Origin of the sequence: Streptomyces sp. NPDC001530, from assembly GCF_042894545.1 — a bacterium.
Taxonomy (GTDB): domain Bacteria; phylum Actinomycetota; class Actinomycetes; order Streptomycetales; family Streptomycetaceae; genus Streptomyces.
The window spans coordinates 57,672-100,638 of the sequence record NZ_JBIAVS010000031.1 but is presented as its reverse complement, the minus strand read 5'-3'; the positions used below and the strand labels follow the sequence as shown (position 1 = coordinate 100,638).

At 69.1% G+C, this 42,967-nt stretch carries 36 protein-coding genes (1 of these 36 running past the window's edge); 17 read left to right on the top strand and 19 right to left on the bottom strand.

Annotated elements, in window-relative coordinates; translation table 11 throughout:
* Positions 1-130: 130 nt before the first annotated feature.
* From ACFY0T_RS43780 to ACFY0T_RS43740, 9 genes are all read left to right on the top strand, one after another.
* Complete coding sequence (locus ACFY0T_RS43780; RefSeq protein WP_388884122.1) at positions 131-775, top strand: HAD family hydrolase; 645 nt, start codon at positions 131-133, stop codon at positions 773-775.
* A gap of 134 nt (positions 776-909) precedes the next feature.
* Positions 910-1,629 (top strand): VC0807 family protein, encoded by a 720-nt coding sequence (locus ACFY0T_RS43775; protein WP_388884121.1) that lies wholly within the window; start codon positions 910-912, stop codon positions 1,627-1,629.
* Positions 1,630-1,712: 83 nt separating this feature from the next.
* Positions 1,713-2,921: an MFS transporter gene (locus ACFY0T_RS43770; RefSeq protein ID WP_388884120.1), complete on the top strand. Its 1,209-nt coding sequence runs from the start codon at positions 1,713-1,715 to the stop codon at positions 2,919-2,921.
* Entirely contained in the window at positions 2,872-4,044 is a 1,173-nt protein-coding gene (locus tag ACFY0T_RS43765) for an acetoin utilization protein AcuC (RefSeq protein ID WP_388884119.1), read from the top strand. The genes ACFY0T_RS43770 and ACFY0T_RS43765 overlap by 50 nt, the downstream gene beginning before the upstream one ends.
* 186 nt (positions 4,045-4,230) lie before the next feature.
* The gene (locus ACFY0T_RS43760) at positions 4,231-5,046 is read left to right on the top strand and encodes a phosphatase (protein WP_388884118.1); all 816 of its coding nucleotides are present in this window, start codon (positions 4,231-4,233) and stop codon (positions 5,044-5,046) included.
* Between the two features lie 129 nt (positions 5,047-5,175).
* Positions 5,176-5,388: a helix-turn-helix domain-containing protein gene (locus ACFY0T_RS43755; protein WP_004984898.1), complete on the top strand. Its 213-nt coding sequence runs from the start codon at positions 5,176-5,178 to the stop codon at positions 5,386-5,388.
* 141 nt (positions 5,389-5,529) lie between these two features.
* A complete protein-coding gene (locus ACFY0T_RS43750) occupies positions 5,530-5,628 on the top strand; it encodes a 30S ribosomal protein bS22 (protein WP_003948845.1) in 99 nt (32 codons plus the stop codon).
* 329 nt (positions 5,629-5,957) lie between these two features.
* The gene (locus ACFY0T_RS43745; protein ID WP_388884117.1) at positions 5,958-7,019 is read left to right on the top strand and encodes an NAD-dependent epimerase/dehydratase family protein; all 1,062 of its coding nucleotides are present in this window, start codon (positions 5,958-5,960) and stop codon (positions 7,017-7,019) included.
* A 14-nt stretch (positions 7,020-7,033) separates the two neighbouring features.
* The gene (locus tag ACFY0T_RS43740; RefSeq protein WP_388884116.1) at positions 7,034-8,089 is read left to right on the top strand and encodes a lysophospholipid acyltransferase family protein; all 1,056 of its coding nucleotides are present in this window, start codon (positions 7,034-7,036) and stop codon (positions 8,087-8,089) included.
* A 112-nt stretch (positions 8,090-8,201) separates the two neighbouring features.
* Here the strand turns inward: ACFY0T_RS43740 and ACFY0T_RS43735 are convergent, their stop codons facing one another.
* The 3 genes from ACFY0T_RS43735 to ACFY0T_RS43725 all read right to left on the bottom strand — a co-directional run bounded on the left by ACFY0T_RS43735 (position 8,202) and on the right by ACFY0T_RS43725 (position 12,186).
* Positions 8,202-9,428, bottom strand: a complete 1,227-nt coding sequence (locus ACFY0T_RS43735) for a DUF5667 domain-containing protein (RefSeq protein ID WP_388884115.1) — start codon at positions 9,426-9,428, stop codon at positions 8,202-8,204.
* A 277-nt stretch (positions 9,429-9,705) separates the two neighbouring features.
* Positions 9,706-10,476, bottom strand: a complete 771-nt coding sequence (locus tag ACFY0T_RS43730; RefSeq protein WP_388884114.1) for an ECF subfamily RNA polymerase sigma factor, BldN family — start codon at positions 10,474-10,476, stop codon at positions 9,706-9,708.
* A 759-nt stretch (positions 10,477-11,235) separates the two neighbouring features.
* Complete coding sequence (locus ACFY0T_RS43725; RefSeq protein ID WP_388884113.1) at positions 11,236-12,186, bottom strand: HAD family hydrolase; 951 nt, start codon at positions 12,184-12,186, stop codon at positions 11,236-11,238.
* Positions 12,187-12,360: 174 nt separating this feature from the next.
* Here ACFY0T_RS43725 and ACFY0T_RS43720 point away from each other — a divergent pair, with 174 nt between their 5' ends.
* From ACFY0T_RS43720 to ACFY0T_RS43700, 5 genes are all read left to right on the top strand, one after another.
* On the top strand, positions 12,361-12,678 hold the full coding sequence (locus ACFY0T_RS43720) for a glutaredoxin family protein (RefSeq protein WP_388884112.1): 318 nt from the start codon (positions 12,361-12,363) through the stop codon (positions 12,676-12,678).
* Positions 12,679-13,067: 389 nt separating this feature from the next.
* A complete protein-coding gene (locus ACFY0T_RS43715) occupies positions 13,068-13,826 on the top strand; it encodes a redox-sensing transcriptional repressor Rex (RefSeq protein ID WP_388884111.1) in 759 nt (252 codons plus the stop codon).
* Positions 13,823-15,535, top strand: coding sequence for a glutamyl-tRNA reductase (locus ACFY0T_RS43710; protein ID WP_388884110.1), 1,713 nt, complete (start codon positions 13,823-13,825; stop codon positions 15,533-15,535). Before ACFY0T_RS43715 ends, ACFY0T_RS43710 begins: the two co-directional genes overlap by 4 nt.
* A complete protein-coding gene (hemC, locus tag ACFY0T_RS43705) occupies positions 15,532-16,491 on the top strand; it encodes a hydroxymethylbilane synthase (RefSeq protein ID WP_388884109.1) in 960 nt (319 codons plus the stop codon). The genes ACFY0T_RS43710 and hemC overlap by 4 nt, the downstream gene beginning before the upstream one ends.
* Positions 16,488-18,191 carry a uroporphyrinogen-III synthase gene (locus tag ACFY0T_RS43700; protein ID WP_388884108.1) on the top strand — a complete coding sequence of 568 codons (1,704 nt, stop codon included), beginning with the start codon at positions 16,488-16,490 and terminating at the stop codon, positions 18,189-18,191. Before hemC ends, ACFY0T_RS43700 begins: the two co-directional genes overlap by 4 nt.
* A 149-nt stretch (positions 18,192-18,340) precedes the next feature.
* On the opposite strand, the gene ACFY0T_RS43695 is transcribed toward ACFY0T_RS43700, so the two are convergent.
* The 6 genes from ACFY0T_RS43695 to ACFY0T_RS43670 form a co-directional block, all read right to left on the bottom strand.
* Positions 18,341-19,357 carry a hypothetical protein gene (locus ACFY0T_RS43695; protein ID WP_388884107.1) on the bottom strand — a complete coding sequence of 339 codons (1,017 nt, stop codon included), beginning with the start codon at positions 19,355-19,357 and terminating at the stop codon, positions 18,341-18,343.
* An 89-nt stretch (positions 19,358-19,446) separates the two neighbouring features.
* Positions 19,447-20,502 (bottom strand): NlpC/P60 family protein, encoded by a 1,056-nt coding sequence (locus ACFY0T_RS43690; RefSeq protein ID WP_388884106.1) that lies wholly within the window; start codon positions 20,500-20,502, stop codon positions 19,447-19,449.
* A gap of 37 nt (positions 20,503-20,539) precedes the next feature.
* Positions 20,540-21,022: a poly-gamma-glutamate biosynthesis protein PgsC/CapC gene (locus ACFY0T_RS43685; RefSeq protein WP_388884105.1), complete on the bottom strand. Its 483-nt coding sequence runs from the start codon at positions 21,020-21,022 to the stop codon at positions 20,540-20,542.
* Positions 21,019-22,638, bottom strand: a complete 1,620-nt coding sequence (gene pgsB, locus ACFY0T_RS43680; RefSeq protein WP_388884104.1) for a poly-gamma-glutamate synthase PgsB — start codon at positions 22,636-22,638, stop codon at positions 21,019-21,021. The genes ACFY0T_RS43685 and pgsB overlap by 4 nt, the downstream gene beginning before the upstream one ends.
* Before the next feature lie 6 nt (positions 22,639-22,644).
* Complete coding sequence (locus tag ACFY0T_RS43675) at positions 22,645-24,903, bottom strand: HAMP domain-containing protein (RefSeq protein WP_388884103.1); 2,259 nt, start codon at positions 24,901-24,903, stop codon at positions 22,645-22,647.
* Positions 24,904-25,184: 281 nt separating this feature from the next.
* Positions 25,185-26,402 carry a CapA family protein gene (locus ACFY0T_RS43670; RefSeq protein ID WP_388884102.1) on the bottom strand — a complete coding sequence of 406 codons (1,218 nt, stop codon included), beginning with the start codon at positions 26,400-26,402 and terminating at the stop codon, positions 25,185-25,187.
* Positions 26,403-26,503: 101 nt separating this feature from the next.
* On the opposite strand from ACFY0T_RS43670, the gene ACFY0T_RS43665 reads away from it, so the two are divergent.
* A complete protein-coding gene (locus ACFY0T_RS43665; protein ID WP_388884101.1) occupies positions 26,504-27,400 on the top strand; it encodes a hypothetical protein in 897 nt (298 codons plus the stop codon).
* Positions 27,401-27,404: 4 nt separating this feature from the next.
* Positions 27,405-27,827: an NTP pyrophosphohydrolase gene (locus tag ACFY0T_RS43660; protein WP_388884100.1), complete on the top strand. Its 423-nt coding sequence runs from the start codon at positions 27,405-27,407 to the stop codon at positions 27,825-27,827.
* Positions 27,828-27,845: 18 nt separating this feature from the next.
* Here ACFY0T_RS43660 and ACFY0T_RS43655 read toward each other — a convergent pair whose 3' ends face one another.
* The 10 genes from ACFY0T_RS43655 to ngcE all read right to left on the bottom strand — a co-directional run bounded on the left by ACFY0T_RS43655 (position 27,846) and on the right by ngcE (position 41,590).
* The gene (locus ACFY0T_RS43655) at positions 27,846-29,309 is read right to left on the bottom strand and encodes an ArnT family glycosyltransferase (RefSeq protein ID WP_388884099.1); all 1,464 of its coding nucleotides are present in this window, start codon (positions 29,307-29,309) and stop codon (positions 27,846-27,848) included.
* A gap of 82 nt (positions 29,310-29,391) precedes the next feature.
* Positions 29,392-30,915, bottom strand: coding sequence for an amino acid permease (locus ACFY0T_RS43650; RefSeq protein ID WP_388884097.1), 1,524 nt, complete (start codon positions 30,913-30,915; stop codon positions 29,392-29,394).
* 146 nt (positions 30,916-31,061) lie between these two features.
* Positions 31,062-33,029, bottom strand: a complete 1,968-nt coding sequence (gene dxs, locus ACFY0T_RS43645; protein ID WP_388884095.1) for a 1-deoxy-D-xylulose-5-phosphate synthase — start codon at positions 33,027-33,029, stop codon at positions 31,062-31,064.
* Between the two features lie 232 nt (positions 33,030-33,261).
* Positions 33,262-34,554 carry a sugar ABC transporter permease gene (locus ACFY0T_RS43640; protein ID WP_388884093.1) on the bottom strand — a complete coding sequence of 431 codons (1,293 nt, stop codon included), beginning with the start codon at positions 34,552-34,554 and terminating at the stop codon, positions 33,262-33,264.
* Positions 34,551-35,342, bottom strand: a complete 792-nt coding sequence (locus ACFY0T_RS43635; RefSeq protein WP_388884091.1) for an ATP-binding cassette domain-containing protein — start codon at positions 35,340-35,342, stop codon at positions 34,551-34,553. The genes ACFY0T_RS43640 and ACFY0T_RS43635 overlap by 4 nt, the downstream gene beginning before the upstream one ends.
* 182 nt (positions 35,343-35,524) lie before the next feature.
* Positions 35,525-36,622 carry a substrate-binding domain-containing protein gene (locus tag ACFY0T_RS43630; RefSeq protein WP_388884123.1) on the bottom strand — a complete coding sequence of 366 codons (1,098 nt, stop codon included), beginning with the start codon at positions 36,620-36,622 and terminating at the stop codon, positions 35,525-35,527.
* Positions 36,623-36,755: 133 nt separating this feature from the next.
* Positions 36,756-37,955 (bottom strand): ROK family transcriptional regulator, encoded by a 1,200-nt coding sequence (locus ACFY0T_RS43625; RefSeq protein WP_388884089.1) that lies wholly within the window; start codon positions 37,953-37,955, stop codon positions 36,756-36,758.
* Between the two features lie 242 nt (positions 37,956-38,197).
* Positions 38,198-39,136: a carbohydrate ABC transporter permease gene (locus tag ACFY0T_RS43620; protein ID WP_388884087.1), complete on the bottom strand. Its 939-nt coding sequence runs from the start codon at positions 39,134-39,136 to the stop codon at positions 38,198-38,200.
* Positions 39,137-39,153: 17 nt separating this feature from the next.
* Complete coding sequence (locus ACFY0T_RS43615; protein WP_388884085.1) at positions 39,154-40,086, bottom strand: carbohydrate ABC transporter permease; 933 nt, start codon at positions 40,084-40,086, stop codon at positions 39,154-39,156.
* 55 nt (positions 40,087-40,141) lie between these two features.
* Positions 40,142-41,590, bottom strand: coding sequence for an N-acetylglucosamine/diacetylchitobiose ABC transporter substrate-binding protein (gene ngcE / locus ACFY0T_RS43610; protein WP_388884083.1), 1,449 nt, complete (start codon positions 41,588-41,590; stop codon positions 40,142-40,144).
* A 549-nt stretch (positions 41,591-42,139) separates the two neighbouring features.
* On the opposite strand from ngcE, the gene ACFY0T_RS43605 reads away from it, so the two are divergent.
* Positions 42,140-42,967: the 5' end (the start) of a GH92 family glycosyl hydrolase gene (locus ACFY0T_RS43605; RefSeq protein WP_388884081.1), read on the top strand. It continues 2,997 nt past the right edge of the window; 828 of the gene's 3,825 nt are visible here — the first part of the coding sequence; the start codon lies at positions 42,140-42,142; its stop codon lies beyond the right edge, outside the window.

The window sequence follows — 42,967 nt, the reverse complement described above, 5'->3', positions numbered from 1 at the left end:
AAGCTAAGCCTCACAGCGCCGATGGTACTGCAGGGGGGACCCTGTGGGAGAGTAGGACGCCGCCGAACTAATTGTAGAGAAAACCCCCTTGCCATCCGGCAAGGGGGTTTTCTGCGTTTAGGGTCTGGTTATGCGCTATGACTTGGTGATCTTCGACAACGACGGCGTCCTCGTGGACAGTGAGCCGATCTCCAACACGATCCTGGCCGCCTATCTGACCGAGCTCGGGCACCCGACCTCGTACGAGGACTCCATCAGGGACTACATGGGGTCCGCCATGCATCGCATCCACGAGCTCGTGCACGAGCGCAGCGGGAAGCGGCTGCCGGGCGACTTCGATGACGTCTTCCACGGGCGCGTCTTCGCCGCCTTCGAGCGGGAGTTGGAGCCCGTTCCCGGTGCCGTGCAGGTCCTGGAGAAGCTGGCTGCGGACGGGGTGCCGTACTGCGTGGCCTCCTCCGGGAGTCATGAGCGGATTCGGGTGGGGCATCGGAAGACCGGGCTCGACCGGTGGTTCGACGAGGGGCGCGTCTTCAGTTCCCAGGACGTGGGGCGGGGCAAGCCGGCGCCGGATCTGTTTCTGCACGCGGCCGAGCGCATGGGCGTACCGCCGGAGAAGTGTGTCGTCATCGAGGACAGTCCGCTCGGGGTGCAGGCGGCGAACGCTGCCGGGATGGACGTGTACGGGTTCACGGCCATGACGCCCGCCGCCAAGCTTGTCGGGGCCAGGCAACTCTTCCCCGACATGGGCGAGTTGGCTGACCTGCTGGTATGACGAGCCCCATCGGCCGGCACTGACATTTGTCATGCCGAGCTCCGGACGATCGTTTCTGTTGGCAGGGTGGGCCGACCGCGAAGCTGAGTACATCGAAACGGGACGTACACAGTGACGACGGAGGGACCCCGATCATGAGCATCACGGCCACCGAGACCGGCATCGAAGCGGCAGCCACCCAGGTCACCGAGGTCACCCCGGCCGCTCAGGCGCATGCCGTCCGGCAGAGCTTTCTGCCGCTGATCGTGGACGTGGCGGTGCCGCTCGGGTCGTACTACCTGCTCAAGGACGGGTTCGGGATGAGCACGATGGCGGCGCTGGGGTGGAGCAGTGTGGTGCCGGCGGTGCGGACCGTGTGGGGCGCGGTGAAGGAGCGGAGGTTCAACGGGCTGGCCGCGCTGATTCTCTTCGTCAACGTCGCGGGGCTGTTGCTCAGCTTCGTGGCCGGTGACCCGCGGCTGATGCTGGCCAAGGACAGTGGGATCAGCAGTGTGGTCGGCATCGGCATCCTGGTCTCCGTGAAGCTCGGGAAGCCGATGATGACGGCGGGGCTGAAGCCGTTCATCACCAAGGGGGACGCCGTGAAGACCCTCGCCTGGGAGCGGCTGCTGAGTGGCTCCCCGCGGTTCCAGAAGGCCGAGCGGACCTTCTCCCTCGTCTGGGGCGTGGCTCTGTTCGGCGAGTGCCTGGTGCGGATCGTGGGCGCGTACACGCTGCCGATCGACACGATGGTCTGGCTCGGCACGGTCATCATGATCGCCACGATCGCCTTGGCCATGCTGATCAGCGGTGGGCTCGCCGCCGGCCCGATGGAGAAGATGCTGGAGGAGGAGCTGGCACTGCAGGCCCGGTGACGGGGCTTCATCCACGGAGCTGAGCAAAATTCATCTTCGGCTTGATCTACCCACCGGTAAGCCGGGGCCCTACGCTCGCCGCCATGACAGATGTGCTGCGGCGCGGTAGGGCCTCTCTGGCGTTCAGCTTCTTCGCTCAAGGCGCCACCTTCGCGCTGCTCGTGACGCGCATTCCGGCCATCCAGGACCGGTACGGGGTCTCCGACGCGCTGCTGCCCGCCTTCCTGGCCGCCGTGCCCATCCTCGCCGGCGTCGGGAGCGTGACGACCGAGCACTTGGTCAAGCGAATACCGCCCAGCCGACTGCTGCGCTGGTCCCAGCCCGTCGTGCTCCTCGCGCTGCTCGGGGTCGGCGCGGGCGACCAACTGGTCGAACTGGCGGTCGCCCTCGGCGCCTTCGGGCTCGCGGTCGGCGCGCTCGACGCCTCCATGAACATGCTCGGGGTGAGCCTGCAGCGGACGTACGGACGCAGCATCATGCTCGGCTTCCATGCCGCGTACAGCCTCGGCGGGATCGTGGGTGCCTCGTTCGCATGGGCGGGCGCGCACTGGCATCTGTCGTTGCTCGTGTCCTATCTGCCGTTTGTGCTCGTGCTGTTGCCGGCCGCCTTCGTGGGGAGTCGGTGGTACGTCGACGGGAGCGCCCCGGAGGGGGAGGAGGCGGCCGAGGCAGGGCCCGTGGTCTTCAAGTTGCTGCTGCCGCTCTGCCTGGTGATGACGTTCGCGTACATCGGGGACTCGACGGTCTCCAACTGGAGTGCGAAGTATCTGCAGGACGTGCTGGGCAGCTCGGAGCAGCTGGCGACCGTCCCGTACAACGTCTACATGGTGATGACCCTGGTGGGGCGGGCTGTCGGGGACTTCGGGGTGCGGCGGTTCGGGGCCGTGGCCGTGGTACGGCTGGGGGCGGTCGTCGCGGCGCTCGGTTTCGCGGTGGTGGCGGTGGCGCCGGGGGCGTGGGTGGGGATGCTCGGGTTCACGCTGCTGGGTCTGGGGCTGTGCGTGATCGTGCCGCAGACCTTCGCGGCGGCGGGGCGGCTCTTCCCGGGGGCGTCCGACACGGCGATCGCGCGGCTGAACATCTTCAACTACGTGGGCTTCTTGATCGGTTCGCCGTTGGTGGGCGCGCTGGGGGACGCCTGGAACTACCGCGGCGCCATGCTCGTACCGATGGTCCTCGTCCTGGTGACCTTGGGGTATGCCCGGTCGTTCATTCCTGAACCGGACCGATACGGTGACGGGCATGAGCGGCCGCGCACAGCTGATGTGGGACGAGGCAGTAACGGGCTATGACTTCGGTCCGGATCACCCGATGGATCCGGTCCGGCTCGCGCTGACCCGGCGACTGGTCGATGCCTTCGGGCTCGACCGGGAGGTCGATGTGGTCGCGGCGAAGCCGGCCGGGGAGTCGACGCTGCGGCTCGTGCACCGCGAGGACTATGTGGAGGCGGTCAAGGCCGCGTCCGCCGATCCGGGGTCCGCCGACCCGTCGTACGGGCTCGGGACCATGGACGACCCCGCCTTCGCCGGGATGCACGAGGTGTCGGCGCTCATCGCCGGGCAGTCCGTGGGGGCCGCGGAAGCGGTGTGGCACGGGGACGCGCTGCACGCGGTGAACTTCGCGGGCGGGCTGCACCACGCGATGCCCGGTGGCGCGTCCGGGTTCTGCATCTACAACGACGCCTCGCTGGCGATCGCGCGGCTGCTGGAGCTGGGGGCCGAGCGCGTCGCGTACGTGGATGTGGACGTGCACCACGGGGACGGGGTGCAGGCGGCCTTCTGGGGGGATCCGCGGGTTCTGACCATCTCGCTGCACGAGCATCCGCGGACGCTGTTTCCGCAGACCGGCTGGCCGGAGGAGACCGGGGCCGAGGGCGCTGAGGGGAGTGCCGTGAATGTGGCGCTGCCGGCCGGGACCGGGGACGCGGGGTGGCTGCGGGCGTTCCACTCCGTGGTGCCGGAGCTCATCGCCGACTTCCGGCCGCAGGTGCTGGTCACCCAGCATGGCGCCGACACCCACTTCGAGGACCCGCTGGCGCATCTCGCCGTCTCGCTCGATGCGCAGCGGGCCGTGCAGGTGGCGTGTCATGAGCTGGCGCACGAGTACGCCGACGGGCGCTGGATCGCGCTGGGTGGGGGCGGGTATGCCGTGGTGGACGTCGTGCCGCGGTCGTGGACGCATCTCGTCGCCATCGCGGCGGGACGGCCCGTCGATCCCGAGACGGTGATTCCTGAGAGCTGGCGGCAGGAAGTCTTCGCCCGTACACGGCAGTTGGCGCCGGCGCGGATGACCGATGGGCGGTGGCCCGTGTCCTGGAAGGACTGGGAGTCGGGGTACGACCCGGCGGACCGGCTCGACCAGGCGGTGGTCGCCACGCGGCGCGCCGTGTTTCCGTTGCGGGGGCTGCTGGCCTAGCGGGATTTTCGCCACCTTCGCCCCTACCCGTTACTTGGGGGCTCGGCCCCCTAGACCCCCCGTATCGGCCTGGCGGCCTCGTCCTCAAACGTCCGACGGGCTAAAGAGCGTCCCCATTACGCCAACTGTGGGGCATTTCCCTTGTTTTGGGCGTGCGGCGGCGGTCCATGCGTCAGCATCGCTGTCGTGTTGAGCACCGGAGCATTGCGTGCACACCTACTGGCCGCCCGGTTGGCCGGGCCTGTGGCCACCTCGCGCGAGGAGAGCCTGCGCAGCTATCGGCTCTTCGCCGCCCGCGATCCCCGCGTACTGCTCGGACTCGATCCCGAGTGGACCTGGCAGCAGCGGGACTTGATCGCCTTGATGGCCGACAAGTGTGGGGTTTCGGCCGATCCGCTGCACACATCAGGGCATGATGTGATCGATCCGGAGCGAACCCTGGCGGCTCTCGATGCCTTCGCGGAACGGATCGGCGAGGCGGCCCGGAACCGCGACCCCGTCCTCCTCGGCACCGGTCATCCGCACCGACTGATCGGTTTCTACGCCGCGCTGGCGGACGCCCTGTCGGCGGCGGGGTGTACCGTCCTCACCCCCGCGCAGGGTGGCTGTGTCGACATAACGACCCGGTTCGGTCTACGCACGTACAACCTTGACTACGTACAAGGTGTCGCGCTGGTGCGCGAACCAGGCGTGCAGGCCACCGGTCGTGCGACCGGCGCACACACCCACTCGCCCCTCCCGGTTCGGACCGCGCTGGCCGCCGCCGCGGAGTCCGGCGGGCCGCTCCCGGAGCTGGTCATCGGAGACCACGGATGGGTCTGCGGGGCAGGTCAGCTGGGGTTCGAGGCGATGGGGCTGGCCGATACGGACGATCCTGCGCTCTTCGTCGGAGAGGCAGAGGGGCGGGTGTCCGTCGTCGTTCCGCTTGATGACGCTGTGCGGTCTGATTACTACCGACCGCTTACTCGCTATGTACTCAATCGAGCGTGTCTGTCACAGTAGGCGGCCGATGGCAGCTCCTCTTCCCCACTCGCATCACCCGCCCCTACTCTGGGGAGTGAGCACGCAACGACGAAGTGTCACCGGAAGGGGAAGCCGGTGTCCGTCGAGTGCGGAAGGTTCAGGTGTGTCATGGCTGCAGCTGGCGAGAGGCCTCTGAACGAGGTTCAGTTCCTTACCGTGGCGGAAGTCGCCTCGGTGATGCGAGTGTCGAAGATGACCGTGTACCGCTTGGTGCACAGCGGTCATCTGCCGGCGATCCGGGTGGGGAGGTCCTTCCGGGTGCCGGAGCAAGCGGTTCACGAGTACCTCCGCGAGAGCTATGTGGGGGTGGAGACGGCCTGACGGTGTTCCGGGAGACGGTCCACGCTCTCCCGGAACCCCTCGATTACGACCTCGGCGCTCGGACGGGTAGGCTGGCCCCTCATAGGTCGTGTGGGCCCATGCAGCCCAGCACCGAGTTAAGAGAAGTGAGCGAGGGTAGTCGTGGGCTCTGTTATCAAGAAGCGGCGCAAGCGGATGGCGAAGAAGAAGCACCGCAAGCTGCTCAAGCGCACTCGCGTTCAGCGTCGCAACAAGAAGTAAGCGGCGCCGCAGAAGCGCGTACTGTGGCCCCCCACCAGCCGGTGGGGGGCCACAGGCATTTCCGGCCACCGTCCGATCACCGTCGGATCACCACCCAGCCGCGCGATCGCCACTCGATCGCCGTTGTGAGGCGCGCGTGAGGCGCGGTTGAACCGTGCCCACGTCTGTAGGCCGAATGGCTGGCTCTGATCGTACGTCTGTGGGTGTCGTCACTTCGTGCATCGGGCGGTCATCACAGCGCAACATCAACCCGCTAAGTTGGCGGCACACGGGGAACGCGGCAGGGTACGAGCAGAGCTACGTCCATTTCTGGAAGGAAGGCGCTGATCTTGGGGAAGGTCGTGCTCGTGACCGGAGTGGCCCGACAGCTGGGGGGCCGGTTCGTACGACGGATCCAGCGTGACCCGCAAGTGGATCGGGTGATCGCCGTGGACGCGGTCCCGCCCGAGCACCATCTGGGCGGCGCCGACTTCGTCCAGGCCGACATCCGGCAGCCCACCATCGCTCGGGTGCTCGCCGAGCACTCCGTCGACACGGTCGTCCACATGGACGTGACGGGCACGGCGCTGGGCAGCGGCAGCCGGACCACGGTCAAGGAGACCAACGTCATCGGCACCATGCAGCTGCTGGGCGCCTGCCAGAAGTCCCCGACGGTCAAGCGGCTCGTCGTGAAGTCCAGTACGAACGTGTACGGGTCGGCGCCGCGGGACCCCGCCGTCTTCACCGAGACGACGCCGCCCAAGTCGCTGCCCAGCGGCGGCTTCGCGAAGGACACGGTGGAGGTCGAGGGGTACGTACGCGGCTTCGCGCGCCGCAGGCCCGATGTCGCCGTGTGCGTGCTGCGGTTCGCGAACATCCTGGGGCCGAGCGCGGATTCGCCGCTCGCCTCGTACTTCTCGCTGCCCGTGCTGCCGACCGTGTTCGGCTACGATCCGCGGCTGCAGTTCGTGCACGAGGACGACGTCATCGAGGTGCTGCGGCTCGCCTCGCACGAGCCGGAGCGCGGGACGCTCAACAGCGGCACGTTCAACATCGCGGGCGACGGCGTCCTGTTGCTCTCGCAGTGCGCGCGGCGCCTCGGCCGGCCCACGCTGCCGCTGCTGCTGCCCGCGCTCAGCTGGGCGGGCACGGCGGTGCGTACCCTGGGCGTGACGGACTTCTCGCCCGAGCAGCTGCGGCTGCTGACGCACGGCCGGGTCGTGTCCACGAACCAGATGCGCGAGACACTGGGATACAAGCCGAAGTACACGACGGCGGAGACCTTCACGGACTTCGCCCGCAGCCGGGGGCCCGGACTCCTGCCCCCCGAGGCCCTTGCGGGGGCCGTCGACCGGATCGCCGCGCTGCCCGTCCTGGGCGGCGGCCACCCCCCGACGCAGAGCGCCAACTGAGGAGCGCATCAACGATGGCGGATGCCAAGGTCATTCCGTTCGACGACGACCGGTCGCGCGGGGGTGCTGTGCAGCGCCCGCCGAGGCGCCGGGCCGCGGGGAGCCGGCTCAAGGGCGATCCCGTGGTGGTACGTGAGGTGCAGCCTCTGCCCGGGCGGCTCTCCGCGCAGGATGATGTTCCCGTGACGCGTGAGAAACAGCCGCCCCAGAAGCCGCAGGAGGGCCCCGGCGGTGGCCTGGAGCGGCGTATCGCCGGGGGGCTGGCCTTCCTGCGCCGCCGGCTCACGGGCGACTACGAGATCGACGACTTCGGCTACGACGCCGAGCTCACCGACCAGGTCCTGATGTCCCTCATCCGGCCGCTGTACGAGAAGTACTTCCGGGTCGAGGTGAAGGGCATCGAGAACATCCCGTCCGAGGGCGGCGCGCTGATCGTCGCCAACCACTCCGGCACGCTCCCGCTGGACGGCCTGATGATGCAGGTCGCCGTCCACGACAACCATCCCGCGGGCCGCCACCTCCGCCTGCTCGCCGCAGACCTGGTCTTCATGCTGCCGGTCGTCAACGAGCTGGCGCGCAAGGCCGGTCACACCCTCGCCTGCGCGGAGGACGCCGAACGGCTCTTGGAGCGCGGCGAGCTGGTCGGTGTGATGCCCGAGGGCTTCAAGGGCATCGGCAAGCCCTTCAGTGAGCGCTACAAGCTCCAGCGCTTCGGCCGCGGCGGCTTCGTCTCCACCGCGCTGAAGCAGGGCACCCCGATCATCCCGTGCTCGATCGTGGGCGCGGAGGAGATCTACCCGATGATCGGCAACGCGAAGACCCTCGCGCGCCTGCTGGGCTTCCCGTACTTCCCGATCACCCCGACCTTCCCGTGGCTGGGTCCGCTGGGCGCCATCCCGCTCCCCACGAAGTGGACGATCCAGTTCGGCGAGCCGATCCGCACGGACGGCTATCCGCCGGAGGCGGCCGAGGACCCGATGCTGATGTTCAACCTGACGGACCAGGTCAGGGAACAGATCCAGCACACGCTGTACAAGCTGCTGGTGCAGCGCAGGTCCGTCTTCTTCTGATCATGCGCATACGTTTCTGCTGAGCGTGCCTGCACGACCCTTCTGGGCATGGCGATACGACGGTGGGGGCGCCCTTCCCGAGAAGGGCGCCCCCACCGTCGTATCGGAGTCGCTAGGTCGCGTCCTCGCTGTCGATGCCCAGGCCCGGCAGGAGACCGGGCAGTAGGGGCGGCAGCGTGACGTCCGGCTGGCTGGTCGCACTGCTCTTGCTGCTGGACGGGGAGGAGCTGGTGTCGTCCTTGGGCGGGTCCAGGAGGCCGCCCGTGTTGCCGCCGAGCAGGCCGTCGCTGGTGCTGCCCGAGCTGGAGGGCTTGGGCTTGCCGCTGCTGTGGCCTGCGGTGGAGGAGCTGCTGGTGGCGCTGGGCGCCGAACTGTCCGCACCGGACGAGCCGGTGGACTCCTCGCTCTTGCCCCGGTGGCGGCCGGTGCCCTCCTGGGAGGGCGCGGGCGGGAGCAGCGAGCGCAGCGGGCCGACCTCTTCGTCTATGGCGTCGAAGACCGACGACACCTGGTTGCTGACGTCGCCGAGCTGCACGGGCAGCCGGTCGCGCAGCGTGCCCCAGGCCTCGCGGTGCGACTGGGAGAAGGCGGACAGGGCCTGGATGGGGCCCAGCGAGCCATCCCGCTCGTACGCCTCGTGCAGCAGGCGGTGGCCTTCCGACGCGTCGTGCTGCATGCCCGACAGGGCGCGGCGGACCTCGCCCAGGGACTCGTGGTCGAGGGGCCCCGAGCGGCCGCGCTCCATCAGCCGGCGCGCCTCACTCAGGCGCGTGGACGCCTGGTCGAGGTAGAGCTCGCCCCGGTCGCTGTCGCCGTGGGCCAGGCCCAGCTTGATGTCCTCCATGCCTCGCTTGAGCCCGTAGAGCGAGTCACCGGGCAGGGCGTCGGAGCTCGCAGCGGCCACGCCGCCGAAGGCTCCCGCGGCCACACCCACGGTGAGCCCGCCCGCGGCCAGGCCCTTGGACAGCCGGGACCTCGGTCGCAACTTCCCCAGCCCGCTCGCCCGGTGCGCGCCCCTGGCCCGATGAGACCGCTGCTCGGGCACCGCAGGGTCCCGCCCCTCGCCTCCAGCGGCAGTGCCCTCCAGCAGCATGGCCTCCATCGCGGCGACGAGCTGGGCTCGCTGCACGACCTTGACCTCGGGGTCCAGCTCCGGTTTGGGCAGCTCGCCGAGACCGGTGGCAAGGGCCAACAGCAGGCCCTGCTCGGTCTGTTCCGACGCAGCCTGGGACGGTGCCGATCCATCGGGCTGCTCGGCCGCCGTGCCCTGGTCGGACTGCTCCTCCAGGGCCTGGGCGAAGGCGTTCGCCCGCCGGTGTGCCGATACGTTCGCGATCACTGGCGGCACCTCCTCTCGTCATGACGGTCGACTCCCCAGGGGGTCCTGAGGGTTGCACACCCTGACCAGATCCACACGATCGAGTGATCGGTGCTGGTCAGGGTGTGACCACAGGGAGCCTGTATCCCGCACAACGAGCGTCGCGGCACTTGGGTTACGGACGACGGATGATCGGACCGCGAAGTCAACGGACTTTTACAGAAGGTGAGTTGAGCGTCGCTGAGCGTATGGAGCCGTACCAGGGCCGGGCGCGGCGGGGACGCTCCTCAGCGGGTGCTCAGCGGGCGTCGTCCGGAAGGAGCCGGGCGAGGGTGCGCACGGCCCGGTACTGGAGGGTCTTGATGGCACCCTCGTTCTTGCCCATCACGCGGGCGGTCTCGGCGACGGAGAGCCCCTGGAGGAAGCGGAGCGTGACGCACTCCTGCTGCTGGGGGTTGAGCCGGCGTACGGCGTCGAGGAGCGCGGCGTTCGACAGGGACTCCAGGACGGAGTCCTCGGGCGAACGCTCGACCTCGTTGGCATCGAGCATCTCCCCAGTCGTCACCTCCAGCCGGAAGCGGCTGGACTTGAAATGATCCGCGACGAGATTGCGGGCGATGGTGACCAGCCAGGCACCGAAGTCGCGCCCCTGCCAGGTGAAGGTGCCGATCCGCCGCAGAGCCCGCAGAAAGGTCTCACTCGTGAGGTCCTCGGCGGTCGCCTTTCCCCCCACCCGGTAATAGATGTACCGATAGACCGTGTCGCTGTACTGGTCGTAGAGACGGCCGAAGGCGTCGGCCTCGCCCGCCTGGGCGCGCTCCACGAGGTCCATCATCCGGGCGCTGTCACTGTCTGCGGCCGGGCGGCGTGCGGTGGTGGCCGAGCTCGAGCGGCCCCGTCTGCCGACCGCCGCGTTGCCGTCGGCCAGGGCGTAGCAGGGGCCGACGGGCGCGGGGACGGCGAAGGCGGGGACGGCGTACGCGGTGGGGACGAAGCCGCGCAGACGGTCCAGGACCGTTGCGCGCAGCGTAGCCAGGCCCGAGGCGTCAACCCCGACGTGTGAGTACACGGGACTCCCAGAGGCAGAGCTTCCATCACGTGCAGTGCGGGACCGTTCACCCGTCGTAGCGACGGAGGGGTACCGGTTTGCGTCTGAGGAGAATAACGCTTCGTACAGGCAGCGCTACACCCAGTTGCTCAAATCATCGATTACGTCGCTTCTGTTACTGATCGACGCCTCTTCAAGTGCCGGTTAGTGACCGGTTGTTGATCGGATTGGTCCGCGTTCCGTTTGAGTGCGGGGCGTGTTGTGGCCGTCTGCGGTTAACGGGACTGGCGGGTGCGTTGTCCGGGTAGGACGACGGGATTGGTTCATCGCCCCCTCCGCCCCTACCCGTCCCATACCTGGGGGCTCCGCCCCCCGGACCCCCGTATCGGCCTTGACGGCCTCGTCCTCAAACGCCGGACGGGCTAAAAGATCGTCGGCCGGGGGAAGAAGGCGCAGCCAGTGGAGGAGTCGGAGGTGCGACAGACCGGCTGGTTGGTGCCACACCCGCAGCCAAATGCCGGCCCCCACGCACCCGCAGCCGCCCACGCACGGAAGGGGCCGTGACGGTACATCAAATGCCCCGTCGCCACGTAATGGCCACCAGGCCGAGCAACGACACCACGCCGACCTGCAACCGCCGACGGGGCGGATGTACCGTCACGGCCCCGCCCCACCCACCGGGCCGGGCGCGCACGAAGGCGGCGTCAGCGGCGCCGACGGGGCGGATGTACCGACACGGCCCCGACCCGCCCACCGGGCCGGAGGCGCGCAACGGTGGCGTCAGCGGCGGCGGCGGTGCAGGGCGATTGCGGCTGCTGTGCCGCCGGCTACCGCGCCGACGCCGGCTGCCGCGGGGATGCCGACCTTCGCCGCCTTCCGGGCGGTGCGGTAGTCGCGCAGGCGCCAGTCGAAGGTGCGGGCGTGCTTGCGGAGCTTGGTGTCGGGGTTGATGGCGTAGGGGTGGCCGACCAGCGAGAGCATCGGGATGTCGTTGTGCGAGTCGCTGTAGGCCGCGCAGCGGCCGAGGTCCAGCCCCTCCGCCGCGGCCAGCGCGCGAACCGCCTCCGCCTTCGCCGGCCCGTGCAGCGGTTCCCCGACCAACTTGCCCGTGTAGACGCCGTCCATCGACTCCGCGACCGTACCCAGCGCCCCGGTCAGCCCCAACCGCCGCGCGATCACCGTCGCGATCTCCACCGGCGCCGCCGTGACCAGCCACACCTTCTGCCCGGCGTCCAAGTGGGCCTGGGCCAACGCCCGCGTACCGGGCCAGATCCGCTCGGCCATGTACTCGTCGTAGATCTCCTCGCCGATCGACATCAGCTCCGAGACCCGGTGCCCCTTGACGATCGACAGAGCCGAGTCGCGGGCGTCCTGCATGTGCTCGGGATCCTCGACCCCGGCGAGCCTGAACCACGCCTGCTGCCAGGCGAATCGGGCGAGATCACGCGTCTCGAAGAACTTCCGCTTGTACAGACCCCGGCCGAAGTGGAAGAGGGCAGCACCCTGCATCACGGTGTTGTCGAGGTCGAAGAACGCGGCGGCCTTCTCGTCACCGAGCACCGGGAACTCCGGTTCCTGGGCGGCGGCGTCCGGCGCCAGTTCTTCCAGTTCTTCCAGATCCTGCAGTTCCTGCGAGGACTTGCGCGCTGCCTCCGCCGAGGCCTCGCCTGCCAACACGCTCCGCGCGGTGGCGGAGCGCCTACGGGGAGTGAGCCATCCGAGAGCGGCCATGTCGTGAGCATAGCCAGTTTGTTCGGTGGTTCCGGAGTCGAGAGGATTCGGTGCTGTGAACTCTCTGCGACCGAGCCGTTAAAGAAGCGCTCCGGGCGGGGTGTCGGGCCGGCGCCGGGGCAGGTTGTCGCGTTGCGGGACGACGGGGGTTCCAGGGGGCGCGGAGGCGCGAGAATGGCCGGTATGAGTCCCATGTTCCGGCGCGGTGGGCGTCGTACGGAGAATCCCGGGAGTTCCTCGACGAAGGGTCCCGGGGAGCGGCTGGTCACGCTGATCAGGAAGCCGGGGTGTCATCTGTGTGATGACGCACAGGTGGTGATCGAGAAGGTCTGTGGAGACCTCGGGGTCCCCTGGGAGCAGAAGGACATCACTCAGGACGAGGAACTGCACCGGGAGTACTGGGAGCAGATCCCGGTGGTGCTGGTCGACGGCGCCCAGCACACCTTCTGGCGGGTGGACGAGGAACGCCTTCGCAGGGCACTCACGAAGTGATACGCAAAGCCCTCACAAAGTGATGCGCAAAGCCCTTACGCAGTGATGCCCGAAGCCCACACCAAGTGAGGGACCCCCGTCGTGGCCTGACCGTGTCCTGACTGAGTAGTCCAAGTGGTCCGGAAAGTCGCCTAGGATCGACGGCGATTGGTCTCGGGGGCGGGATTCGTTGAGGAGAGTGTGCGGCTTTGCCCCCTTCAGGTGCGGAACGAAGCTGTCCGCGCGCCGGTTCCCTACGCGCGCGCCGGGCGTGCGTGACCCCGGTCACGTTGGCCGGGCAAATCGGACACCATCTTTGTGCACGCGTTCACAAAGACATAGCCTGCATTCGACGGGGCGGTCTAGGTACGTGTGACCGCCTGCAGCCCCGCGCTACCCGCAGGAGCACCGTGGCAACTGGCCGAACTCACCGACCGGCGACCCGCAGCCGAGGGATTCCCGAGGCCACCGTCGCCCGGCTTCCGCTGTACCTCCGAGCCCTCACCGCACTGTCGGAGCGCTCGGTACCCACGGTCTCCTCCGAGGAGCTCGCGGCCGCGGCGGGGGTCAACTCCGCGAAGCTGCGCAAGGACTTCTCCTACCTCGGCTCCTACGGGACCAGGGGTGTGGGCTACGACGTCGAGTATCTCGTCTACCAGATCTCCCGTGAGCTGGGCCTGACCCAGGACTGGCCGGTTGTGATCGTCGGTATCGGTAACCTCGGCGCGGCGCTGGCCAATTACGGAGGGTTCGCGTCCCGCGGTTTCCGGGTCGCGGCGCTGATCGACGCCGATCCCGAGATGGCCGGCAAGCAGGTCGCCGGGATCACCGTGCAGCACAGCGACGACCTGGAGAAGATCATCTCCGACAACGGCGTCTCCATCGGGGTCATCACCACCCCGCCGGGCGTCGCCCAGCAGGTCTGCGAGCGCCTGGTCGCCGCCGGTGTCACCTCCATCCTGAACTTCGCGCCGACCGTGCTGTCCGTCCCGGACGGCGTCGACGTACGCAAGGTCGACCTCTCCATCGAGCTGCAGATCCTCGCCTTCCACGAGCAGCGCAAGGCCGGCGAGGAGGCCGAGGCCCAGGCCGGCGCCGTGGTCGCGGCTCCCCGGGAGAACAACGGGAAAGGGCCTGACGGGGACGTCCCCGCCGTGATGCCGGCATGAGTCTCCTCGTCGTCGGGCTGAGCCACCGCAGCGCTCCGGTCAGCGTCCTGGAGCGGGCCGCGCTGTCCACGGACGCCCAGGTCAAGCTGCTGCAGGACACCCTCGCCGCCGAGCCGGCCACCGAGGCCGCGGTGCTCGGCACCTGCAACCGCATCGAGCTGTACGCCGACGTGGACAAGTTCCACGCGGGCGTCGCCGAGCTGTCCACGCTGCTCGCCCAGCACAGCGGGGTCGGGCTCGAAGAGCTCACTCCTTACCTCTACGTGCACTACGAGGACCGGGCCGTCCACCACCTCTTCTCGGTGGCCTGCGGGCTCGACTCGATGGTCGTGGGCGAGGGCCAGATCCTCGGCCAGATCAAGGACGGGCTCGCCACCGCGCAGGACCTGCACACCGCGGGCCGCCTGCTGAACGACCTGTTCCAGCAGTCGCTGCGGGTCGGCAAGCGCGCCCACTCCGAGACCGGCATCGACCGCGCCGGGCAGTCCTTGGTCACCTTCGGCCTGGAGCAGCTGTCCGCCGGCACCCCCGTCGACACCTGGATCAAGGGCAAGCGCGCCCTCGTCATCGGCGCCGGTTCCATGTCGTCCCTGGCCGCCGCGACGCTCGCGCGCGCCGGGGTCGCCGAGGTCGTCATCGCCAACCGCACGCTCGAGCGCGCGGAGCGCCTCGCACAGATCCTCACCGACGGCGACGACACGGACGTGCTGGCCCGCGCGGTACCGATGGACTCGCTACAGGTCGAGCTGACACGTGCCGACATCGCCGTCTCCTGCACCGGCGCCACGGGGCTCGTCCTGACGGCCGAGTCCGTCGCGGCCGCCGTCGAGGGCCGTACGGGCACGCCCGTGGCCGTACGGGAGGACATCCCGACCGGTCCGTCGGGCAGCCTCGCGCCCACCAGCCTCGGCACCGAGGACGGCTGCCCCCTCGACCTGTCCGCTGTGCAGGGCGCCACCGGCTTCTCCGTGATGGGGGAGGCCGCGGTCGCCGGCATGGACGCGGCCACGCTGGAACAGCACGCGGCCTGGGTGGACAAGGGCACCGGAACCGTCGAGCGCCGCGACAACCGTCGTACGCCCGATGTCGAGGCCGAAGCCGAGCTCATCACCGCGCTGGCCGCCGCCGTCGCCACCGTCGGGCGCGTCCCCGAGCGCCGCAAGCCCGAGCCCGTCGTCGAGGCCCCCCGGCCCGCGCCCGTGCTCGCGCTGCTCGACCTCGCGATGCCCCGCGACATCGACGCGGCCGTGCACCGGCTGCTCGGAGTGCGGCTCGTCGACATCGAATCGCTGGCCGAAGCCTCCGCGGACGCGCCGATGGCCGCCGACGTGGACCAGGTGCGCAGGATCGTCTCCGACGAGGTGGCCGCCTTCAGCGCCGCCCAGCGGGCCGCCCACATCACCCCCACCGTCGTAGCGCTGCGCACCATGGCCGCCGACCTCGTCGCGAGCGAGATCGCGCGGCTCGACGGACGACTGCCCGACCTCGACGACAAGCAGCGGGGCGAGATCACGCAGACCGTGCGGCGCGTCGTCGACAAGCTGCTGCACGCGCCGACCGTACGGGTCAAGCAGCTCGCGGCCGAGCCCGGCGGCGCCGGGTACGCGGACGCGCTGCGCACCCTGTTCGACCTGGACCCCGAGACGGTCGCCTCCGTCTCCCGGGCCGAGAACAACACCGAGAACGCCAAGAACCGAGGGCGAGCATGAGTGAGCACCCACTGAGGCTCGGGACCAGGCGAAGCAAACTCGCCATGGCCCAGTCCGGGCAGGTGGCGGATGCCGTGAGCCAGGTGACCGGACGGCCCGTCGAGCTCGTTGAGATCACGACGTACGGCGACACCTCGCGCGAGCACCTCGCGCAGATCGGCGGCACGGGCGTCTTCGTCACCGCGCTGCGCGACGCGCTGCTGCGCGGGGAGGTCGACTTCGCCGTGCACTCCCTCAAGGACCTGCCGACCGGGCAGCCCGACGACCTCGTGCTGGCCGCCGTACCGGTGCGCGAGGACCCGCGCGACGTGCTCGTCGCCCGCGACGGCCTGGCCTTCGCCGAGCTGCCCAACGGCGCACGCATCGGCACGGGTTCGCCGCGCCGCATGGCCCAGCTGAACGCGTACGCACGCAACCACGGCATGACGATCGAGACGGTCGCCATCCGTGGGAACGTCGACACCCGCATCGGATACGTACGGAACGGGGAGCTCGACGCCGTCGTGCTCGCCGCCGCCGGACTCAACCGCATCGGCCGGATCGACGAAGTCACCGACTTCCTGTCGGTCGACACCGTTTTGCCCGCCCCCGGCCAGGGGGCACTCGCGATCGAGTGTGCCGCGGACAACGCGGACCTCATCGCCGCGCTCGGAGAACTCGACGACCCGTTCACCCGGGCCGCCGTGACCGCCGAGCGATCCCTGCTAGCCGCCCTGGAGGCCGGCTGCAGCGCACCCGTGGGTGCGCTCGCCGACCTTCTGGCCGACGGGCAGATTGTCAAGGAGATGCGCCTGCGCGGCGTCGTCGGCACGACCGACGGCTCGACGCTGGTGCAGCTGTCCACCACCGGTCCCGTGCCCGAGACACATGACCAAGCAATGGCGCTCGGCCGTGAACTCGCCGCCGAGATGCTTGCCAAGGGCGCGGCCGGTCTGATGGGGGAGCGAGCACTTTGAGCCCCACCAACCTTCCCGCCGGTCCGGAACACGGGCACGTCACCTTCCTCGGTGCCGGACCCGGAGATCCAGGACTGCTGACACTGCGCGCCGTCGAGGCGCTGGCGAACGCGGACGTCCTCGTCGCCGAGCACGAGGTGCTCGACGTGGTCCGCGTACATGCCAGACAAGGCGTCGCCGTCCTGAACACGGATCCGGACACGAAATCGGACCCGTACTCGGGTACAGGCACGCCTCAGCTAACGGTTGTTGACGGCGCGTCAACAACCGTTGGTGACCCTGCGTCGAGGGACGCCGCCAATCTTGTCATGGCGGCCGCGCGGGGCGGCAAGCGGGTCGTACGTGCGGTGTCCGGGGACCCCGGACTAGATACGTACGCCGCCGAGGAAATGCTCGCCTGCGCCGCCGCGGGCGTCCCGTTCGAGGTGGTGCCCGGTATCGCGGCCGCCGTCGGTGTCCCCGCGTACGCGGGTGTGCCGCTGCGCGACGCGCAGGGCGCGGACGTACGGTTCGTCGACGCGCGGACGGCTTCGGACCGCTGCTGGACCGAGGTCGGGGCGTCGGACGGCACGGTCGTGGTGTCCGCGACGCTCGACTCCGTGGCCGCGGCCGCGGGCGAACTGGTCGCGGCCGGGCGCAAGCCCGACACCCCCATGACGGTGACCATCGCTGGCACGACCACGCGTCAGCGCACCTGGTCGGCCACCCTCGGCACCATCGCGCAGACGCTGAAGCAGGCGAAGGTGCTGCCGTCCCCGGACGGCGGGCGGTCCGTGATAGCCGTGGTCGGTGAGCGTTCCGCAGCCGCCCAGCGCGACCAGCTGTCGTGGTTCGAGTCCAAGCCGCTGTTCGGCTGGAAGGTGCTCGTGCCGCGTACGAAGGAGCAGGCGGCGTCGCTCTCCGACCAGCTGCGGTCGTACGGGGCCGTGCCGCACGAGGTGCCCACGATCGCCGTCGAACCGCCGCGCACGCCCCAGCAGATGGAGCGGGCGGTCAAGGGGCTCGTGACCGGTCGGTACGAGTGGATCGCCTTCACCTCGGTGAACGCGGTCAAGGCCGTACGGGAGAAGTTCGAGGAGTACGGGCTCGATGCGCGCGCCTTCGCGGGCATCAAGGTCGCTGCGGTGGGCGAGCAGACGGCCAAGGCGCTGGTCGCCTTCGGAGTGAAGCCGGATCTGGTGCCGTCGGGTGAGCAGTCCGCGGCTGGGCTTCTCGAGGACTGGCCGCCGTACGACCCGGTCTTCGACCCGATCGACCGGGTGTTCCTGCCGCGTGCCGACATCGCGACCGAGACTCTGGTCGCCGGGCTCATTGAGCTGGGCTGGGAGGTCGACGATGTCACGGCCTACCGGACCGTGCGGGCCTCGCCGCCGCCGGCGGACACTCGGGAGGCGATCAAGGGGGGTGGTTTCGATGCCGTGCTCTTCACGTCTTCTTCGACTGTGCGGAACCTGGTGGGTATCGCGGGGAAGCCGCACAACGTGACGGTGATCGCGTGTATCGGGCCCGCTACCGCGAAGACCGCCGAGGAGCATGGGCTGCGGGTCGATGTCATGGCTCCGGAGCCGTCTGTGCACAAGTTGGCGGAGGCGTTGGCGGACTTCGGGCTCAGGCGACGCGCTGCCGCCGTGGAGGCCGGGGACCCGGTCACCCGGCCCAGCGAGCGGCGACCTGGCTCGCGACGTCGCCGGACCACTTAGCGCCGGTGGGGGCTGGGGGTGGGTTTTTTCGCCCCCTCCGCCCCTACCCGTCCCATCCCCTTGTCGCGCAGTTCCCCGCGCCCCTGAAGGGGCGCGGGGAACTGCGCAGTCTTTAGGGGGTCTGGGGGCGCAGCCCCCAGGGACTCCCCTCACACCGGGCGCCACGCCTCCAGGGCCAGCCCCGGTTCGTCCTTCCGTCGGGTGAGGAGCAGTTCCCCGCTCCCGGGGGAAAGGCTCGCCGCGACCACCCTCCCGGCCTCGTCCTCCGCCAGTGACACCCGGGCGTCGGCGGGGAGTTGGGGGCCCGACTCGGCCCACCAGGCGCCCGCCGACTCCTGCTCGGTCGGGTACGCGGCGAAGACGACGCGGCCACTCGCCGAGCGCTGGGCGAGCAACGTGCAGTCGTAGCCGTCGAGTTCACAGCGGATGGCGGAGACGGGTCCGGGTCCGGCGCTGGCGAGCACCGGCACGGGCTTGCCGCCCGGGCGCCAGGCGCACACATCGCCCGCCTCGTCGGTGAAGAAGAGGGTGGTGGACTCCGGGGACGTGGCGAGCGCGCGGAGGGTGCCCGGGCGCACCGACGCCTCCAGGGCCTCCCCCAGAACCGGTTGCGCCCCCGGCTCCTCCTGGCGCCAGTGCAGGACCCCGCCCGGGACGGCCGCGTACAGCTCGGCTCGTCCGGACTCCCCCGTCACGGCCTCCAAGTCCTCATGGACATCACGTCCTTTGAGGTCGCGCCAAGAACCCCAGCCGCCCTTCTCCTTCTGCGCGACCATGCTCACTCCGCCGCCCTTGTTGCGTACGAAGACATGGGCGCGCCCCTCGGCGTCCACCGCGACGGCGGGCGTGCCGGTCCGGCCCCCTGTCCTGTCGGGGTGCCCGATCGGGTTCCAGTCGAGGGCGGCAAGGCGCGGCCGGAAGTGCGTGGAGTGCACGAGGCCCGACTCGTCGCGGACCGTCGGCCGCCAGGAGACGAGGTGGGCGTAGCCGTCGGGGCCCTGGCCCACGGCGAGTACGGAATGCAGGCGTTGGTCGCCGCCCACGGTGCGCGGAGGGTCCCAGGGGCCGCCGGGGCCGCGCTCAGCCCGGCAGCGGACGGCGGCCTCCGACAGCAGGTACACACTGAGCCTGCCGTCGCGGCCGCGTATCAGCCAGTCGCCGTTCACCGGTTCACTTTAATCGCGGGCCGGCCGGACACCGAGGCCCTCCCCCAAGCTCCCGGCTTCGCTCCGGCAGGAGGGCCCCCATCGCCCGCTCACAGGCGCTTGGCGCTGCGGAACAGCTCGGCGTAGAAGCCGTTGCCGTCGATACGGGAGACACCGCCCTTGTCACCGATCGTCGGGCCGTTCTGCTCCTTGCGGCTGGAGACGAAGACCTTGTGGCCCTCCGTGTCCAGCCCCAGGTAGAGGGCGACGTGGTCGATGTGGTCGGCGGTGCGGTGGTCCATCTTGAAGAACAGCAGGTCGCCCGGCTGCAGAGTGTCGATGTTCTTCGGGCGGGTGTACCAGGGGGCGGGGCCCTGGAGCTTGATGATATCGACGCCGACCTTGGAGCGGGCCATGCCGTTGGCCGAGCGGGGCAGGCCGTCGCCGAGGGTGTCGGTGGCCATCAGCGGGTAGCGGGACCGGTAGCCCCACACCATCCGCATGAAGCCGGAGCAGTCCAGCGCGCGGTAGCGCTCCTTGCGCGGGTCCATCGTGGTCCCGCTGCGGAAGGTGTACGGGATGCCCAGGTAGTCGTAGAAGTCGTTCTGCTCCAGGCGGTCCACACCGTCCGCCTTGTACGGGCCGAACACCGCGTCGCCCTCGTACGGCACGCCCGCGGAGTCCTTCTTCACCGGCGCGCCCTGCACGTACTGGAAGGCGATCGCGAAGACGTCGTCCTCCTGGCTGCCGTAGTACTGCTTGAACCAGTCCTTGAACCACTGCTGGTTCTGGGCGCCCTTGGTCCAGGGCTCCGGCATGAGACGGACCCAGTCGTCGGTGACCACCTTGGTGCTGGTGTTGGCCGGTTCGGTGAAGGTGCGGGACTGGCCCTTGAGGGTGGCGGTGCGGGCGCCGTCGGTGAAGGTGGCGATGACCGCGCCCTTGGCGTCGCGCAGCACGGAACGCGCCGGGTCGTTCAGCCGCTCCCAGGTCTGCTTGCCGGTCGCCTTGCCCGAGTTCTGCAGGGCGTTGTCAGTGACCGTCTGGGCGGCCGGGACCTTCGCCTGTTCGTCCTTGCGCAGTTCGTACGTGAAGTACGCGCTGCCCGCGAGCAGCGCGAGCACCGTCGCCGCGTGGACGACGGGGCGGCCTTTGCGCTTCGGCATGGTGAGGGCTCCTGGTATGCGTCGGGAACAGGCGGGCTCAGGCGGAGGGCATGGCGCCCAGCAGGATGCCGGCGGTCAGCACTACATAGGTGGCGAGGGTGACCGATCCGACGGACAGCAGCGTCGCGCCCTTGGGCTGGCGGACCAGTTGGTAGCCGATCAGGCCCGGGACGATGAACCCGAGCGTCTGGTTGGCGTACAGCAGCGGGAACTCCATCTGCAGCACGATGATCACGGTGGCCTGGATGAGCACGCCGCTGAGCACCACGGCCGCGAACAGCCGCTTGCCGTACAGGATCACGAAGCGCTGCATCAGCAGCGTGGCGAGGTACGTCAGGACGGTCACGCCGACCACCAGCGCGGCCCGCTGCAGGTCCTCGATGAGGGTGAGCGCGAGCCAGCCCGGCGTGATCATGCCGCCCGGCGACAGGTTGGTCGTCAGGTAGCACATCAGCGAGAACATCAACCCCAGGCCGATGCCGATCGCGGCGATCTCGGGGGTGAGGACGGAGGGGATCAACGCTGTTCTCCTGGGCTGTGCCACTGCTGGCTGTCGTCGGCGGAAGGCTGGGGAGGAATGCGGGGCTCGAACAGCCCGCGGGACGGGACCTGTCCGAGCGAGGGGCCGCTGTCCGGGTGCGCCTGCGGCGCGGCGGGGGCGGGCTGGTCACCGTGGTACTGCTGCGTCCAGACGTCGTCCGGGTACGGCTGGCCGTACCCTGCCTGGCTCACCCGCTCCCGCTCCGGGTCCGGGTAGGGGTATGCGGCGTCGCGCTGGACGGGGAGCTGCGGGACGTACGGCTGCTGCGCGTAGCGCGATTCGTACGCCTCCGAGTAACCCTGGTAGGGGTCGATGCGGGGCGCGTACAGCTGCACGGTCTCGACGTGCTCGACCACGGCGGGCGCCGCCCCGGCGCGGCCGGCCGGGGCCGCGGCCACGGGCTCGTCGGCGCTGTCGTCCGCCGGGAGTTCGGCGAGGTGCTCCAGCAGGATCTCGCCCTGGCCGTGGATGTTGCCGATCGCGACCAGCGAGGAGTCGGGGCCGAGCTGCTCCAGCAGCTTGGCCATGAACTCCTCCGGGTCGCGCTTGTCGCCGCCGAGGTCGACGGCGCGCGAGCGGAACTCGGCGGGGATGGCGTCGATGGCGGACTTGGCCGGGTGGCCGATGACGAAGACGCGCTCGGGGTCGAGGTCGGGGATGATCTCGCCCATCTGCCCGTTGCGTTCGACGCGGTCGGGGCGGCAGTTGATGACCACGTTGAGCGGGCGGTGGATGGCGCCGAGGTCGAGAAGCTGGTTGACGTTCATCAGCGTCGACTCGGGGTCGTTGGCCGCGAAGACGTTGGCGAAGCGCACCTTCTTCCCCTCGGGCGTCAGATAGCGCTCGACGGCGAGGACACCGGGGTCCGGCGGGGCCTCGTACATGCCCTGCAGGGCCGTCTCCCGGTCGACGCCGAGGAGTTCGGCGACGGCCAGCGCGATGGCCACGTTCTCCTTGAAGGTGAACCAGCTGAAGCCGCGCAGCTCCTCGTCGCTGACCGTCTCCGGGTCGGCGTAGATGAGCTGGCAGTTCCGGGCGTCGGCCTCCTCCTGGAGGATGTGGAAGCGGTCCTTCTCCGCGGTGATGCAGATGCCGTCCTCCGGCATCGAGCGGCACAGCGAGCGCGCCACGTCGTCCAGGGTGGGGCCCATCTCGGCGAGGTGGTCCTCGCGGACGTTGCACAGCACGCCGATCGTGGAGCGGATCAGCTTGGACTGGTTGATCTCCTGCAGGGCCGGCATGACGGCCATGCACTCGATGACGAGCGCGTCCGGCTGGTACGCGGCGGCGCGCCGCACGATGCCGATCTGCTCGACCACGTTGGCGATGCCGAACTTGCGGTAGACCGGCTCCTCGGTGGCGTCCGGGTGGATGAAGCGGGCCGCGGTGCCGGTGGTCTTGGCGACGGTGACCAGTCCGCCGCCGCGCAGGGCGCCCGCGCACAGCCGGGTGATGGACGACTTGCCGCGGATGCCGTTGATCAGCACCCGGCTGGGTATGTGGTCCAGGTTGGTGAAGTGCCGCCGCTGCTCCACGATGCCCGCGACGAGCAGGATCGCGCAGCACACCAGCAGCACGGTGTAGAGGAAGAGCACGGGTGATCAGTTCCTTGTGTACTGCTGCGGCGCGGACGCCTGGGGCGGGGTGCGGCGGGGCTGCTGCCGGCGCTGGTCCTGCAGCTGCTGCCGGATGAGTTCCAGGGAGCGGGTGACCGCGCCGACCTCGTCGTGGTGCTGTGGGAACAGCACGGTCTTGCGGTCGCCGCCGGCCAGCGCCTCGGCCCGGTCGGCCAGCGAGCGCAGCGGCCGGGCCACCACGATATGCAGCCAGCCCAGGCAGGCGACGGCCGCTGCGGCGCCGAGCAGTCCGGCGAGAACGGTGCGGTTCTGGGCGTCGTACTCGGGGATGGCGAGCCGGTTGGCGGGCTGCCAGCTGACCACGCTCCAGCCGAGGGACTCGGCGGGTCCGCTGCCGGCGAACGGGGCGGCGGCGGCGATCCGCACGCCGTGCTCGCGGTAGAGCACCCCGTTCGCGCGGGCCTTCTTGCCGAGCCGCTGGGCGCTGGCCGCGACCAGGTCCTTGAGGTGGTCGTCGGGCAGCCCCTGGAAGGCGAGGAAGCCGGTGTTGCCGGCGATGACCTTGCTGTGGTCGTCGACGAGGCGGACGACGCCCATACCCGGCCGGGTCAGCAGGGCGTTGAGGAACTCGACGCGGAACTCGCCGACCAGCTGCGCGCCGCCCCGGCCGGGGATGTCGGCGTTGGCGACGACGACGGGCTCCTTGCCACCGCGGCCCAGCAGCCGGATCCGGGTGTCGGAGACCCGGTGGGAGCGAATCATCTTGGGTTCCTTGCCCTTCCGGGCCAGGATCTCGCCGGAGGAGTCGACGACGTAGAGGGAGCGGTAGCGCCGGTTCTCGTCGAGGGTGCGTTCCAGCACCTTCTCCATGGCCTCGGGTTCGGTGCGGTTGCCGATGAGGGAGCCGACCGACTCCAGGTCGGCGCTGCCCTCGTTGAGCGCGCGGCGCACCCGGTCGCTGAGCGTGTCGGTGCGCTCGCGCTGGTCGCTGACGAGCTGCTGCGGTACGACGGCCGTGCTGTCGGCGCGGTTGATCAGCAGCATCAGCGGTGCCGACCAGGCCAGCAGCAGCACCGCGCAGACCGCGAGCAGGGCCCGGGTGCCGATCCGGCGCAGGCCGCGCGGGCGCGGCGTGGAGCCGGTGGCGTCGGCGCTCTCGCCGAGCAGCTGGCGGCGCAGCTGCTCCAGGGCGTGGCCGACGCGGCGCGCCTCGCCGTAGCCGGGGACGGTGACGGGCCGGGTCAGATCGCCGCGGGTGAGTCGGCGGGACTCGAGGAACAGCCGGATCAGCGGGCGCTGCACGGTGCCCAGCAGCACCGCCACGGCGATGGCCCCGACGACGAGGAGCGCGCCGCCCGCCAGCAGGCCGACCACCAGGGATTGGGTGCGGGTGGGGTCCTCGGCCACCTTGACCATGGCCACCACGGACAGGCCAAGGCCGGAGGCGGTGGTGACCTCCCCGGGCTCGGGTGCGGCCAGCGTGGCGTATCCGGCGACGGACCGGTCGCTCAGCACGTGCCCGCCGACCAGGCTGCCGCTGACGCCCTGGTAGCCGCCGGTGCCGGGCTCCTTGCTGCTGCGCGGGTCCTGCTGGGCCTTGCGGGCGGCGAGCTGGGCGAAGTCCTTCAGCTGCTTGCGGGAGAGCTTGATCTCCTTGCGGTCGGTGCTGGTGCGTACCTGCTCGGGCTCGGGAATGCCGTCGCTGCTGAGGATCGCGCCGTCGCGGTCGACCACGGCGATGGACCGGAACTGGCCGAGGCTGATGCCGGGGAACGTCAGGTTGTTGGAGGCCACGAGCAGCAGCTGCGGTTTGCCCGGCCAGGACAGCAGCGCGAAGGACAGCAGGCGCGTCTCGCCGTTCTTCAGCCGGACCATGCGCGGCGCGAGTCCGCCCTCGTCGCCGAGCGCGGAGGTGTTCACCGAGGTCAGCGGGACGGTCTCGCCGCGGGCCGCGACCAGCTTGCCGTTGCGGATCTCGACGACGGCGGTGCCCGTCCACTTCTGGTAGGTGCTGCCGAGCTTGTCGAGGACGGCGTCGCCGGAGACCGGCTGGCCGGCGCTGAACAGCGCGGCGGACCGGGTGAGGTCGGTGACGGACTCGTCGATGGAGGCACGCAGCGCGATGGCGCCGTCCTCCGCGAAGTGCTGCTGAGAGGTCTGCACCGCTTTCGGCACGCCGCCGTTGTCGACACGGCCCAGCACGAGTGCCGTGATACCGGCGAGCGACAGCAGCAGCACCGACAGGACCGCGATCGGCGGGCGGATGCCTCCGATCAGCGACATGTCGGCTCGTCGGCGGGCTCGGTGCTGCCGCGACGGGGGCGGTGACGCCAAGGGAGGGTCCTCTCAGGGTGTGCGGGTGATCGGTCCGCACGGGGAAGCCTGGACGGTTCTCGGATCTGTGTGTGCTACGGGCACAACTGTTGCTCAGGTGTACCCACAGCACTCAGATAGGTAAGAGCCCCAACAAGTTGCGCACTTACCCATGTGATCTGCGCAACATCCGCGTTTATGCAGTGAGTTCTGGGCAGACGTGCGCGTCATGCGGGCGGCGGCCGCCGCCGTCAGGGCAGCGGAGTCAGCGGCTTCAGACCGTCCTGGGCCGCGCCGCGGTTGTACAGGGTGCCCTCGGTGCGCTCGAAGGCGAGGCGCAGCCGGGCCCGCTGCCCGTCGGTGAGGTCGTGGTCGTCCCGGAGCGCGGCCGACACGTCCAGCAGGCGGTAGTCCCGGGCGTCGTCGTCGCCGTAAGTGGCCTTGCCGCCGTCCGTGGCATTCTCGGCGTCCGGCGGGATCTGCAGCAGCGTCGGCTCGAAGCGGGGCTGGACCTCCCAGTGGCCCTTGCCGTGCTCGGTGAACGTGAACCATCCGATCACGCCCTCCTCGGTCAGCCCCGTCGGCTGCTCGTGCCGGGCGATCTGGTTCCCCATGCCGTAGGCGACCCAGAGGCCGTCGACCTTCTCCATCGGCTGGACGACGTGCGCGTGGTGGCCGATGACGAGGTTGATGCCGGTGTCGCGGGCGAGCTGGCGGGCGAAGGAGAGCTGCGTGGCGGTGGCGCTCGGCTCATGCTCGTGGCCCCAGTGCAGGGAGAGGATCACCACCTCGGCGCCGGCCTTGCGAACCTGCTGCTCGGCGGCCTTGATCCTGCCGAGGCTCTGCTGGTTGGCGAGCCACGGCTTGTCCTTCGGCAGCTGGTGCGGCTCGTTGAAGCCGTACGCGAACGATATCTGCGCGACCTTCACGCCCTTGACGTTCATGATCAGCGGGGTGAGCGCCTCCTTCTGGGTGCGGAAGGAGCCCGTGTGCTTCACGCCGGCGGCGTCCAGCGCGTCCAGGGTGCGCTTCACGCCGGCGTACCCGTGGTCGAGGGTGTGGTTGGAGGCGGTGGAGCAGGTGTCGTAGCCGAGGTCCTTGATGGTCTTCGCGGTCTGCGGCGGCACCTGGAAGTCCGGGAACCCCTCGAACGGGCCCTTCGCGGTGCCCATCACCGGCTCGAAGTGGCAGATCCCCAGGTCGGCCTTGCTGATCAGCGGCTTGATCCCGGCCATCATCGGACCGAAGTCCAGCCCGGCCACGCCCTTGCCGGTGTGCTTGGCGTCCTTGCGGGCCTGGTCGACCAGTTCGGGATGCATCAGGATGTCCCCGGCCGCCGCGACGGTGAAGGAACGACCGCCGCCCTGGTCGCCCCCGTCGTCCGAGACAAGGCCGCAGCCGGCGACGGCGACGACGAGGAGGAGCGGGATCAGCAGGGTCAGCAGGGTGCGGCTACGGCATTTGTTCACCGGGATATCTTGATACAACCATGAGAGCCACTCGCTCGCGCATCATAACGATCGCAACAATTCTACTGGTTATCGCTGGTCTGGCCGGCGGGCTGACCGCTGTGCTCCACGCCACCCGCGACGAGGGTGAGGCCGCTCCCGGCCCCCGTTCCGACCAGGGTGCCCAGCAGGTCGACCTGGCGCGCGAGGTGGAGGACTACACCAGCCGCTTCGGCCCGGACCGCGGCTACCGGCAGCCCGGCCGCGCGGACCGTACGGCCATCGCCAAGGCCGTCGGCCTGCTCCTCGACGGCCACCGCGAGCAAGCGGAACGGTTGCTTTCTCAACGCGACTTCACGGTGCGCACCGTCTTCGACCGGGTCTCCAAACACCGCTACACCGAAGTGGCCGACCGCACCGACGACGCCGTGACGCCGCGCGGCTGGGGCCGGGTCTATATAGACCTGGACCACCGTCCGCGCTGGTCGGTCCAGGTCCCGCACCCGGTCGCCGACCATGGCACCGAGCAGCTGGGCGTGCGTGTCCTGCGTGACTCCCCCGACGGCATACTGGTGCTTGCAGGAGCACATCGCAAAGCCGGACGCGGGAACTCCGCGGACATGGCGCACCGCCGGGACACCGTCTTCTACGCCATCTGCGCCGAGTTGGTCCGCCGTGGGATGCCCGGGGTCCAGCTGCACGGCATGGCCGCCTCCTCCGCCCCCGGCTACGACGTGGTCGCCTCCACCGGTGCCGGATCGGCGGGCCGCGCGGACGGCCGCAGTCTGGCCGACGCCCTGCGCACGCACGGCTTCCACGTGTGCCGGGCCTGGGTGCGGAACTGCCCGCTGGAGGGCGAGGAGAACGTGGAGGGCCGGGCCGCCGACGCCGCGGACGTGCCGTTCCTGCACGTCGAGTTCGCCCCCGAGGTGCGCGTCGACGGGCCGCCCGCCGAGCGCGCGGCCGCCGCCGTCAGCGAGATCACACGCCGCTGGGCGACCGCCCCTGTGACAACCTGAGGGCATGGCGGACGACGTGGACGATCGAGACACCGCGGGCGGTACGGACCCGGCCACTCCCCTGCCACTGCTCGTCGTGGACGGCGCGAACGTCGTCGGGTCCGTGCCCGACGGCTGGTGGCGCGACCGCCGCGCCGCCGCCGTACGCCTGCGGGACCGGCTGGTGCCGTTCGCGCGGTCCGGAGCGGGCGGCCTGGCCGGGCCGCTGGAGCTGATCCTGGTGGTCGAGGGTGCGGCCCGGGGCGTGGCCTCCGTGCCCGGGGTGCGCGTGGAGGAGGCGCCCGGCAGCGGCGACGACCTCGTCGTGGAACTCACGGCGGCGGCCGGCGACCGCCCCTGCCTGGTCGTGACGGCCGACCGCGAGCTGCGGCGCCGGGTGGCGGAACTGGGCGCCCAGGTCACCGGGCCGCGCGCCGTACTGGGCTGACGCAGCGGCCCGCGCTCCTCACTCCCCCGGCACCCGGGCGTACAGCACCGCCCCGTCGACCCTCGCCACCTCCTCGTAGCGTGCCGCCAGCAGGCGGCGCAGGCTCGGGACGCGGTCGGGGGCGTACGGCTTGCCGCGGGAGTCGTCCACGACCAGGGCGGGGGTGTGCGCGCTCATCTCCTGCCGGAACGCCGGCCAGGCGCCCGCGACGGCGAACTTCTCGCCGACCTGCGGGCCGTCGCGCCCGCCGCTGTAGTTGGTGAGCAGACCGGCGGTGAGATAGCGGGTGGCGGGGGTGCGGCCGGCCAGCCAGTACGTCTCCGGGTGTATGCCCCACACCAAGACCCGGTCGGCGGGTGCGGTGCGGTGCGCGAGGGCCGCCGCGAGCCGCTGCACATGGGCGAGTTCGGGCCGCGGCGCGAGCAGCCCCCAGACCAGGAACAGGGTGCAGCAGCACGCCGAGGTGAACAGCGCGGTCGCCAGCCGCTCGCGAGGCAGGATCTGCAGCGCGGCCGTCGCCAACAGGGCCAACGGCGGGATGAGTTGCAGGTAGTAGTGGCCGAAGAAGTGGAAGCCGAGCAGCACGGCCGCCGCGGACGAGGCCGGCCACAGCCACAGCTCCGCCGATCCCGTACGGGCGATGCGCAGCACCCGTACGACCGGAGGGATGAGACCCGCGCAGGCCACCGCAAGGATCGCCGTGTTGGTCAGCCCACGTGCGAGGACGTGGAGTTCGGAGCCGGTGAAGGAGGCGTACGCGCCCGAGCCGGTGACCGTCCAGAACAGGAACCCCGCCGGGTCGGTGAGCAGCGCCACGCACAGGACGGGCGCCACCGCCCCAACCCCCAGCCGTACCAGGCCACTTCGGGGCGCCGCCTCGGATCGCCACAGCAGCCACGCCACCGGCACGAGCACCGCCCCACCCGTCTGCTTCGCCAGGAACGCACTGGCGACGGCGACCCCCGCCGCACCCCACCGGCGCCGGTCCGCGCACCACATCGCCGCGGCCGTGCACGGCAGTATGAAGACCTCGAAGGTCGCGGCCTGCGCGTCCTCGGGGTTGAGCCCGATGGAGGCCAGCAGATACAGCACGCCCGCCGTCCACCCGGCCGTCCCGCCCCAGCGGCGCCGCGCGAGGGACGCCAGCAGCACGGCGGTCGACAGCTGGGCCAGCGCCGCGAGGACCCGTACCGAGGTGAGCGAGCCGGAGCCGCACACCGCGAACGCCGCCTCGTACAGCCATGGCACGAGCGGCGGCTTGCGGTCCACGACCGTCTCGTACAGCGCGCCCCCGTTCGCCAGCATCCGCGCCTGTACGGCGAGATAGCCCTCGTCCGGGTTCCACAGCGGCCGTAGGAAGGACGGGGCACGGGTGACACAGACCAGCAGCGCGAGGACGGGCAGCAGCCGTCTCCAGTAGCCGCGGCGCGACACGCGCGACTCGACTACGGAGCGTGGTGATTCCAGGAGCTCGGCGAGCATACGGTGCACGCTATCCGGCCCGGCGGTCTCCGCCGAAGCGGGACATACGGGGCCGGAGCATCAGAAGCATCGACCGGACCGATCACTCGCCGTCGTGTTTGCGTCCCTTCAGCACCTCGCCCACCGTCGTCTCCTCGTGCCGGCCCAGGCGGCTGTGCGATTGCCCGTAGAGGAAGTAGATGAAGAAGCCGATCACCATCCAGATCCCGAACCGCAGCCAGGTCTCCGCGGGCAGGTTCAGCATCAGCCACAGCGAGGCGAGCACGGACAGGATCGGGACGAGGGGCACCAGCGGGGTGCGGAAGGCGCGGTGCAGGTCGGGACGGGTGCGGCGGAGGATGATGACGCCGATCGCGACGACGACGAAGGCGAAGAGCGTGCCGATGTTGACCAGTTCGGCCAGTTCACTGAGGCTGGTGAAGCCGGCGAGGATCGCGATGACGACGCCGAGCAGGATGGTCGGCCGGTGCGGGGTCCTGAAGTGCGGGTGGACGCGGGAGAAGAACCGCGGCAGCAGTCCGTCGCGGCTCATCGCGAAGAAGACCCGGGTCTGGCCAAGAAGCAGGATCATGCAGACCGTCGTCAGGCCGACGGCGGCGCCGAAGCTGATGGTGCCCGCGTACCAGGGGTGTCCGGTCGCCTTGAAGGCGTCGGCGAGCGGGGCGTCGATGGACAGTTGGCGGTAGTTCTGCATGCCGGTGACCACGATCGACACCGCGACGTAGAGGGCGGTGCAGATGAACAGCGAGCCCAGGATGCCGCGCGGCATGTCCCGCTGCGGGTTCTTCGTCTCCTCGGCGGCCGTCGCGACGACGTCGAAGCCGATGAAGGCGAAGAAGACGACGGAGGCGGCGGTGAAGATGCCCATCACACCGAAGTTGGACGGCGCCCAGCCGAACATCAGCTGGATGAGCGGGGATTTCAGACTGCCGCCCGCCTCCACCTCCTGCGCCTTGGGGATGAAGGGCGCGTAATTGTCGCCATTGATGAAGAAGGCGCCCGCGATGATCACGATCAGCACCACGGTGACCTTGATGGCGACCACGACCGAGGTGACCCGGGCGGACAGCTTCACGCCGATGACGAGGATGACGGTGAGCAGGAGGACCAGGACGGAGGCCAGGATGTCGAAGCCGAACCCGGTGGCGCCCTCCCGGCCGCCGAGCGAGTCGGGCAGATGCCAGCCCGCGTTGTCCATCAGGGAACGCACATACCCCGACCAGCCGACGGCGACCACCGCCGTGCCGAGCGCGAACTCCAGGACCAGGTCCCAGCCGATGATCCAGGCGGGCAGCTCGCCGAGCGAGGCGTACGAGAAGGTGTACGCCGACCCCGCGACCGGGACCGTGGACGCGAACTCCGCATAGCAGAGCGCGGCGAGACCACAGGCCACGCCCGCCGCGACGAACGCGAGGGAGACCGCCGGGCCCGCGTTCTCCTTGGCGACCTTGCCGGTGAGGACGAAGATGCCGGTGCCGATGATGACCCCGACGCCGAAGACGGTGAGATCCAGAGCGGACAGCGACTTCTTGAGTGCGTGCTCCGGCTCCTCAGTGTCCAAGATCGACTGTTCGACCTTCTTCGTTCTGAAGAGGGTGCTGCTCACGGGCGTACCTCCCACGCTTGTCGTCCTCGACATGATCGAGGGGGCTCGTGCTGCGTATGCCCCGACATGAGCAGATTCACGCGGATGGGCCGGTTTCGCCACCCGTACAGGGTGCTGAAACCGGCCCATTGGACCTGCGGGATACGTCAGTCGCGCGCGGGCTCCACCGAGTCCACGGCCTGTGCTGCGGTGCGCTCGATGGGGGTTCCCCCGCGCGAGCGAAGCCGAGAGTGGGGGAGGCCGTCGAGCTTGGCGACGAGCCCGGTGACCTGGCGGGCGACGTCCGGTGCGGTCAGGCCGATCTCCGTCATGACCTCGGCCCGGGAGGCGTGGTCGAGGAAGCGCGGCGGGATGCCGAAGTCGCGCAGCGGTACGTCGACGCCCGCGTCGCGCAGAGCCTGCGCGATCGTCGAACCGACACCGCCGACGCGGGAGTTGTCCTCGACGGTGACGACCACGCGGTGCTGCTCGGCGAGCGGGGCCATGGCCTCGTCGACCGGCTTGACCCAGCGCGGGTCGACGACGGTGGTGGAGATGCCCTGCTTGTCGAGGAGGTCGGCGATCTCCAGGCACATCGGCGCGAGCGCGCCGACGGAGACGAGCAGCACGTCGGGCGCGTCGGTGCCCGGGGCGCGCAGCACGTCCATGCCGCCGATCCGGCCGACGGCGGGCACGGCCGGGCCGACCGCGCCCTTTGAGAAGCGCACCACGGTCGGTGCGTCGGTCACGTCGACGGCCTCGCGCAGCTGGGCGCGGACCTGGTCGGCGTCGCGCGGCGCGGCGAGCCTGAGGCCCGGCACGACCTGAAGGATCGACATGTCCCACATGCCGTTGTGCGAGGCGCCGTCGGTGCCGGTGACGCCCGCGCGGTCGAGGACGAAGGTGACACCGCACTTGTGCAGGGCCACGTCCATCAGGACCTGGTCGAAGGCGCGGTTGAGGAAGGTGGCGTAGACGGCGAAGACGGGATGCAGTCCGCCGGTCGCGAGGCCCGCGGCCGAGACGGCGCCGTGCTGCTCCGCGATGCCGACGTCGTACACCCGTTCGGGGAAGGCCTTGGCGAACTTGTCGAGGCCGACCGGCTGGAGCATCGCGGCCGTGATGGCGACGATGTCCTCGCGCTCGCGGCCGAGCTTGACCATCTCCTCACCGAAGACGGAGGTCCAGTCGGCGCCGGAGGAGGCGATCGGCAGGCCGGTGTCCGGGTGGATCTTGCCGACGGCGTGGAAGCGGTCGGCCTCGTCCTGGAGGGCGGGCTGGTAGCCGCGGCCCTTCTCGGTGAGGCAGTGCACGATGACCGGGCCGCCGAAGCGCTTGGCGCGGGCCAGCGCCGACTCCAGCGCCTCGATGTCGTGGCCGTCGATGGGGCCGACGTACTTCAGGCCCAGGTCCTCGAACATGCCCTGCGGGGCGATGAAGTCCTTGAGGCCCTTCTTGGCGCCGTGCAGGGTCTCGTAGAGCGGCTTGCCGACGACGGGCGTGCGCTCCAGGAGGTCCTTGCCACGGGCCAGGAAGCGCTCGTAGCCGTCCGTGGTGCGCAGGGTCGCCAGGTGGTTGGCGAGGCCGCCGATGGTGGGGGCGTACGAGCGCTCGTTGTCGTTGACGACGATCACCAGGGGGCGGTCCTTGGCGTCGGCGATGTTGTTGAGCGCCTCCCAGGCCATGCCGCCGGTGAGGGCGCCGTCGCCGATGACGGCGACGACATGGGCGTCCTTGCGACGGACCTCGTTCGCCTTCGCCAGACCGTCGGCCCAGCCGAGGACCGTGGAGGCGTGCGAGTTCTCGATGACGTCGTGCTCGGACTCCGCCTGCGAGGGGTAGCCGGACAGGCCGCCCTTCATCTTCAGCTTCGAGAAGTCCTGACGACCGGTGAGCAGTTTGTGGACGTAGGACTGGTGGCCCGTGTCCCACAGCACCTTGTCCTTCGGCGACTCGAAGACGCGGTGCAGGGCGATGGTGAGCTCCACGACGCCGAGGTTGGGGCCCAGGTGGCCGCCTGTCTTGGAGACCGCGTCGACGAGAAAGGTCCTGATCTCGCCGGCCAGCTGGTCCAGCTGCTCCAGGCTGAGCCGGTCCAGATCGCGCGGTCCCCTGATGCGGGTCAGCAGCGGCACCCGTGCCTCCTTGCAGTAGAGCTGATCGAGCTGTTGCCGGGCTCGTCGAGTCTAATGTTCCGCCTTTCATGGCGGCGCCCGGGCTCCGCGTTGTACGTCACGCGATCGGCCGTAGATCATACGTAGGCACGTTCCCTCAACGGCCGTACGCACAGCCCGTTCGGGACATGGAAGTGCCCGGTACCGCCATTGGTACCGGGCACTTCGTCCAGGGCCGGAAGGGGCCGGACCGCTAGGCGCGACCCGCCGTCTTCTGGGTCTTGCGCGTGATGGCGTCGATGACGACCGTGGCGAGAAGCACACCACCGGTGATCATGTACTGGACCGGAGAGGCGATGCCCTCCAGGGCCAGGCCGTACTGGATCGAGACGATCACGAGGACACCGAGCAGCGCGTTCCAGGTGCGGCCACGGCCACCGAAGAGGCTGGTGCCGCCGATGACGGCCGCCGCGATCGCGTTCATCAGCAGGTCGCCGGCGCCGGCGCCCTGGTTGGCGGAGGCGATCTTCGAGGCGATGAACAGACCACCGATCGCGGCGAAGGTGCCGGAGATCGCGAAGACCGAGATCCGGACCATCTCCACATTGATACCGGCACGCCGGGAGGCCTCGACGCTGCCGCCGAGCGCGAAGATCTTGCGACCGTAGGAGGTGCGGCGCAGTACGAAGTCCGTGAGCAGCAGCACCGCGATGAAGATCACCACGGCCAGCGGCAGGCCCTTGTACTGGTTGTAGATGACCGCCACGACGAAGGCGGCGATCGCCAGGAGCACGGTGCGCGCGATGGTCTCGCTCAGCGGCCGGGACGGCACACCGGCCGCCTCGCGGCGGCGGTTGCCGAAGTAGGAGCTGAGGAAGTACGCGGCGGTCACGACGATCGCGAGCCCGTAGGCGGCGGCCACATCGGTGAAGTAGTAGCTGGTCAGCTTGGCGACGACGCCTTCGCTGTCCAGGTTGATGGTGCCGTTGCTGCCGAGGATCTGGAGCATGAAGCCGTTCCAGAACAGCAGACCCGCCAGGGTGACGGCGAAGGCCGGCACACCGATGCGCGCGAAGACGAAGCCGTGGATGGCGCCCGCGGCCGTGCCTGTGAGGATGGCCAGGACGAAGGCCAGCCACTCGTTCATGCCGTGCGTGACGTTCAGCACCGCGAACGCGGCGCCCGCGACACCGGAGACCGAACCGACCGACAGGTCGATCTCGCCGAGCAGCAGCACGAAGACGATGCCGACGGCGATCATGCCCGTGCCGACCATGGCGACGGAGATGTCGGACAGGTTGCCCGCGGTGAGGAAGTTCGAGTTCAGGCTCGCGAAGATCGCCCAGATGACGATCAGGCCGATGACGACCGGGATGGACCCCAGGTCGCCGGACTTCATCTTCCGCTTGAACTCGGTGACGTAGCCCTTGAGGCCCTCTTCACGAACGAGCAGTCGGGGGTCGACCGCGGTGACCGCGTCGTGGGCCGCCTCGGGGTTCTCCACGACGTGCTCGTCGGTGGTGGCGGAGGTCTTGTCGATGCTCACTTCTGAGCCTCCCCATTGCTGCGCGCCGCACGACGGGTCACGGCGTTGTCCGTAGCGCCCGTGATGGCGGAAATGATCTCTTCCTGGGAGGTCGACTTGACCTCGAAGACGCCGTTGTTGCGCCCGAGGCGCAGGACGGCGACCTTGTCGGCCACAGCCTTCACGTCAGCCATGTTGTGGCTGATGAGGATCACCGCGTGGCCGCGCTCGCGCAGCCGCTCGACCAGGTCGAGGACCTGGGCGGTCTGCTCGACACCGAGCGCAGCGGTGGGCTCGTCGAGGATGACGAGCTTGGGCTCGCCGAGCATCGAACGGGCGATCGCCACCGTCTGGCGCTGACCGCCGGAAAGCGAGGCGATCGGGATACGGACGCTGGGGATGCGGATGGACAGCGTGTCCAGCAACTCGCGGGAGCGGCGTTCCATCTCGACCTCGTCCAGGACACCGCGCTTCTTCAGCTCGCGGCCCAGGTAGAGGTTGCCGACGACGTCGATGTTGTCGCACAGCGCGAGGTCCTGGTAGACGGTCGCGATGCCCAGCGCCTGCGCGTCGTGCGGCTTGTTGATCTGGACGGACTTGCCGTCCCACTCGATGGCGCCCTCATCGATGGGGTGCACGCCGGCGATCGTCTTGACCAGCGTGGACTTTCCGGCGCCGTTGTCGCCCACCAGGGCGACCACTTCACCGGCGTGGACCTCAAGCTCTACGTCGGTGAGCGCCTGAACGGCACCGAATCGCTTGGAGACCCCGCGCAACGCCAGGACAGGCGTAGCGGACACGTGAACCATCTCCTTCGCCGCCTGACCCGGCGGGAGGTTGTGCAGAAAGTTTTGGAGGGGGGTTGTTCCGTCCGACGCCCCGCCTAGCTTGCGGGGCTGTTGAATGCGGGGCGCCGGAGGGGCTCAGTACGCAAGTCCCGTACGGGAATTCAAGAACGAATTCCCGTACGCGGATAGAGACTTGCGGTGACTTACTTCAGACCGATCTTGTCGCAGTCGGCCTTGTACGCGGCGGTGCAGATGTCGTTGACCGTGTAGACGCCGTCCTTGATGACGGTGTCCTTGATGTTGTCCTTGGTCAGCGAGGTGACCGCGACGAGCACCGACGGGACGGCCTTGGTGGTCGGGCTGTCGACCTTGTCCTTGGCGATCGAGTCGAGCGACTTGCCCTGGGCGAGCGCGACGGCCATCTCGGCGGCGGCGTCGGCCTCGGGGGCGTAGGGCTTGTAGACGCTCATGTACTGCGTACCGGCGACGATGCGCTGCACACCCGCGAGTTCGGCGTCCTGGCCGGTGACCGGAACGGAGAGGCCCGCGGCCTTCAGGGCGGTGATGATACCGCCGGCCATGCCGTCGTTGGCGGAGTAGACGCCAATGATGTTCTTCTTGCCGAGAGCCGAGATGGCGCCCTCCATGTTGGAGTTGGCGTTCTCCGGCTTCCACTCCTTGGTGTCGTACTCCTTGCCGATGTTCACCTTGCCGTCGAGCACCTCGTGGGCGCCGGCCTTGAACTGAGCGGCGTTCGGGTCGGTGACCGACCCGTTCATCATGACGATCTTGCCGTCCTTGGCCTTGGAGCCAAGAGCCTTGAGGAGGGCCTCGCCCTGCGTCTTGCCGACGGTCTTGTTGTCGAACGAGGTGTAGGCGTCGATCGGGCCCTGCGCGAGACGGTCGTAGGCGACGACCGGGATGCCGGCGTCCTTGGCCTTCTGCACCGAGTTCTTGATGGCGGCAGCGTCCACAGCGTCCACGATCAGCACGTCCACCTTGTTGGTGATCATCGTGTCGACCTGCTGGTTCTGCGTGCTGGCGTCCTGCTTGGCGTTGGCGTAGACGACCTCGCCCTTGTTGTTCGTCAGCTCCTTGATCTTCTTCTCGATCAGGACCTTGTCGAACTTCTCGTAACGCGCGGTCTGGTTCTCGGGAAGGAGCAGACCGACCTTGATCGCGTCGCCCTTCTTGGCAGAGCTGGAGTTGTCGCTCTTGTCGCCGGACTCCTTGGCACTGCCACAGGCGGCCAGCGAGACGGCCATAGCACCAGCGGCAACGGCAACGGCGGCACGACGCATACGCGTGTTCACTTCAGAAACCTCCCTGACGAGGCCGCGTCGTTGCGGCCGAGGTGGCTGGAAGTCAACTCGGCCACACGTGCGACGTCAAGAAGTAAATACTTAACGAGATGGCAACGGTGCCATGCGTTCTCTAAGTGAAGGCAGGGGCGGCCGCGGACAGCGAGCCATCCAAAAGGGTCGAATCGCCCATCTCACTGAGCGCGAGAGCGAGCGCGCCGAGAACCTCCGCGCGGCCCCCAAGTGCCCCTGGCAACACCGAGAGTTGACGTGCGGCGCTGGGGATCGCATAGCGGCCGACCGACTCCCTGATGGGCCCGAGAACCAGTTCCCCGGCCTCGGCGAGATCGCCGCCGAGAACCACCCGGCTCGGGTTGAGCAAATTGCAGAGATTCGCGACTCCGCTGCCGATGTGACGGCCGACGTCGGCGATCACCCGACGACAGCCCGGATCCCCGTCGCGCGCCAGCCTGACCACGCCTTCCATGGTCAGATCGGTGCCGTGACTGGATTGCAGGAGCGGCAGCACATAGCGCGCCGCCGTAAAGGTCTCCAGGCAGCCCCGATTGCCACAACGGCAGACGGGGCCGGATTCATCAAGGGTGATATGGCCGATTTCTCCCGCTGTGCCGCCAGGCCCGCGGTAGATCTTGCCGTTGATCACCAGGCCCGCACCGACACCGCTGGCGACCTTGATGTACGCCAGGTCCCGGACCCCGCGCCCGCTCCCCCAGACCATCTCGCCGAGCGCGCCCAGGTTGGCGTCGTTGTCCACGTACACGGGCACGCCGAGCCGCCCCCGCAGCTCCTCGGCGGGCTTCGCGCCGGTCCAGCCGGGCAGGATCGCGGTGGACCCGAGGGTCCCCGATTCCACGTCGATCGGGCCCGGCACACCGAGCCCCACACCCGCGATCTTGGACCGGTCCACCCCGGTCGCCGCGATCAGGCGACTGACCAGCTCCTCGGCCCGGTCGAAGCCCTGCGCGGCGGAGGCGTCCACATCCAGCGGCTCGGACTCCTCGGCCAGCACCTGATGGGCGAGATTCCCGACCGCTACGCGCAAATGCGTATGCCCGAAGTCGACTCCGATGACAATGCCGGCATCCCCGCTCAGACTGACGCTACGGGCCCTGCGGCCGCCCGCCGAAGTGGGTGTGACCTCGACCGTTCCGCCGTCCTTGAGTTCACGAACGATATTGGAAACGGTCGCGGCGGACAGGCCCGTCGTCCTCGCGATCTCCGCCTGCGTGAGCGAACCGGCCAGGCGCACCGCACGTACGACGCGCTCCAGATTGGCTCGGTGCAGCGACGACTGCGACCCCGGAGTCTCCATCGACTCATCCACTCCTGCCCTCAGCCGGGCGGCCCCGATGCCGCCCGTGTGATCCAGGTCACAGCAATGGAACCCGGGTCACTTACAAGTTGTGAACTCCAAGCTCCGCTGAACGGGTTACCGCAGTCAAGTCCTTGAGGGAAATCGGGTCCGTAGAGCCGCGTTCCGCTTCCGTCACCGTCCGTACACGCGTACGCCACCCCCGGGATCGGAGGTGGCGTACGGGAAGGACGGGTCGGGAGCTACTTGAGGGTCGCCGAGGTGAGACCCGCCTGGACCTGACGCTGGAAGGAGAGGTACACGACGAGCATGGGGATCATCGCGATCGTCACGCCCGCGAAGAGGACGGGGAGGTCGGTGGCGTACCCCTGCTGTTGCTGGAGCTGGATGAGGCCCTGGGTGAGAACGTAGCGTTCCGGATCCGCGCTGCTCTGTGGCTGCATGAGGACGGACGGCAGGATGTACTGGTTCCACTGGCCCAGCACGTTGAAGATGCCCACGCTCAGCAGTCCCGGCTTGGCCATCGGCAGCATGACCTGGAAGAACGCCCGGGTGTGCGAGGCCCCGTCGAGCACGGCCGCCTCGAAGACCGCCGTGGGCAGTGTGCGGAAGAAGGCGTGCATGAAGAACACGGTGAACGGCATCGAGTAGGCGACGTACACCAGGATCAGCCCTTGGTACGTGTTCAACATGTCGAGACGCTTGACCATGAAGAACAGCGGCACCAGGGCGAGGAAGACGGGGAACATGGCCCCGCCGACGAAGAAGTAGTAGATGAGCCGGTTGCCCGGGAACTCGTAGCGGGCCAGTACGTACGCCGCCATCGAGCCGAAGAGCATGGTCAGCGGGACCGAGAACACCAGCACGATGAGGGTGTTCGTGAAGTAGTCGCCGATGCCCTTGTTCCAGGCCCTGCTGAACACGTCCAGCTGCCAGTTCGAGGGCCAGCTCAGGGCCGAGCCGCCGATCTGCGCGTCGGTCTTGAAGGAGCTCAGGACCAGCCAGAGCAGCGGCAGGATGATCAGCACGGCCCACAGGGCGAGGAATCCGTGCGAGAAGACGTTGAGGGCGAGGCCCTCGGTGCGCCGGTCGCCCGGGCGCGGCGGGGCCTTCTTGACCGCTCGCTGCGGGGGTACGCCGTCGCCGCCGACCTTCGTCGGCTCGGTGATGGGTGCGCTCATTGTCGTCTGTCTCCCGCTCAGAACTCGATGCGCTCGCGGCGGGTGGCGCGCAGCGTGACCACGGACAGGATCAGGGTGAGGAGGAGCATGATGACGCCCATGGCGCAGGCGTAGCCGCTCTTTCCGAAGTAGAGGAAGTTGCGCATCATGACGTTCGCCATGACCTCGCTGTGGTGGTCGGGTCCGCCGCCGTAGCCCGTTCCCTGGGTCATGGTCGAGACGAGGACGAACATGTCCATCGCGATGATGCCGAGATAGACCCAGGCGGTCTGCACGGTGTCCCACAGCAGCGGCAGGGTGACCCGGAAGAAGGTGTGCGCGCGGCCCGCGCCGTCGAGCAGCGCGGCCTCGTAGATGTCCTTCGGGATGGACTGCATGGCGGCGGAGAACAGCACCAGATAGAAGCCGACGCCGTGCCAGACGACCACCGCCATGAGGCACCAGAGCACCAGGTTGGGCTCGTTCATCCACTCAATGGGACTGTTGGCGTCGACCAGGCCCAGCTTGATCAGGGCGCCGTTGAGCAGACCGCCGCTGTCACTGCGGTAGAGCGCCGCGAAGAGCACCGCGACGATCGCGAGCGACAGCACCTGCGGGAAGAAGTAGACGATCTTGTAGACGCGGGATCCGGCGACGCCCTGCACACCGCCGGCGCCGCCCTTCCCGCCCGCGTTCACCATGAAGGCGAAGAAGAGCGCGAGCAGGATGGTGATCACCGGGATGAACACCAGGAACAGGATGTTGTGCCAGATCGCTTCGAGGAATACGTCGTCCTGGAACAACGCCTTGTAATTGTCCAGGCCGACGAAACTGAACGTCTGCGACTGGCCCTTCCAGTCGGTGAAGGAGTAGCCGATGGTCTGTATGTACGGCCAGATCACGAAGATCAGATACAGCGCCAAAGGTGCGAGGAGAAACCCCGCGACGAACCGGTACTGCCCTTTTCGCATGGCATCCTGCCCCTGGTGTTCCGGGTGTGCGTGACCCTGGTGTTCCGGGTTCGAATCAGTCGCGGTGGTTCTTCTTGGACTCCGGGTCCTTGGCCGCCTTGTCGACGGCTGCCTGGGCCCGCTTCAGCCATTCCTTCGGCTGAATTCGCTTGGACATCAGCTCGTTGGACGCGTTCTCGATCGCGGTGCCCATCTCGCTGTACCAGTTGATGTACAGGTAGTTGAAGGTATTGTCGCCCGCCGCCTTGGAGGCCTCAACGGTCGACTGCGTACCGGGGCGCAGCTGCACGCCCTCGCTCACGCCGTCCTTGAGGATGGTGAGCGAGTTGGCCTTCTGTGCGAAGAGGGTCGACCACTCCTTGGAGAGCATGGAGCGCATGAACTCCTTGGCCTGGGGCAGGTTTCCGGCCTTCGCGGGGATGATGAAGGGCTCGCCGGAGCCGGCCCGGATCGCCTCGAACGGCAGCTTGCTGTCGGGCAGGTTGGGCATCGGCATGAACTTCATGTCGAAGTCGGCCGGGGTCTGCTTGAGCTGCTCGTTCTCCAGCCAGGAACCGCAGGTGATGAACGCGGCCTTGTACTGGTTCCACCGGGTCTGCGACTCGGTGTGGGTGAGGCCGTTGGTGCCCGGCATCAGGTAGCCCTTCTCGACGACCTCGTAGATCGCCTCGATGGCCGCCTCGGCCGCGTCGCTGCCGACGAACGCCTTGGGGTCGAGGTTGTCGATCGCCTTCATGGCGTCCAGACCGCCCTTCTTGGCGATCAGGTCCATGATGGCGACGTTGATGTAGTACGGGTACTTGCCCTGGTGGGCGAGTCCGCCGATGCCCTGCGACTTGGCATCCTTGCAGATGGCGAGGAAGTCGTCCCAGGTCTTCGGCACCTCCCAGCCCTTCTCCTTGAAGAGCTTGCCGGAGTACCACAGACCCCACACCGTGTAGATGTAGTTGAGGGAGACGACCTTGCCGCCCTGCAGGCCCGGGTCGAGCGTGCCGGGGATCAGGGTGTCGCGGACCTTCTTGCTCGGGTCGTCGATGGACGGCGCGTCGAGGACCGCGGCGAGGTCGAGGAGCTGTCCGCTCTTGTAGAGCACGTCCAGCTTGATCTGCTGGGCACCGGAGTCGTCGACGATGTCCGGCGGGTTGCCGCCGTTGAAGCGCGGCTGGAGCTTGCCGGTGATCTCCTGGGTGCCGGTGTGGGCGGTGGTGGTGCCCCACTTCTTGTCGAAGGCGGCCTCCCAGGCCTTGGCGTAGTCGTCGCCGTAGCCACCCTTGAAGACGACGACTTCGAGCTTGCCGCCCTTCTCCAGGCCGAAGGGGTTGGTCTTGCTGGTCTTGCCGGTGCCCTTGTCGCCGGAGTTGTTGTCGTCGCCTCCGCCGCTCGCACACGCGGACAGGAAGCTCATCGTCGGTACGGAGATCAGGCCGAGTGCCGCCGACCGCTTGATCAGATCACGGCGGCCGACACCCTCGGGGTTGCTGTTCTCGGCGGAAGTGGATCCCATGCTCAAGTCCTCGCCTTCTCCAGGACTCAGGCGGTGAACCGGATCCTCCCCGGCACCGCGGTTAGGTCAAGCTGGGGTCGTGCGTGGGGGATTCAGTGCGGCGACGCGACGGTACGTGTATGTGACACGGTCCCTCGCCTCGTGATTTTCCCCCTGGGGTCCTACCTGTCCACGGCCGTCGAACGACCGGGCGGACGCCGACAGGTATAGTCCACTTCCCGCCAACGGAGCAAGATCGAATGCAGGTTTGCCTGTGGGTCTTTTCCGAGTTGAGACCTCACGGAAATATGGGGCGCCCGTGCAGCACTCCGGCGAAGATCGACAGGGTGCCAACCTCCCGCAATGGGAGTAATGCGCAGCTCGTCGTGCGGTATTCATCCCGGAGGCTCCACCCAACACCCTTGACACCACTGACAACTTGACTCCCTACTGGTCCTTGCGCAGCAAAGCTGACAACGTTGTCCAGCGCACGCGAGTGAGCCGAAGGGGCGCACCGGCTGTAGCGCCCCGGAGGTGAACGAGCAAAAGACACAGGGAGGGTGCTCGCGCATGCAGCACAGAGCTCGGTACAGACGGAGTTCTTCGGCTCGGACTGGATGGGGTTTCTCGACGGCACTTGGGGTGGCAGCGCTTTCTCTCGTGGTCGCCTCGCAGGGCGTAGCGGTCGCCCTGCCCGCCCAAGCAGCGGCCGCCGACCGGGAGTTCACCTCCTCGTTCGAATCGGGTGATCCGGCGCCGGACTGGCTGAACACGGTCGATACGGCACCTGATGGGACGAAACGGTCATCCGGTGTCGACGGCGGCTACAGCACCGGCATCCCCGGCAATGTCACCGACCACGTCACCGACGTCCGGGCCAGCGGTGAGAACACCGGCGCGGGCGAGGTGAAGGAGAACCTCGTCGACGGCGAGTCGAGCACCAAGTGGCTGACCTTCGAGCCCACCGGCTGGGCGGAGTTCGACCTGGACGCCCCGGTCAAGGTGGTCACGTACGCGCTTACCTCGGCCAACGACCACGACGAGCGCGACCCCAAGGACTGGACCCTCCAGGGCTCCACGGACGGCAAGGACTGGAAGACCCTCGACACCCGCTCCGGGGAATCCTTCGGCGAGCGGTTCCAGACGAAGTCGTACGACATCGCGAGCCCCGTCGAGTACCAGCACTTCCGGCTCGACGTCACGAAGAACAACGGCGGCGACATCCTCCAGCTCGCCGACGTCCAGTTCTCGACGGGCCAGAGCGACGACCCGACGCCCAAGGACATGCTCTCGCTGGTGGACCGCGGTCCGAGCGGCTCGCCCACCGCCAAGGCGGGCGCGGGCTTCACCGGCAAGCGGGCCCTGCGCTACGCCGGTACGCACAAAGTGGACGGCCGG

Coding starts and splice junctions, on each gene's coding strand:
- ACFY0T_RS43780 (WP_388884122.1), top strand. CDS start 131: ATGCGCTATGACTTGGTGATCTTCGACAACGACGGCGTCCTCGTGGAC.
- ACFY0T_RS43775 (WP_388884121.1), top strand. CDS start 910: ATGAGCATCACGGCCACCGAGACCGGCATCGAAGCGGCAGCCACCCAG.
- ACFY0T_RS43770 (WP_388884120.1), top strand. CDS start 1,713: ATGACAGATGTGCTGCGGCGCGGTAGGGCCTCTCTGGCGTTCAGCTTC.
- ACFY0T_RS43765 (WP_388884119.1), top strand. CDS start 2,872: ATGAGCGGCCGCGCACAGCTGATGTGGGACGAGGCAGTAACGGGCTAT.
- ACFY0T_RS43755 (WP_004984898.1), top strand. CDS start 5,176: ATGGCTGCAGCTGGCGAGAGGCCTCTGAACGAGGTTCAGTTCCTTACC.
- ACFY0T_RS43740 (WP_388884116.1), top strand. CDS start 7,034: ATGGCGGATGCCAAGGTCATTCCGTTCGACGACGACCGGTCGCGCGGG.
- ACFY0T_RS43725 (WP_388884113.1), bottom strand. CDS start 12,186: ATGGCCGCTCTCGGATGGCTCACTCCCCGTAGGCGCTCCGCCACCGCG.
- ACFY0T_RS43720 (WP_388884112.1), top strand. CDS start 12,361: ATGGCCGGTATGAGTCCCATGTTCCGGCGCGGTGGGCGTCGTACGGAG.
- ACFY0T_RS43710 (WP_388884110.1), top strand. CDS start 13,823: ATGAGTCTCCTCGTCGTCGGGCTGAGCCACCGCAGCGCTCCGGTCAGC.
- hemC (WP_388884109.1), top strand. CDS start 15,532: ATGAGTGAGCACCCACTGAGGCTCGGGACCAGGCGAAGCAAACTCGCC.
- ACFY0T_RS43690 (WP_388884106.1), bottom strand. CDS start 20,502: ATGCCGAAGCGCAAAGGCCGCCCCGTCGTCCACGCGGCGACGGTGCTC.
- ACFY0T_RS43675 (WP_388884103.1), bottom strand. CDS start 24,903: ATGTCGCTGATCGGAGGCATCCGCCCGCCGATCGCGGTCCTGTCGGTG.
- ACFY0T_RS43660 (WP_388884100.1), top strand. CDS start 27,405: ATGGCGGACGACGTGGACGATCGAGACACCGCGGGCGGTACGGACCCG.
- ACFY0T_RS43655 (WP_388884099.1), bottom strand. CDS start 29,309: ATGCTCGCCGAGCTCCTGGAATCACCACGCTCCGTAGTCGAGTCGCGC.
- ACFY0T_RS43635 (WP_388884091.1), bottom strand. CDS start 35,342: ATGGTTCACGTGTCCGCTACGCCTGTCCTGGCGTTGCGCGGGGTCTCC.
- ACFY0T_RS43630 (WP_388884123.1), bottom strand. CDS start 36,622: ATGCGTCGTGCCGCCGTTGCCGTTGCCGCTGGTGCTATGGCCGTCTCG.
- ACFY0T_RS43625 (WP_388884089.1), bottom strand. CDS start 37,955: ATGGAGACTCCGGGGTCGCAGTCGTCGCTGCACCGAGCCAATCTGGAG.
- ACFY0T_RS43620 (WP_388884087.1), bottom strand. CDS start 39,136: ATGAGCGCACCCATCACCGAGCCGACGAAGGTCGGCGGCGACGGCGTA.
- ACFY0T_RS43615 (WP_388884085.1), bottom strand. CDS start 40,086: ATGCGAAAAGGGCAGTACCGGTTCGTCGCGGGGTTTCTCCTCGCACCT.
- ngcE (WP_388884083.1), bottom strand. CDS start 41,590: ATGGGATCCACTTCCGCCGAGAACAGCAACCCCGAGGGTGTCGGCCGC.